54 protein-coding genes and 2 pseudogenes (2 of these 56 cut by a window edge) are annotated in these 55,957 nt (G+C 57.6%); 12 read left to right on the forward strand and 44 right to left on the reverse strand.

What is annotated here, in order from left to right:
• The 4 genes in view from KUIN1_RS04080 to KUIN1_RS04095 are tightly spaced (each overlapping or abutting the next) and all read right to left on the reverse strand, a layout consistent with a single transcriptional unit that may run on beyond the window.
• A protein-coding gene (locus KUIN1_RS04080) for an MFS transporter (RefSeq protein WP_103360187.1) crosses the window boundary here: on the reverse strand, positions 1–697 show its 5' end (the start). It extends 746 nt beyond the left edge of the window; 697 of the gene's 1,443 nt are visible here — the first part of the coding sequence; the start codon lies at positions 695–697; its stop codon lies off the left edge, out of view.
• Positions 676–1,461 carry an alpha/beta fold hydrolase gene (locus KUIN1_RS04085; protein ID WP_024651687.1) on the reverse strand — a complete coding sequence of 262 codons (786 nt, stop codon included), beginning with the start codon at positions 1,459–1,461 and terminating at the stop codon, positions 676–678. The genes KUIN1_RS04080 and KUIN1_RS04085 overlap by 22 nt, the downstream gene beginning before the upstream one ends.
• A complete protein-coding gene (locus KUIN1_RS04090) occupies positions 1,451–2,989 on the reverse strand; it encodes a class I adenylate-forming enzyme family protein (protein WP_003403385.1) in 1,539 nt (512 codons plus the stop codon). The genes KUIN1_RS04085 and KUIN1_RS04090 overlap by 11 nt, the downstream gene beginning before the upstream one ends.
• Complete coding sequence (locus KUIN1_RS04095) at positions 2,989–3,780, reverse strand: class I SAM-dependent methyltransferase (protein WP_011266602.1); 792 nt, start codon at positions 3,778–3,780, stop codon at positions 2,989–2,991. The genes KUIN1_RS04090 and KUIN1_RS04095 overlap by 1 nt, the downstream gene beginning before the upstream one ends.
• Before the next feature lie 632 nt (positions 3,781–4,412).
• On the opposite strand from KUIN1_RS04095, the pseudogene KUIN1_RS28475 reads away from it, so the two are divergent.
• From KUIN1_RS28475 to KUIN1_RS04110, 3 genes and pseudogenes are all read left to right on the forward strand, one after another.
• Positions 4,413–4,649, forward strand: a pseudogene (locus KUIN1_RS28475) (transposase); the annotation flags it as partial.
• A gap of 122 nt (positions 4,650–4,771) precedes the next feature.
• Positions 4,772–4,912: a transposase gene (locus tag KUIN1_RS28480; RefSeq protein WP_099081786.1), complete on the forward strand. Its 141-nt coding sequence runs from the start codon at positions 4,772–4,774 to the stop codon at positions 4,910–4,912.
• Positions 4,913–5,730: 818 nt separating this feature from the next.
• A complete protein-coding gene (locus KUIN1_RS04110; protein ID WP_003348905.1) occupies positions 5,731–6,183 on the forward strand; it encodes a hypothetical protein in 453 nt (150 codons plus the stop codon).
• Between the two features lie 215 nt (positions 6,184–6,398).
• Here KUIN1_RS04110 and KUIN1_RS04115 read toward each other — a convergent pair whose 3' ends face one another.
• From KUIN1_RS04115 to KUIN1_RS04140, 4 genes are all read right to left on the reverse strand, one after another.
• Positions 6,399–7,580, reverse strand: coding sequence for a glycoside hydrolase family 10 protein (locus tag KUIN1_RS04115; RefSeq protein WP_024651685.1), 1,182 nt, complete (start codon positions 7,578–7,580; stop codon positions 6,399–6,401).
• A gap of 219 nt (positions 7,581–7,799) precedes the next feature.
• Positions 7,800–9,095 carry a glycoside hydrolase family 68 protein gene (locus KUIN1_RS04125; RefSeq protein ID WP_011266606.1) on the reverse strand — a complete coding sequence of 432 codons (1,296 nt, stop codon included), beginning with the start codon at positions 9,093–9,095 and terminating at the stop codon, positions 7,800–7,802.
• Positions 9,096–9,106: 11 nt separating this feature from the next.
• Positions 9,107–9,292, reverse strand: a complete 186-nt coding sequence (locus tag KUIN1_RS04130) for a Com family DNA-binding transcriptional regulator (RefSeq protein ID WP_003403367.1) — start codon at positions 9,290–9,292, stop codon at positions 9,107–9,109.
• Positions 9,293–9,802: 510 nt separating this feature from the next.
• Complete coding sequence (locus KUIN1_RS04140; protein ID WP_011266607.1) at positions 9,803–10,243, reverse strand: MEKHLA domain-containing protein; 441 nt, start codon at positions 10,241–10,243, stop codon at positions 9,803–9,805.
• A gap of 378 nt (positions 10,244–10,621) precedes the next feature.
• Between KUIN1_RS04140 and trpC the strand changes: the two genes are divergently transcribed.
• Positions 10,622–11,422 carry an indole-3-glycerol phosphate synthase TrpC gene (gene trpC, locus KUIN1_RS04145; RefSeq protein WP_003423144.1) on the forward strand — a complete coding sequence of 267 codons (801 nt, stop codon included), beginning with the start codon at positions 10,622–10,624 and terminating at the stop codon, positions 11,420–11,422.
• Positions 11,423–11,714: 292 nt separating this feature from the next.
• Here trpC and KUIN1_RS04150 read toward each other — a convergent pair whose 3' ends face one another.
• From KUIN1_RS04150 to KUIN1_RS04175, 6 genes are all read right to left on the reverse strand, one after another.
• A complete protein-coding gene (locus KUIN1_RS04150; protein ID WP_024651683.1) occupies positions 11,715–12,707 on the reverse strand; it encodes a LacI family DNA-binding transcriptional regulator in 993 nt (330 codons plus the stop codon).
• Between the two features lie 80 nt (positions 12,708–12,787).
• The gene (locus KUIN1_RS04155; RefSeq protein WP_024651682.1) at positions 12,788–14,290 is read right to left on the reverse strand and encodes a glycoside hydrolase family 32 protein; all 1,503 of its coding nucleotides are present in this window, start codon (positions 14,288–14,290) and stop codon (positions 12,788–12,790) included.
• A complete protein-coding gene (locus KUIN1_RS04160) occupies positions 14,287–15,432 on the reverse strand; it encodes an ABC transporter ATP-binding protein (RefSeq protein WP_269473527.1) in 1,146 nt (381 codons plus the stop codon). The genes KUIN1_RS04155 and KUIN1_RS04160 overlap by 4 nt, the downstream gene beginning before the upstream one ends.
• A 27-nt stretch (positions 15,433–15,459) precedes the next feature.
• Positions 15,460–16,302 carry a carbohydrate ABC transporter permease gene (locus KUIN1_RS04165; protein WP_003403358.1) on the reverse strand — a complete coding sequence of 281 codons (843 nt, stop codon included), beginning with the start codon at positions 16,300–16,302 and terminating at the stop codon, positions 15,460–15,462.
• A complete protein-coding gene (locus tag KUIN1_RS04170) occupies positions 16,299–17,261 on the reverse strand; it encodes a carbohydrate ABC transporter permease (protein ID WP_024659753.1) in 963 nt (320 codons plus the stop codon). The genes KUIN1_RS04165 and KUIN1_RS04170 overlap by 4 nt, the downstream gene beginning before the upstream one ends.
• A 21-nt stretch (positions 17,262–17,282) precedes the next feature.
• Positions 17,283–18,557: an ABC transporter substrate-binding protein gene (locus KUIN1_RS04175; protein ID WP_003403356.1), complete on the reverse strand. Its 1,275-nt coding sequence runs from the start codon at positions 18,555–18,557 to the stop codon at positions 17,283–17,285.
• Positions 18,558–18,724: 167 nt separating this feature from the next.
• Here KUIN1_RS04175 and KUIN1_RS04180 point away from each other — a divergent pair, with 167 nt between their 5' ends.
• The gene (locus KUIN1_RS04180; protein WP_116886771.1) at positions 18,725–20,302 is read left to right on the forward strand and encodes a carbohydrate porin; all 1,578 of its coding nucleotides are present in this window, start codon (positions 18,725–18,727) and stop codon (positions 20,300–20,302) included.
• Between the two features lie 240 nt (positions 20,303–20,542).
• Here KUIN1_RS04180 and KUIN1_RS04185 read toward each other — a convergent pair whose 3' ends face one another.
• Genes KUIN1_RS04185 through KUIN1_RS04195 form a run of 3 tightly spaced genes read right to left on the reverse strand, consistent with a single transcriptional unit; the run spans position 20,543 to position 22,700 of the window.
• Positions 20,543–21,559, reverse strand: a complete 1,017-nt coding sequence (locus tag KUIN1_RS04185; RefSeq protein WP_096135446.1) for an SMP-30/gluconolactonase/LRE family protein — start codon at positions 21,557–21,559, stop codon at positions 20,543–20,545.
• 20 nt (positions 21,560–21,579) lie between these two features.
• Positions 21,580–22,149, reverse strand: a complete 570-nt coding sequence (locus KUIN1_RS04190; protein ID WP_011266615.1) for a hypothetical protein — start codon at positions 22,147–22,149, stop codon at positions 21,580–21,582.
• Positions 22,150–22,205: 56 nt separating this feature from the next.
• The gene (locus KUIN1_RS04195; RefSeq protein ID WP_003403346.1) at positions 22,206–22,700 is read right to left on the reverse strand and encodes a YagU family protein; all 495 of its coding nucleotides are present in this window, start codon (positions 22,698–22,700) and stop codon (positions 22,206–22,208) included.
• 132 nt (positions 22,701–22,832) lie between these two features.
• Between KUIN1_RS04195 and KUIN1_RS04200 the strand changes: the two genes are divergently transcribed.
• Together KUIN1_RS04200 and KUIN1_RS04205 are read left to right on the forward strand one after the other, a co-directional pair.
• Positions 22,833–23,753 (forward strand): LysR family transcriptional regulator, encoded by a 921-nt coding sequence (locus KUIN1_RS04200; RefSeq protein WP_060406405.1) that lies wholly within the window; start codon positions 22,833–22,835, stop codon positions 23,751–23,753.
• A 168-nt stretch (positions 23,754–23,921) separates the two neighbouring features.
• Complete coding sequence (locus tag KUIN1_RS04205) at positions 23,922–24,077, forward strand: hypothetical protein (RefSeq protein WP_003317799.1); 156 nt, start codon at positions 23,922–23,924, stop codon at positions 24,075–24,077.
• A 162-nt stretch (positions 24,078–24,239) separates the two neighbouring features.
• Here the strand turns inward: KUIN1_RS04205 and KUIN1_RS04215 are convergent, their stop codons facing one another.
• The 9 genes from KUIN1_RS04215 to KUIN1_RS04255 form a co-directional block, all read right to left on the reverse strand.
• Positions 24,240–24,683, reverse strand: coding sequence for a DUF421 domain-containing protein (locus tag KUIN1_RS04215; protein WP_116830253.1), 444 nt, complete (start codon positions 24,681–24,683; stop codon positions 24,240–24,242).
• Between the two features lie 14 nt (positions 24,684–24,697).
• A complete protein-coding gene (locus tag KUIN1_RS04220) occupies positions 24,698–25,225 on the reverse strand; it encodes a hypothetical protein (protein WP_162885145.1) in 528 nt (175 codons plus the stop codon).
• Between the two features lie 195 nt (positions 25,226–25,420).
• A complete protein-coding gene (locus KUIN1_RS04225) occupies positions 25,421–26,563 on the reverse strand; it encodes a M20 family metallopeptidase (RefSeq protein ID WP_103754422.1) in 1,143 nt (380 codons plus the stop codon).
• Between the two features lie 12 nt (positions 26,564–26,575).
• The gene (locus KUIN1_RS04230; RefSeq protein ID WP_058823180.1) at positions 26,576–27,331 is read right to left on the reverse strand and encodes a glutamine amidotransferase; all 756 of its coding nucleotides are present in this window, start codon (positions 27,329–27,331) and stop codon (positions 26,576–26,578) included.
• The gene (locus KUIN1_RS04235; RefSeq protein WP_003414790.1) at positions 27,328–28,443 is read right to left on the reverse strand and encodes a phosphotriesterase family protein; all 1,116 of its coding nucleotides are present in this window, start codon (positions 28,441–28,443) and stop codon (positions 27,328–27,330) included. The genes KUIN1_RS04230 and KUIN1_RS04235 overlap by 4 nt, the downstream gene beginning before the upstream one ends.
• Positions 28,440–29,459: an ABC transporter permease gene (locus KUIN1_RS04240; protein WP_003371220.1), complete on the reverse strand. Its 1,020-nt coding sequence runs from the start codon at positions 29,457–29,459 to the stop codon at positions 28,440–28,442. Before KUIN1_RS04240 ends, KUIN1_RS04235 begins: the two co-directional genes overlap by 4 nt.
• Positions 29,460–29,473: 14 nt before the next feature.
• Complete coding sequence (locus tag KUIN1_RS04245) at positions 29,474–30,250, reverse strand: ATP-binding cassette domain-containing protein (RefSeq protein WP_024638556.1); 777 nt, start codon at positions 30,248–30,250, stop codon at positions 29,474–29,476.
• Between the two features lie 10 nt (positions 30,251–30,260).
• A complete protein-coding gene (locus KUIN1_RS04250) occupies positions 30,261–31,205 on the reverse strand; it encodes a substrate-binding domain-containing protein (protein WP_152091844.1) in 945 nt (314 codons plus the stop codon).
• Between the two features lie 258 nt (positions 31,206–31,463).
• Complete coding sequence (locus KUIN1_RS04255) at positions 31,464–32,477, reverse strand: LacI family DNA-binding transcriptional regulator (protein WP_152091845.1); 1,014 nt, start codon at positions 32,475–32,477, stop codon at positions 31,464–31,466.
• A 709-nt stretch (positions 32,478–33,186) separates the two neighbouring features.
• On the opposite strand from KUIN1_RS04255, the gene KUIN1_RS04265 reads away from it, so the two are divergent.
• The 3 genes and pseudogenes from KUIN1_RS04265 (at position 33,187) to KUIN1_RS04275 (ending at position 37,637) form a co-directional block, all read left to right on the forward strand.
• The gene (locus tag KUIN1_RS04265; protein ID WP_172980036.1) at positions 33,187–35,295 is read left to right on the forward strand and encodes an NUDIX hydrolase; all 2,109 of its coding nucleotides are present in this window, start codon (positions 33,187–33,189) and stop codon (positions 35,293–35,295) included.
• 105 nt (positions 35,296–35,400) lie between these two features.
• A complete protein-coding gene (locus KUIN1_RS27910) occupies positions 35,401–36,684 on the forward strand; it encodes a cellulase family glycosylhydrolase (RefSeq protein WP_011266625.1) in 1,284 nt (427 codons plus the stop codon).
• A gap of 164 nt (positions 36,685–36,848) precedes the next feature.
• Positions 36,849–37,637: pseudogene (locus KUIN1_RS04275) on the forward strand (type III effector).
• A 94-nt stretch (positions 37,638–37,731) separates the two neighbouring features.
• On the opposite strand, the gene KUIN1_RS04280 reads toward KUIN1_RS04275, so the two are convergent.
• The 12 genes from KUIN1_RS04280 to KUIN1_RS04345 form a co-directional block, all read right to left on the reverse strand.
• The gene (locus KUIN1_RS04280) at positions 37,732–38,808 is read right to left on the reverse strand and encodes a protein-glutamate methylesterase/protein-glutamine glutaminase (protein ID WP_003423093.1); all 1,077 of its coding nucleotides are present in this window, start codon (positions 38,806–38,808) and stop codon (positions 37,732–37,734) included.
• On the reverse strand, positions 38,771–39,304 hold the full coding sequence (gene cheD, locus KUIN1_RS04285; RefSeq protein WP_152091847.1) for a chemoreceptor glutamine deamidase CheD: 534 nt from the start codon (positions 39,302–39,304) through the stop codon (positions 38,771–38,773). Before cheD ends, KUIN1_RS04280 begins: the two co-directional genes overlap by 38 nt.
• The gene (locus KUIN1_RS04290) at positions 39,301–40,110 is read right to left on the reverse strand and encodes a CheR family methyltransferase (protein ID WP_003403300.1); all 810 of its coding nucleotides are present in this window, start codon (positions 40,108–40,110) and stop codon (positions 39,301–39,303) included. The genes cheD and KUIN1_RS04290 overlap by 4 nt, the downstream gene beginning before the upstream one ends.
• 9 nt (positions 40,111–40,119) lie before the next feature.
• Entirely contained in the window at positions 40,120–40,659 is a 540-nt protein-coding gene (locus KUIN1_RS04295) for a chemotaxis protein CheW (RefSeq protein ID WP_003403299.1), read from the reverse strand.
• Positions 40,660–40,695: 36 nt separating this feature from the next.
• The gene (locus KUIN1_RS04300) at positions 40,696–42,351 is read right to left on the reverse strand and encodes a methyl-accepting chemotaxis protein (RefSeq protein ID WP_024651670.1); all 1,656 of its coding nucleotides are present in this window, start codon (positions 42,349–42,351) and stop codon (positions 40,696–40,698) included.
• Positions 42,352–42,381: 30 nt separating this feature from the next.
• A complete protein-coding gene (locus tag KUIN1_RS04305) occupies positions 42,382–44,505 on the reverse strand; it encodes a chemotaxis protein CheA (protein WP_096135443.1) in 2,124 nt (707 codons plus the stop codon).
• Positions 44,506–44,551: 46 nt separating this feature from the next.
• Positions 44,552–44,842 carry an STAS domain-containing protein gene (locus KUIN1_RS04310; protein WP_003403294.1) on the reverse strand — a complete coding sequence of 97 codons (291 nt, stop codon included), beginning with the start codon at positions 44,840–44,842 and terminating at the stop codon, positions 44,552–44,554.
• Positions 44,843–44,865: 23 nt separating this feature from the next.
• Entirely contained in the window at positions 44,866–45,234 is a 369-nt protein-coding gene (locus KUIN1_RS04315) for a response regulator (RefSeq protein WP_002553206.1), read from the reverse strand.
• Positions 45,235–45,243: 9 nt separating this feature from the next.
• The gene (locus KUIN1_RS04320; protein ID WP_080269144.1) at positions 45,244–46,461 is read right to left on the reverse strand and encodes a methyl-accepting chemotaxis protein; all 1,218 of its coding nucleotides are present in this window, start codon (positions 46,459–46,461) and stop codon (positions 45,244–45,246) included.
• A 325-nt stretch (positions 46,462–46,786) separates the two neighbouring features.
• Positions 46,787–48,085, reverse strand: coding sequence for an NAD(P)/FAD-dependent oxidoreductase (locus KUIN1_RS04330; RefSeq protein ID WP_003392712.1), 1,299 nt, complete (start codon positions 48,083–48,085; stop codon positions 46,787–46,789).
• 216 nt (positions 48,086–48,301) lie between these two features.
• Positions 48,302–48,835, reverse strand: coding sequence for an MOSC domain-containing protein (locus KUIN1_RS04340; protein WP_003317783.1), 534 nt, complete (start codon positions 48,833–48,835; stop codon positions 48,302–48,304).
• Positions 48,832–49,461 (reverse strand): DUF1780 domain-containing protein, encoded by a 630-nt coding sequence (locus KUIN1_RS04345; protein WP_003345130.1) that lies wholly within the window; start codon positions 49,459–49,461, stop codon positions 48,832–48,834. The genes KUIN1_RS04340 and KUIN1_RS04345 overlap by 4 nt, the downstream gene beginning before the upstream one ends.
• Positions 49,462–49,587: 126 nt before the next feature.
• Here KUIN1_RS04345 and KUIN1_RS04350 point away from each other — a divergent pair, with 126 nt between their 5' ends.
• A complete protein-coding gene (locus KUIN1_RS04350; RefSeq protein WP_004409917.1) occupies positions 49,588–50,049 on the forward strand; it encodes a hypothetical protein in 462 nt (153 codons plus the stop codon).
• A 126-nt stretch (positions 50,050–50,175) separates the two neighbouring features.
• Here KUIN1_RS04350 and yacG read toward each other — a convergent pair whose 3' ends face one another.
• The 5 genes from yacG to pilB are packed head-to-tail and all read right to left on the reverse strand — an operon-like array spanning position 50,176 to position 54,790.
• A complete protein-coding gene (yacG, locus tag KUIN1_RS04355; RefSeq protein WP_002552020.1) occupies positions 50,176–50,385 on the reverse strand; it encodes a DNA gyrase inhibitor YacG in 210 nt (69 codons plus the stop codon).
• A complete protein-coding gene (coaE, locus tag KUIN1_RS04360; RefSeq protein WP_004415092.1) occupies positions 50,382–51,005 on the reverse strand; it encodes a dephospho-CoA kinase in 624 nt (207 codons plus the stop codon). Before coaE ends, yacG begins: the two co-directional genes overlap by 4 nt.
• On the reverse strand, positions 51,002–51,874 hold the full coding sequence (locus KUIN1_RS04365) for a prepilin peptidase (RefSeq protein WP_103714216.1): 873 nt from the start codon (positions 51,872–51,874) through the stop codon (positions 51,002–51,004). The genes coaE and KUIN1_RS04365 overlap by 4 nt, the downstream gene beginning before the upstream one ends.
• Position 51,875: 1 nt before the next feature.
• Positions 51,876–53,093, reverse strand: a complete 1,218-nt coding sequence (locus KUIN1_RS04370) for a type II secretion system F family protein (RefSeq protein ID WP_096104049.1) — start codon at positions 53,091–53,093, stop codon at positions 51,876–51,878.
• 2 nt (positions 53,094–53,095) lie between these two features.
• Complete coding sequence (gene pilB, locus KUIN1_RS04375; RefSeq protein WP_096104048.1) at positions 53,096–54,790, reverse strand: type IV-A pilus assembly ATPase PilB; 1,695 nt, start codon at positions 54,788–54,790, stop codon at positions 53,096–53,098.
• A 227-nt stretch (positions 54,791–55,017) separates the two neighbouring features.
• Here pilB and KUIN1_RS04380 point away from each other — a divergent pair, with 227 nt between their 5' ends.
• On the forward strand, positions 55,018–55,452 hold the full coding sequence (locus KUIN1_RS04380) for a pilin (RefSeq protein ID WP_096104047.1): 435 nt from the start codon (positions 55,018–55,020) through the stop codon (positions 55,450–55,452).
• A 223-nt stretch (positions 55,453–55,675) separates the two neighbouring features.
• Here KUIN1_RS04380 and KUIN1_RS04385 read toward each other — a convergent pair whose 3' ends face one another.
• Positions 55,676–55,957: the 3' portion of a DUF1523 family protein gene (locus KUIN1_RS04385; protein ID WP_010415546.1), read on the reverse strand. It continues 264 nt past the right edge of the window; the window shows 282 of its 546 coding nt (coding positions 265–546); its start codon lies off the right edge, out of view; its stop codon occupies positions 55,676–55,678.

Below are 55,957 nucleotides of genomic sequence, written 5' to 3' on the forward strand. Positions count from 1 at the left end.
CGATAAGGCAGGCTAGGAGCGGTAGCAGGAATCCGGCGAATAAAGCGCAGCCTCGGATGTCTATATATTTCGACTGCTGTAGTGTGGATTCGGTGAGCAGGCGAACTGCGGCTAAAAGGCACAACAAGACAACCGGCAAATTTATTAGGAACAAGCTGCGCCAGCTCAGTCCGCCGATATTGGCTTCTATAAGCAGGCCTCCCGCGCCTTGCCCCACCAGACAGGCTAGACCAAAAATCGAAGCATACAGCGAGAGTGCAAGTGCTTTGTCTTTACCAATGAAGTTGGCGTGGATTAATGCCAGGGATTGGGGGGCCATTATGGCGGCAAACAACCCCTGAACGAAGCGGCCAACAACCAGGACCAGATCGCTTCCGGCCATACCGCAGGCTGCCGAGGCAACTGCAAAGCCGAGCATGCCCACGATAAAGGTTCGTCGTGCACCATAGCTGTCTCCCAAGCGCCCGCCGAGAATCAGGAATAGTGCAAAGGCTGCCGCGTAGATTGATACCGAAGCCTGCATCATGCCATCGCTGGCCCGCAAGTCAGCCTTGATGAAAGGGAGGGCGATGTTAATGATGAAGTAATCTAGAGGCGGCAAGAACGACCCCACAAGAAGGATTGCCAAGCACATCCAGCGCCTTGCGCCGGTCAGAACCTCCGCATGATTTGGTTTTAGCGTTGGAGCCTCTGACATTGGTCAACCTCCCGATATCTGGAACCCAGTTCCATTAGGGTTTGAGCCAGTAGGCTTGGGTGGGTGAGCATGCTCAGATGTCCCGAGTCGAGGTACTGGACCGTAAACACGCCAGTGTTCTGGGCAAGGTGTACGGCTTTATCAAAAGCCGGAAAGGGGAACTGAGTACAGCGAATGTAGCTGTAGGCCACATTGCGGCTCAGGTCCAAAGGGGTAAGGGGCTCAAAGAAGGGCCGGCCGGGATGCGGGCTCAGACGCTCCTCGACCTCAGAATGCAAGATCGGGTCCCGCAATCCGAACCAGGCAGCGTTGCCCAATGTAATTGTAAGTTCTGATCCTTCTCGCTGCCATGTCGTCAGCTGAGCTTGTAGAGCTGTGGGCAAGTATTCTAGCAGCGGTCTACTGTCTATGGGGAGAAAGGCATCGAGGAAAATCGCTGATCGCACACGAGAGTAAAGTTCGGGTATTGATGCAGCTGCCACTGCACCGCCATAGCTCCAGCCCACCAGCACCACATTGTCTAAGTTGTTATCCACCACTGCCGCCACAATTTCCCGAGCATGGCTGCTGAGGCCAACCTCGTCGGAGATCAAGTGTTGACATTCGGCGACCCCTGCAAGGGTTGGCGTCAGTACGCGATGGCCTTGATTTTGCAGCAAGCGGACAACATCCCGCCAGACCCAGCCCCCGAACCCGGCGCCAGGTATCAGGACAAAATTTAGAGTTGGCGGCTCTGAACCATCTTTTCTAAGCTCAAACTGCATGGATAAAACGCTCCGTATTGCCCCACCAGTTTGCTCGAATGGCCCTGCGCTGTATTTTCCCCACTGCGCTACGAGGCAAAGGCTCATGCTGCAGAACGATTTTTTGCGGCGTTTTAAATTCGCCTAGAGCCTGGCGGCACAGTTCAGCCAAGACCTTTGCATCGGTATTTGCTCCTTGGCGCAGGACGCAGATTGCTTGCAAAGCTTCGCCGCAGTTTTCGTCGGGCACCCCGAACACCACGGCCTCTAGCACCTGGGTATGGCCCATCAAGACGTTCTCAACCTCATTCGGGTATATGTTCATTCCACTGCTGACGACCATTTCTTCCTTGCGATCCAGCAGGTAAAGGTAGTGTTGTTCATCGATGCGGCCGAGATCGCCAGTCAGCAGCCAGCCCTGATTGAACTTGGTCGCAGTTTTCTGTGGATTTTTCCAATATCCTGACATCACACCATGGCCACGAATTGCAATCTCACCGACTTGACCTGGGGGTAGCGCTTCGCAGGCATCATCCAGTACGCAGACCTGCACATCGTGGCGAGGTCGGCCACAAGACTGCAGGCGGCTATCACCCAGGGACACCTCATCGAGGTTCAGGGGCGGCATCACACTGATTATACCCGCCTCGACCTGACCATAATATTGATACAGAACTTGCCCAAAACATTTATGCAGACGGCGGATAGTGGACTCAGCGATGGGTGACCCGCCGGTGATCACAGCCTTGAGCCAGTTTTGCGGCGGTACTGCGGCTGCGGAAGCGAAGCGGGTCAGCACGTTGAGGTCTGCGGGTCCGAAGAAGCTGTAGGTGACCCGATACTTGGTGAGACATTGCAGACAGTCGGCCGCATCGAAAGCGGGTCTGACTAAGGTGCAGGCCCCTGCGATCCAAGTGGGTAGCAATAGGTAGCCGGCCCCGTGGGACAGCGGGCTTACCTGGAGGAACACATCACTAGGGCTCAGGGGTGGCAGACTATATGACCACTCGTAAATTGAGTAGAGCCACGTCCTGTGACTGATGGGCACACCTTTTGGTACTCCGGTGGTGCCACCGCTGTGGCGGATGATGAACAGATCCTCATCGGAGACGTTGATGTTCGGGTCGCTATCATCTGCTGAAGCGAGCCAGGTCTCGTAGCTGGCGCCGTAGGTCAGCAGCCGCAGCTTGGGGTCTTGCCGATGCATTTCCCTTGCGGTGTCAGCGTGGGCCGGCGAGACAATCAACGCTTGGCAGTTCGTATGCTCGACAATATTCATCTGAATGGCCAGAGCGCTACCGGCATATAGTGGTACTCGCACAAATCCAGCAATAGCAAGCCCCACAACCACATCCAAGGATTCGATGCTGTTATCTTCCAGCACTGCCACTCGTGTTCCGGGTTCAAAGCCCCAAGCCAACAAGCCGTTAGCCAAGCGGCAGGCACGTGTCCATACCTGCTGATAGCTATGACTGCGCTCTCCATCGCATACTGCCGGGCGGTCGCTGAAAGCCTTCACCGCCTGAAGGAGGGTGTCCTTGACGTTCATTAGGGGCGGCCCTCGCACGCAGGTTTGTTCCCTGCCAAGACGAACAGCTTCCACCGAAACTCAAGGTGTTTCTTGTCCTGGGGCCATACTTCGGCCAACCGCTCGGCTAATTCGATACAAGGATCGGTGCCGTGCTGGTCGATATATAGCTGAGTCGCAGACCAAGTTCTTGTGTAGTTTACGTAGTCCTGTAGGCTCCAGCTGCGCTGGATATGCATCTCAGGAGTTGGCAGTCGCGGATAAGGAAATGGCAGATCCTTGAGCCCAGCGAACAAAATTTCGGTTTGAGCGGGCCAAAAGTCCTTTAGCACCCCGAATTGAAAGTCGTTGATCACTTGGTCCAGGGCGGGAGTCAACGGCTCGTTGAATGCGTAGCCGACGATGAGCAGTAATCCCTCACTGACCAAGCAGTGATCGACCAGCGCGTAAAAGCTGGAGGTGTTTATCCAATGAATAGCTTGGGCCACACAGACTGCGTCAAATTGTTGATGAGCGAAACGAGCATTTTCTGCGGCCAGCACCTGAAAACTGATATTGGGTACCCGAGGCGCATGACTAATTTGCTCCGCACTGATGTCTGTCGCGGTTACATGCCTAAAGGTTGTCGCTAGATTGATAGCGGCCTGGCCGCTGCCGGTTGCGCAGTCCCACACTTGTTGTGTATCAGGACTATTTCTTTGGATGAAGTCATAAAGCTCTGCAGGGTAATCGAAACGAAAAGCTGCATAGTGATGAGACTGCTTGGAAAAAAGCTTGTCAGTTTCTTTTGTGTTTTTTTGGGCAACGTTCATTTTCACTTTCCCTTGTGATGATATTGGGTAAAGTTGCGGATTTAAAATTACATTCGCAACGACATAACACAATAGCGCTTAGAAGCCCTTAAAACAGAAGGGCCAAAGCTAGATTCTAATTAATCATTTTTTTTTAAGAGCGTCTGTCACTGATTTCTGGGACAGCAATTATTTTGCATTTCCCTGCGTGGCACAGGCTGGGAGAATCGAGCTGAAATATCGTATTAGACGCATGACATCCCGTCTTTTCACACGAAAATACATCCCTTTAGTGGTCAACTGATCCTGGACACGACGTTAAGGTTGTCTCGTACTGAGTGGGCGCCAGTCCATTGTTGAAATATTGTGGCCGAACCGGGTCGTAAAGATGCACCCGATCAAGCCAATCGGCAGGGGAGGCAAACCTAGCAAGTGGCCACCGTGTAATAAACGTACTGATATCAGATAGCTTCATAGAAATTCTCCCGGTGTCGGGGCGTGGAGTTACCGAGTGTTAGCTTGGCTACTAAACACCTGTATAGACGTATTGCGGCCCTAGGCTGATAGAAATATCAAGTTTTCTGCTCGTCACAGACGGTTCTGCGCCACCTTCATCTTCGTTTGCGAGAAGACGGTTTCATCGATCTGGACACCTGGATGGTCAATTCCACGTCAATCCGGGCCACCCGGGCAGCCAACGGCGCTGGAAGAAAAGGGGCCCGCAGGAACCGCCACACCATTGTCTCGGCCGAAGCCGGGGCGGACTGACTACCAAAATACACCTCGCCTGCGACAGCCATGGCTTCCCGCTGGCCATCATGCTGTCGCCTGGCGAACAGGTTGACTCGTGCTACTTCAAGCCGTTGCTGGATCAGATCAGCCTTCCTGGCAGCAAGGGGCGCCCACGCAAGCGTTGCCGTTATGTGCTTGCCGACAAGGGTTATTGCATCGCAAGCCTCGACCTGGCCTGCCTCGGCTGTTTGACGGGCCTCAGTACAAAAAACGCAACGTTATGGAGCGGTTGTTCAGCTGGCTCAAGGAAAAACGTCGGATTTGTAGGCGTTACGACAAGCTGGCAAGTAGCTTTAAAGCGATGGTCACACTGGCTTGCATCGAAAGATGCTTGCGGGCTGACTTTTCAGACAAACCCTAGAGAACGAGTTAACGCTTAGGGTGCTATAAACTGAGTGAACAAAACTAGTACTATTAAAGGAATAATCTGTGCTGTCCAAAGGGGGGGTAAGCAAGTACTTGAGCTTCGCAGGGAAGCGTCTAATCTCTTCAATATCCGCCAAGCCCCTTTTTTTGCCTGGACTTGGCACCCACAGGTAAAAATAAATCATACTGCAACGCATGATTTTCCTTAAAAGACCTGCGTTTGAGAAGGCCATCTTGTTATGCTCTACAAACACACAGCTGGGGAGGCAACGTTCAAATTTTTCGGTATAAGCGTGTGCGATATAAAAAGTAATACACATCGTGATTACGATCGATAGAGTAATGATAGTCGCTATTAGACCTGGATCTAGGTCTGTCATGGGCTGGTTTGCCTATACAGATAGTCACCCATCATCTCACCGCGTTTAGTCCCCATCGCGCCTCCCGCTACACCTCCAGCGGCACCTCCGATCACTGCGCATGCCAGCGCAGCTGCTCCGCCTGCAGGGACGCTTATCGCAACACATATGATTCCAGCAACAGAATAGGTGGGCTTTATGATGTATTGCAGTCGTCATATTAAAGCGCAGCTCTATGGTAGCTCTGATGGACCACGCGGTTTCCTGATGCTACGCGATGGGCAATTGGCAGCCGCAGGCTGACTAGTTCATAAATGGTATGCAGTACATACCCGAAAATTGTAACATTGCCAACGTAGGTAACAGTCTCAGTACGTTGACGCAACGTCATCCATAGAACCAGACGAGGAAAAGTGAAGTGAAATTAATCACAACGGTAACCACAAGTCTGCTAATGCTCATGAACGGTGCTCACGCCGAGGGACTGACCACCTCGGTGGATGGTAAAGAACTGACGGTTAGCTTCGGTCAGCCCACCATTAAGCAAGTGCTGCATTACCGTAAAATGTACGACAAAAAACCGTTCCCCGATGCCGAAATTTATTATTACGATAACGGCACCTACAAACTGATTTCGCAGGGTGAAAACCACTATGGCGTTTACTCCATAGAGGGCAATGTAGATGAGGAAACTTTCACTGTGCGTTTCATTTCTCTGCCTTCTAGCGACTGGGGGAATAAAACGGCCTTTCATCAGTTAACGTTCGTTCGTGGAGACAAGCAAAACATATTCATCCAGAACGCTATTGTTGATACCGGCGAGGCCCTTGCCCAGCAGAACGGCACTTATACCCAGGAAAAAAATACCGTCACGAATCCGGTGTCTACCACGTGGAAAAATAAATAATCTTCATGGAGCGTCTAGTCGTGGAGCTACGTCTATATCCAGCCGCCCGGAAAATTCACCATGACATCCGTTGCGCATCTCTCAGAAACGGAAACTTGAGCATGATTTCAACGAACGGTTGAGCCAATATTGCCTGTATTGAGCGGGCGAAATCCATTTTAAAAAAGCCCGCTTATTACAGGGGCTTCCCCATTGCGCAGAAGCCCAACAAAAAATTAGACGTCGGCCCAGCGACGCTTCAGGTAATCAACCACCTGCTGTGTCTGCGAAGCCCGCAGAAACATATGTCGAAAAAACATGCACCCGGACACCTCAGCCAGAGAATCATTCAGGTCAAGCTGACGAGTCATTTCAGGCACGCCCCCCTCAACAGTCCAGTCTGGCTCGGCTGCTGATGCCGTTCCCACTTTATACAGAGCCATACCAATATATAGCGCTGTGCCGGTACCCCTGACGGTATCCGCCCACCACTGGGTGATGACGTCATAGCGGGCAACCTCCCGGGCAAACGGCCAGTAGACCTGCGGGGCGATATAATCAATGATGCCGTCAATGACCCATTTCCGGGTGTCTGCGTACGCGAAATCGTAATTAGGTGCACCGGCCTGCGTATCAGACCCCAGCGGGTCGTCAGATTTATTCCGCCAGACGCCTGCCGGGCTGATACCAAGCAAGACATCCGTGTTAACGGCGGCTATTTTTTTATGGCATGCATCAACCAGCGAATAAGTGTTATTCCGTCGCCAGTCGGCCTTTGTAGTAAAGGTCGTATTGTAGGTCTGGTAGGTCGCATCATCATTGAGCAGGGAATCGGCGGATTCATAATAAAAATAATCGTCGAACTGAATGGCATCCACATCGTATTGAGTGACAATCTCTTCAACGATACTACTCACCCACGCCTGAACTTCAGGTATGCCGGGATCGAGAACAAAGCGTTTCGCTGAAGTGCCTGTCCATTCAGGATGCAGTTTAAACACACTGGCCGGCGAGTCAGAGGATGAGTTATTCAGCTCTTCTATTGTGGCATCGCTGGTGTTCATTGATACGCGGTACGGGTTCACCCATGCGTGCAGCTCGATATGACGAGCGTGCGCCTGCTCAACGGCATAAGCCAGCGGGTCGAAGCCGGGATTTTCCCCAAGCGTCCCCGTCAGGTATTTCGACCATGGAAGCAGGTCTGATGCGTAGAATGCATCTGCGCAGGGAACAACCTGGAATATAACCGCAGTCATTTTCATGGCCACAATGTCATCAAGAATGCGGGTCAACTCTTCTTTCTGTGTACTGACACGTACAGCCTCATCAGTGATGGCCAGAGATGAGACTGACGGCCAGTCAAGATTCGTAACGGTTGCGACCCAGGTCGCCTTGAGATTTTTGTTCGCGGTCGCCATTGCGGTTTCTCCTGTGTGCAGGGTTCTGAGGAAACGAAATACGCTGTCCATGCATGGGCATTTTGAAATGCCTGTTCATTAACGAGTACGACACCTTCCAGGACGCTGGTAGGTAGCCATGGCCGAGCAGATCATCGCGATGAGCGAGTTGCTGGGCTGAACGCCTGAAGAGCGCCTGCTTGCACAGGCGTTCTTCAGGCATCGTACGTGGACGGCGTGTCAGCTCAGTTGCACGTCTTTCATCGCAGGAATGTAACCGTAGTCATATTCTTCCTGCACGAACGAGCGATCCCCCTTCAACAGGATTCTCACCGTCGGCGCCTCGGTGCCGCCGATACGATAATCCTCACCTTCGGTGGGCACGCTGTCGATGAATGAAGTCACCAGGCCGTTCGGCATGACGCAGTGGGAATACGTCTGGAAAGGCTGCTCGGGCGGATTGCCGAGCACCAGGCCGGAAGCGTTCATTGGCCGGTACGGGCCGAACAAATGTTCGCCGACAAAACCGTAGACACCGTCTGGTCCTGTAATACCATCGGCATACGTAAACTTGTGACTGATGGTGAACAAGTAATACTTGCCGTCCTGAAAGACATAGTGCGGACGCTCGGTCTGATCGTTCACGCCGACGGCTGTCACCAAGGGCGGAAGTATTTCCCACTCTTCACCAGTGAGATCTTTTGCGACCGCCAGGCCGATACAACCTACCTGGAATCTGGCCCCGCCCACGTCTTCATGACCTGGTGGCACAGGACCCAGCTCGACACTCCCTACTGTGTGCGAGCCGCGTTCACCGGCGACGTTGCCTTCAAACACCATGTACAACTTGCCGTCACGGGGGTCAATGAACGGGCTGGGGTCGCGAAAGTTCCAGCTCGAGTTCTGCGCTTCGGTTTGATAATAGGTGCCGTCGGCCTCGAACAGCTTTTTGACCTGGGTAAAGTCTTTCAACTCCACGCCCTGATCGGACGTCACAATACGACCACGTACTTTGGCGATCGCTGCGCCGGGCGTGACGCAGGTGTAATAAAGATCGATATCGCCTTTGTCATTCAACAGTATGGGTGTGCCCGCCCACTCTCGCGTGGTGGGCGATACCCCCTCGGCCATTACGCGACCACCAAAGATCCAGTCCTTGCCGGTACGCGAGTACCAGTAGCACATGCGTGCGCGGCCATGACGATCTTCCCAGTCACGCTTGATGTCATAACGGCCATTGGCGTCGAGGTATTGCGGATCATTGGGGTGGCGGTCAGCCGTCAGGGTCAGGATGACCGACCAGCCGTTGACCGAAACCACCGTGCCATCCAGCTCGCGCAGCGGCATGGTGTCCCAGATGAATACCGTATCACTCATGACCGGGAAGTCCGCACTCACCAGTGGCTGCGTGGTGGTCGGGTCATTTTCATTGACCTTCAGCGCATCGGCGCGGGACCAGACAGTGGGTGCGTAGTTGATGTGACCTGCTAGAGGACTATTTTTGAGCTGGCTTACAGCAGAGCTGCTAGTGGACATAATTGATACCTTTAAATAGCTTTGGGAGGCAGCAGCGACGCTGCTGTACCTCTTTCGCTCAAAGGCGATAACTCAAGGCTCGCGGCCTTCACATGATTCAGCGTCCCGCAGCGGGAGCACTTGATTTGGAGTTCGGTGTAGTCACCCATGCGAGCCAGCAGCTTCTTGCACTGTCCGCATCGGTAGTCTTTCAACATTTGCACGGGTCTCCTTGTATTTCGCCCAATGAAAAACCCCGCCGAGGCGGGGTTTGGGGTGGATCGCAATGTATCGGTTGGCGCTGTTAAAAAGCCCCTATCCGATGGCTGCCCTGAGGCGCAAATCGCATATCGTGGTGTCTTTTTACCCGCATCCGGAAAGTCTGGAAAGAAGCACTTTCGGGGAAGGTCGAGTTTGGCCGGAGTTCAACAAGAGTTCGACCACAGATGCGCAATCGACCCGGATAAACGGCGCGAGACAGCGCTTTGATTGGAGGCGCGGTGCTTCAGGCGTGTACAAAGTCAGTTGATTCCAGAGCACGGGCGCAGCCATGAATGAAACGACCAGCTTGAGGTGATTGGACGTTTGACGAGGGGATAAATCTGCACTGGAAAGCGGGACTTCTGCGTCATCGAATCGGCAGGATGGAGCGTAGGGCGATGCTTCTGGACAAGGTGGTTGGTCAGGTTGTCTGCTTGAGCAGGAGCAGACAACCATTCCGAAAAACCTTACTCCAGAACGCCGATACGCTGCTCATCCGGCCAGAATAACGCGGCTTGCCCGCACGCCTGGCCCTGCGAATTCAATAAGGTCCACACCACACCTGCGTAGATCATGAACGGTTGATCATTCGCATCCACTCGCCAGCCGCTGTAGCCCTCAGCGATGCCATTGGCGGTGACTTGCTCCAGCAATACCTGACGCTGAGCACGATCGAGCTCCGAGGCGCTGAAACGTGAGGGCATGCCAATGAAACTGTCGCGCGGGTACTTGAAGCATTGCAGCGCGCATTCGTTCACGTAGGTAAAGCGCGGGTCCGCGGCGCCATCGTGGGCCAACAGGCTATAGGGAGCTTGTGTATGCAGCCAGGTGAGGCGTTGTTGCGAGTCCAGTTGCCGAGGGGACGGCAGTCCGTGGCCGGTCCAATGTCGGTAGCTTTCATCGAGCATCTGTATGAACTGTTCTTGAGACACCTGTCACCTCGCAACGAGCACGCAAAGATGCTTTTATCAGAGACTTTATTTCTGAAACAGCACGCTATATCCAGGCGGCAATGGCAAGTTGATGCTGTTTTGCCATCTTGGTCGCCTTGCTTACATAAAAGGGTGCGTTACCGAAGAGCATATGCTCTGGGTTTACATCATAAGCTATTATGATATATTTAACGCGCATGATATTTAAAGATTGATAAATTTAATTTAATTATTGTTTGTCGGTCAGTGAAGGTAGTCTGGTTTGACTTTTGCTAGAGGGCAAGAATCAGCGTTCTTGCGTCAAACACCCCAGGGATTAATGTAATAAACTGCCCGCTAATATGAGTGACTGTCATGAGTGATATTCTAAACAAAATAAAACATTACAAACTTCAGGAAATAGAGGCGGCGAAAGCTGACTTGCCATTCAGCCGCCTCGAACAGCGTGCCCTCGAACAGTCCAGCCCACGCGGTTTTTATAAAGCACTGAAAGCAAAAGAGCAGCAGGGTCTGATCGGCTTGATTGCAGAAATAAAAAAAGCCAGTCCATCAAAAGGTCTGATTCGCGAAGACTTCAACCCTCCTGAACTGGCGAAGGCTTATGAAACCGGTGGCGCTGCCTGTTTATCCGTTCTGACCGACACGCCAAGCTTCCAGGGCTCGCCGCAGTTTCTCATTGACGCGCGAAACGCTTGCGCCCTTCCTGTGTTACGAAAAGACTTCATGTTTGATACGTATCAGGTGTATGAGGCACGTGCCTGGGGCGCGGACTGCATATTGCTGATCATGGCTTCATTGAGTGATGACCTGGCTGCCGAACTTGAAAGTGCCGCCATGACGCTGGGGATGGACGTCCTTGTGGAAGTGCATGACGAACATGAAATGGAGCGTGCGCTTAAACTGTCTTCCCCGCTGCTCGGCGTCAATAATCGCAACCTGCATACCTTCGAAGTAGACCTCGGCACAAGCGAGCGACTGGCATCCATGGTGCCCGCAGGCAAACTGCTGGTCGGCGAAAGTGGTATCGGCAACCATAATGATTGCCTGCGACTCAAGAAGTCCGGCATCACTACCTTTCTGGTCGGCGAAAGCCTGATGCGCAAAGAAGATGTTGTGGCGGCGACAAGAACACTGCTGACCGGCAGTGCGGACTGACACGTATCAAGCTCCCGGGTCAGAGGGGCAGTTGTGCGCTCCTCTGATGCAGCCTGCGGATATTCCGGACGTAAGCAGTTGTTTGCTCTGAATGCTGTGGAATCACTATCCATAGCATCCCCAACGGTCCGACATGAAGCAATAGGCAACCTTTAAAGCGACAACCTCGCCACCAGCTTGCTCATCCCTATGGCCAGCGTTTCGAAGTTGAAAATCAGAACTCAAGAGCAGTCGCTTTTTTCGGGATCGTCCCGCGTGACGACTCGATGCGTGGGCTATCCCACGCAAGGCTTCATAACGATTCTCTGACCACCAGCGGGCAGTCCACAGGCTGGGAGCCCGATACCTCAACGCTGTCGATCAAGTGCCGGGCGGCGTTGCGACCGATCTCGTAATACGGCAGTTGCACCGTGGTCAGCGCAGGGATGAACAGCTCGGCGATGCCGATCATGTTGTCATAACCCAGTACGGCGACATCGCCGGGGATTTTCAGGCCCTGGCCCAGCAGCAGCTGGTAGGCACAAAAGGCAATGCGGTCATTGCCGCAGATCAGAATGTCGAACTGCGGACGGCCATCCAGCATGTGCCGGGCGAGGATGGCGGCGGTTTCCCAATAGGCGTCGTGTTCGGACAGGTTGTATTGCAAGAGTTCGTCGCCAGCCAGACCGAACGCCTCGCAGGCACGCAACATACCTGCTTGCCGAATTTCCCAGGCCAGGCTCTGTTTTGGCAGGTTGATGAACAGCGGGCGTCGATAGCCCTTGCTGAATGCGTGGTGCAAGGCACGGTACTGACCCATTTCGTCGTCCGGCACATAACTGACAAGGCTGCTGTCATCGGCTACGCAGTTGGCGAGCACCAGCGGTTTGCTCTTCAAGCGCTGCGGGATACTCACTTTGCGCAAGCCCATGGCGCTGAAGATCAACCCGTCGGGGCGATGCGAGAGCATAAGGTCGATGTTCTGGTCGGTCGGCGGGTTGCTCAGCAGGTTGAGGATAAATACGTTCCAGCCTGCCTGCTGCGCGGTCTGTTCGATGGACAGCAGCAGCTCGACCGCAAAAGGCGTCGTTGCGGTGTCCAGGGCGAATACGCCGATGGTCCGGGTCTGCAGGTTGTCGCCGCGTATCCGGCGAGCCGACAGGCTGGGTACGAATTGAAGCTCATCGATCGCGTTGCGCACTCGCTGATAAGTCTCCGGGCTCAGCTTTCCCGGATCATTGAGCGCCCGAGACACCGTCATCAGAGACACACCGGCCAGTTTTGCAACGTCTTTAACTGAGGTCATGCGGGTCGGGGCCTGTCGGGTTGACTGATGATTATCATGCTACAGAGAGCTGATTTTTTTCGCGACTTCAATGATTTACCTTACAGGTATCCGGAGGAGAGCTGCCATGCGTTGGCAATGCAGACTCGGCCTCCTGTGCCGTTGGCAACAAGCTTGACCCCCAGGCTGTCGGTCTGTGGATAAAGGCGGCTGCTGAAGCTGAAACTGCCGTTTTGCTCGAACACCTCAATGGACGAGCGATCAAGAAAGATCCGCAGTTCAAGCTGATTCTGTTGTGGATCTATCGCTACGCTGCGCTGACCGCTGACGTGGGTGCCCGACTGAGTACGGTCGAGGATCAAACGTTTTAGCGACGCATCGTAGCAAAGCAGAGTCTGCTCCTGGCCATCCTGACTGCAACGCAATGCCACGCCCAAGTGCCCTTCGATGCAGTCGAGCAGGTCCAGCTGCACGTGGATTTCCAGCATGTCGCCGTGTATGTCGGTCAGCCACTGGCTACCCGCGTCGCTCCACCAGGCAGTGCCTGGCAAGGCTGCGTTGCGCAGCGCTGTCAGTTCGCGTGCGGGCTGCACGCAAAGGCGATCGGCGCGCACTTCAAGTTCTCGCGGCAGGCCGAGCATGCCGCGCCAGTGATGCGCCTCGGTGGGTGTAGGGCTTTCCCACATGTCGATCCACGCCCACAGCAGACGTCTGCCATCTGCCGCCACCAGCGTCTGCGCCGCATAGAAGTCGTGGCCGCTGTCCAGCTCGATAAAAGGCCCGCCGGTGAACTGCCATTGACTGTCGACCTGGCCCACTCGATAGCCGGTGTGGAACCTGTTCAGTCGCTCGTAGCGCTGTGCCGGCATGCCCTGGGGGGAGTAAAGCAGTACGTCGCGTTCATTCAGGCCGAACAGGTCCGGGCATTCCCACATATAGCCGTCGCCTTCCTCGCCTGAGGACACATAGCTGACGAATTCCCACGCGTGCAGGTCCTTGGATCGATAGAGCGGCAGCAGCGGTTTGTCGCCCAGGCGTGCGCCGGCAATCAGGTACCAGTGGCCGTCCTGTCGCCAGACCTTCGGGTCACGGAAATGAATCATCCCGTCTTGCGGCGGGGTGTCGATAACGGCCCCGTGTTTGACGAAACTGATGCCATCGGTGCTGGTGGCCAGGCACTGCACCTGACGGATAAAACGCTCGTCGCCCACGTCACCCAGCCATGTGTGCCCGGTGTAGATCAGCGCCAGGGTGTCGCCACACACCACTGCACTGCCGGAAAAACAACCGTCCCGATCGAAGTCATCACCGGGTGCCAGGGCAATGGGCAGGTGTTGCCAATGGACCAGATCGGCACTCTTTGCATGGCCCCAGTACATCGGGCCCCATTTCGCGTCGAACGGGTGGTGTTGATAGAACACATGATATTCGCCACGAAAGAACACCACCCCGTTGGGGTCATTCATCCAGCCTGCCGGCGGGGCCAGGTGGTAACCGGGCCGATAATCGTGGATGAGCTGCGACAGGCCCTCTTCCAGCGCATGGTGCGCGCGTTCGAGGGCGGGGGACATCGGGTTGCTCATGGCATTCACGGAAAAACTCATAGGGTGCCTGCTTGTACGAGGTGCGGTGTGGTGCCGGGTGTCAGGTGTTGACTGGCGTCTGTGTGGCGCTTCAGGGCCAGGCCATCGGCGTCGAACAGGTGCAGGTTGCTGTCGTCGAATTGCAGCGCGACCTGGTCGCCCACCTGCCAGCCGGCCTTGGCATCGCAGCGACAAATCAAGGGCTCGCTCGCCCCGGTAGCCAGGTGCACATAGACCTCGCTGCCCAGGTATTCGACACCGGTCACCGTGACGCCAACGCCGTTGTTCGCAGCATTGAGGGTGATGTGCTCCGGGCGAACACCCAGGGTCAGTTGCGCATCCTCGGTCAGATTCGAGCTGTCGAAGGGCAGGGATTTCATGCCCAGTGCCGGGATATCGATCAGGCTGCTGCGACCCGGTGCCTGCAAGCTCACGGGCAGAAAGTTCATTCTTGGCGAGCCCAGAAAACCGGCGACGAAAAGGCTGGCAGGGCGCTCGTAAAGTTCGCGTGGTGAGCCGACCTGTTCGACCTGACCGCCGTTGAGTACGACAATCTTGTCCGCCAGGGTCATCGCCTCTACCTGATCGTGGGTGACGTAGATCATCGTCGAGCCCAGCCGCTTGTGGAGGCGGGCGATTTCGTTGCGCATCTGAACCCGCAACGAGGCATCCAGGTTGGAAAGCGGTTCATCGAACAACAGGATGTCCGGTTCCCGCGCCATGGCTCGGCCCATGGCCACACGCTGGCGCTGCCCGCCGGACAGTTCCCTGGGCTTGCGCTGCAGCAGTTTGTCCAGTTGCAGGATCTGCGCGGTTTTCAGCACGCGTTCGCGCAGGCTGCTTTTTTCCGTCTTGGCCAGCTTGAGGCCGAAACTGATGTTGTCGTAGACGCTCATGTGCGGGTACAGGGCGTAGGACTGAAAGACCATACCGACACCACGCTCGCGTGGTTCCAGGTCATTGACCCGTCGTCCGTCGATCAGCAGGTCGCCAGCACAGATCGAATCCAGTCCGGCGATCAAGCGCAGCAGCGTCGACTTTCCGCAGCCCGACGGGCCGACGAACACAACGAACTCACCGGCAGCGATCTCCAGGCTGACGTCGCGCAGAATACGCGTGCCGCCCAATTGCTTGTTGATGTTGGCTAGCTTCAATTTCATCACGATGCTGTTCCTTGTCAGTTGTGTGCATCAACCTTTCAACGCGCCGGCGGTGAGGCCGGAAACGATGCGGCGCTGGAAGATCAGCACCAGAATCACCAGTGGCACGGTCACCAGCACCGACGCCGCCATCAACAGGCCCCAGGGCAATTCGTGGGAGCTGCCACCCGAAATCAGGGCGATGGCGACCGGGACCGTTCGCTGGGCGTCTGTCAGGGTGAAGGTCAGGGCAAACAGGAACTCGTTCCACGCGGCAATAAATGCCAGCAGGCCGGTCGTGACCAGGGCGGGCCACAGCAGCGGCAACAGCACGCGGGTCAGCGTGACCCAGGGCGATGCGCCATCCATGATTGCCGCTTCTTCCAGTTCATGCGGCAGTTGCCCCATGAACGTGGTCAGCACCCAGACGGTGAAGGGCAGGGTGAAAATCGTGTAGCTCAGGATCAGCGCCCATGAGGTGTTGTACAGACCCAGTGCGCGGATCACTTCAAACAGCCCCGACAGCACCGCGACCTGAGGAAACATGGAGACCCCGAGCACCATCATCAGTACCGTGCCGCGGCCTCGGAACTTGACCCTGCCCAAGGCATAGGACGCCGTCAGGCCGAGGAACAGCGCCAGCATCACCACACTCAGCGCAACCACCAGCGAGTTGGCGATGGCCTGCAGGAATGAAGCCTGGCTGAGGACCGCTGCGTAATTGGAGAAGTCGGCTTCGGTGATCCAGTAGCTCACTTCAAACAAGGCGCTGGACGGTTTCAGCGAGGTCAGGACGGCGTAATAGAAAGGGAAGATCGCGTACAGCAGCACGACCCCGACCAGGCCCCAGAAGGCCAGGCGCAGCAGCGCTTTCTTCAGCGGGCGCAGGTTCATGAGCGCACCTCCAGCTGGCGACGTCCGAGGTACAGATAAAGCATGGCAATCACGGCCACGACCAGAAACAGCAGGGTGGAGGCGGCGCTGCCGTACCCGACGTCCTGGAACTCCACCAGGTGCTGGCGGGCATAGACCGACATGCTCATGGTGCTCGAAGAGTTGGAGGTCAGGACGTAGATGACGTCGAAGACCCGCAACGAGTCGAGGATGCGAAAGATTGCGGCGACCAACAACGCGGGCATCAGCAACGGCAATGTGACACGCCAGAACACCCGCACCGGATGAATGCCATCGACCCTGGCGGCTTCGTAGCAATCGCTTGGCAGCATCTGCAGTGCCGCGAGCATCAGCAGGGTGACAAAGGGCACGGTCTTCCAGACATCGACGATGATTACTGCCCACATCGACAGATCCGCATCTGCCGTCCAGGCCAGTGGCGCGTCAATCAGGCCCAGGCTCAGCATCATGTGGTTGATAATGCCGAACTGGTCATTGAGCATCCACGACCAGATCTTCGCCGAGACGATGGTCGGAATCGCCCAAGGGATCAGAATCAACGCACGCACCAGCGCGCGGCCGGTGAACTTGACGTTCAACAGCAACGCCACCATCAGTCCGAGGACCATTTCCAGCCCGACCGACACCACGGTGAAATGCAGGGTGTTACGCACCGCGTTCCACCATTGCGGATCGACCAGCACGCCAGACCAGATGACGCCGTCGTAGAGCAGATAATTGCTCAGGCCCACGAATGAGCCACTGCCGGTATCCGACAGATCGGCGTCGGTCAGGCTGAACCAGAATGTGCGCAGCAATGGCCAGGCCGCCACCAGCACCAGGCACACCAGCATCGGCGTCAGAAACAGCCAGGCGGCGCGTAGCCTGCGACGTTGTACAGGCGTTTCCCGGGTGACGAGTTCGTCGTCTCCGGGGTAGTCGGTAGAAGAGACAGGCATGTTGATTTCCTTACGTGTGGCTTACCAGTTCCGGCGTTTGATGCGGGTCAGTTCGCGTTCCAGTTCGACCAGTGCCTGATCGACCGGAATATCGCCCGCCAGCACGCTATGCACCCGATCGAAGAAGGCGTTGGAGACGCGTGGGTAGCCGTTGGCCGTGATGGCGGCGGGGCGCATGACCCCATTGCTGAGGATGCTGTGCAACTGGGGGTAGTAAGGCATCGCCGCGAGCAACTCGGGGTCGGCATACAGCGACTCGATGACCGGGTTGTAGGCACCTGCCAGGGCACGCTGTTTTTGCTGTTGGGCGCTGGTCAGGTAGGCAACCAGTTCTGCCGCCAGCTTGGGGTTGCGGCTGTAGCGCGAAACCGCCAGCCCCCAGCCTCCGAGCGTTGAAGCATGGGTGCCGTTCGCGCCGCCGCTGGGGAGGGGCGCTACGCCAACCTTGTCTTTTATCGCGCTGTCCTTGCTTTGCACCAAGGCCCACACGTAAGGCCAGTTGCGCATGAACAGCGCATTTCCCGACTGGAACACGCCACGGCCTTCTTCCTCGGTGTAATTGAGGACGCCGGGCGGGGAGATGTCGCCGACCCAGCTCTTGGCCAGGGTCAGCGCGACTCGTGAGGCCTGGCTGTTGACCACGATGTCTCCGCGCGGGTTGACCAGTCCGCCGTCCGGCTGGCTGCTGATCCATTCCAGGGCGTTGCATGTCAGGCCTTCATAAGCGCGCCCCTGGAACACATAGCCCCACATCGTGGCGTTCCCGGCATCGCGCTCGGCTTTTTGCACTTTTTTGGCGGTAGCGGTCATGTCTTCCCAGGTCTGGGGGACCGGCTGTTGGTACTTGTCGAGCAGATCCTTGCGGTAATACAGCAGCCCCGAGTCGGTAAACCAGGGCATCGACACCAGCCGGCCGTCGACGGTGGCGTTGTCCACCTGTGCCTGGAAATAGCCTTGTGTTGCATTTGCCGGAAGCAGTTCGCGCAGGTCCGTCAGGTGTTTGGCGAGCATCCCCGGCCACACCATGTCGATTTGAATGATATCGATGTCGGTGGACTGGGCACTGAGGATCTGCTGGTAGAACGACAGGCGCTCGGTCGCAGAGTTAGGCGTGGAAACCACCTGGACGTTGTTGCCGGTCTGTTTTGACCAGCTATCGACTGCCTCCTTGCACAGTTGCAACTCAGCACCGACGGCCCCACACGAGATCGTCAGATTGGCGGCGTTCGACAGCGCAGGAAACCCTGCAGACAGGGTGAGCAGCGCGGCGGGAAGAAGAGATTTCAGCTGTTTCATAGAGCCCTCTTTATTTTTGTTTTTATAAAAGTTAACGTTAACATCGTCAATGTAGCAGCGTATTTTCGATGTGGCACCCTTTTTTCTTCGATTTGCACAATTTTGTGTTGAGGGAAAAAGGCCCGGCCAACGTCACGAAAACAATAAAAACAAAACAGGAAGTCCACATGCAGAACGCATCAAGATGGCTACTCGCAGGGGTACTCGGCACCTCGACAACCGTCTCTCAGGCCGCGACTCTGGAAGAACGGATGGCCGCTTTTGAAGCCCGTGCCAGCGCTGCGGAAAAACGTGCAGCCGCAGCCGAACAGCAAACCCAGGCGCTCGCCAGGGAACTGCAGCAACTCAAACTCGCCACCCCCGCTGCGCAGCCTGCCGCGCCTATTTCCGCGCCGACTGTGGCAGCCAGTCCACAGCCCGCTCTGGATGATCGCGTAGCAAAACTCGAAGCCCGCCAGCAAAGCATGGAGAAGCCAGGCGGTGTCGGACACCTCACCGACGGGTTCAGCTTCAAGGGCTATGCTCGCTCCGGCCTGTTGATCAACGACGGATTGGGCGGCGGTCGCGGCGGGCCTTATACAACACCCGCGGGTTCAGTCGGTGGGGCGGTCGGACGGCTGGGTAACGAAGACGACACCTACATGCGCTTCGATCTGTCGAAAGAGATCTACGCGCAGAACGGCACGCGCTCCAAGTTCACGGTCTCCATCGCCGATGGCGTTGAAAGCTATAACGACTGGACACCCACCGAAAGCAGCCTGAACGTGCGTCAGGTATTTACCGAACTCGACCACATCGCCGCCTTCAAGGGTAATTCAGTGTTCGAGAACTCCACCCTGTGGGCCGGTAAGCGCTTCGACAGGGATAATTTCGATATCCACTGGCTGGACTCGGACGTGGTCTTTCTGGCCGGGACCGGTGGCGGTATCTACGATGTGCAGATGACCAGGGACTGGCGCTCGAACTACTCCCTGATCGGACGTAACTACGGAGATTTCAGTGAGGGCGGCGTCGATGCCGATGTGGAAAGCTACATCCTGACCTCCAACCAATTCTTCGACAATGGTCAGTGGCAGTGGATGTTCAACGCTATTGGCGCAAGGAAAAACGACGTCGGTACGCGCACCAATCAAGCCGGTTTTGCACCCGCAGATTCAGGCCTGCACACCATGTTGGCCAATCACCAGAAGGACTTTTTCGGCCGCGAAGGCTTCTTCAAGACGGCGTTGCTCTATGGGCAGGGCCTGGGTGCACAGGTCAAGGACATCGGCGCCGATGGCGAACTGCTCGACGACGCCCGCGCGGTGCGTCTGGCCATGTATGGCGAGACGCCTATCGCGCCGGGATGGCGCATCGGCCCGAGCCTGCTGGCCGAGCAGAGCAAAGACCGCTATGTCAAAGGCGACGATTACCGCTGGCTCACGCTGAACATGCGCTTGGCCAACGAGATCAACAGCAACTTCGAGATGGCCTACGAGCTGAGTTGGCAAACCATGGACCTCGACCCCAAAGGCTACCTGCAACGCAATGCCGTCGACGGTAACTTCTGGAAGTTTACGGTGGCGCCGACCTTCAAGCCGGACATGGGTGACCTGCTCACACGTCCCGAACTGCGAGTGTTCGCAAGCCTCATGAACTGGTCTTCGGACCTGGACCGCTACAGCACGACCGGCAACTTCGGCAAAAGCGACTTCAATTCCGGTGGTGTTTGGCAGTTCGGTATCCAGATGGAGACCTGGTTCTAGACTCTGTACGAAAAGTGGCTGCGCTCGGTGATGCTTCGTTAAAAACAGGCTCGGATGCGAGTCCAATCGGAATGCTCATTTACAACACGTAGACTCCGCTTCCTCGCCTGTTTTTGCCTCGCCTGACCTTCGCTCGCCGACTTTTCGTACAGAGCCTAGGCATCGTATTCAAAGCCCGGCGCCGTGTGCCGGGCTTTGAATCGGTCTACTGCTACCCAATGAGTATTGGGACAGTCCGTCCTACTGACCAGCTACGCCCTTCATCACCTGCACCCTGAGCACCTTGTTGGCAGCGGTAATGTACGCCCAGCTTGCCTGCTCGCTGGAGCAGAATGTCAGGTTGCTGGTATCGGCCGCCGCGACCAGCAGTTTGCCCAGTGGCTTGCCTGCTGCGGAAAATACCTGAATACCTTCCTTGCTGCTGCTCCACAGGTTGCCAAGCGCGTCGACTTTGATCCCGTCCGGGATGCCGGGCTCGATGTCAGCGAACACTTTGCCGTTGATCAAGCGACCGTCGCGCACCTGATAGACCATGATGCGATGTGCCAGCTTCTTGTTGGTGAAGTCGTGGGCCATTTGTGAGTCGGCCACATAAAGCAGCTGTTGATCCGGCGAGAAGGCCAGGCCATTGGGCGCGTGGACTTCGGGTGTGTCGAGACGGGTGATCTGCCCGGTGTCGGGTACGTAACGATAGATGAACTCACCGCCTTGCTCCGGCTTGCCGCCATAGCCTTCGCTTTTGCTCAGCACACCGAAAGTGGGATCGGAAAACCAGAGAGCGCCGCTTTTATCTGCCACGACATCGTTCGGGCTGTTCAGCCGTTTGCCCTGGTAGGTGTCGACCACTGTACGCCACTCACCATTGGACTCCTGCCGCACGATGCCACGCTTGCCATGCGAGGCCGCCACCACACGGCCCTGGCCGTCGAGCGTATGCCCGTTTTGAAAGTCGGCCTTTTCCAGCCAGGTGGACACGCCATCCTTTGCCTGCCAGCTGCTGACCTTGTTGGCCTTGATGTCACTCCAGATCAAACGGCCATCGGCCAGGCACAGCGGGCCTTCTGCCCACTTCGCCTGATCGGTCAGCAGCTCGACGCGGGCCTGGGGGGCAACCAGTTGACTGAAGGCTGGATCGATAACCACTTGCCGAACAGGGGCGACGGCGTCGGTTGCGCCTGCTGAACCTGCGGCCAGGAGCGCACCGCCCAATAACCATGAGGAGGGGCGCAGAAAGTGTTTTTTACGGGTCGGTTTCATATGTTCAGGTCCGTAGGCGATCAGTAGGCACAGCTGCCATTGGTACGTTTGTCAGCCGCACCCGGTTTAAGTTTGATGATCAGTTGAACATTGGGTTGATCACCCACGGTGCGTGTCAGGTGGCCTACACGCTCGTCATCCGGACGCGGCCGGGACCGGGTATCGGCATTGAACTGCATCTCTCCCGGTCCTTGCACCAGCACACTGCCATCGGTGGTTTCCACCGACCATTGCCCCTGCAGGGTGATCACCCATTGTGGCCCCGGCGCGTGGTGCCAGTTGCCGACGTATCCCACTGGCAGCACCGCGTAGGCGATGCTTTCAATATCGTCAGGGGAGACGCCGACCCATTGCGGCGCGGCTGGCGGGGCATAGCTTTTGAACTCCAGGCCTTCCAGGCGGCAGTGGCCCACATGCGTGGCACCTTTTTCGTCAGCCCACAGCGTGGCATATGAAACAGGCGGTTGCAGTTGACCGTTGCTGTGAGTCATTTGCGTAGACTCGTTCGGCACCGATTGCACGTCGGCATTGGCACTCGCCATGCCCGCGCAGGCGGCGCAGGCCAGAGCCAGGGTGTATAGAGATTTCATCGGGTCACTCCGTTTACAGGGAAATTCCAGGTGCCGGTCGCAAGGCAGCGCGCTACTCAGACCGATTGGCTGTGAGGCAGCCAGCGCTGCTGCAAATCCCGCCGTATGACTTCGATCACCCACATCCACAGCAAGTGCCCGAACGTTTCCGATAACAACTCCGAGGCAGGCAACTCCCACAGCGGCGGTGCCCAATGGAACGCCGGCAGGATGACGCCGTGAAAACCCAGGGTCACCAACAGGCCGAAACCCAGACCCTGCCACAGGGCGGCGCGCGGATACCGGAGTACAAGCAGGCAATAGAACATGGCGAAGAAGATGGAAAAGCCATGGTGGACCAGGGCACTGCCGTAATTCACCACATGCTCTGAATACACATAAGTCAGTTGCTGAGCGTTGATGCCCAGCGAATCAAGCATCTCCACAGGCGGGACCGGGCGGTCCGGCGTGCGAGGCGGGAAGGGGATCTCTGTACCCCATTTGATGAAACTGGAAACATTGCCCCCGACAAAGCCGGCCAGTGCGGCGACACCATACGCTCGCGTGTTCAAATCAGCGCCCCTTCTTCATAGACCAGGCTGTGAGCGATCTCGCCCCTAGCCGTTGAACCATGAAGTATGTGCAACGCTCATTTATTTGTAACATACTAATTTGATAGCTCATTGATACTAAAAAAATATCAGATGATTGATTTGAAATTGATGCGTCAGTACGTGGTGGTCGCTGAAACCTTGAATTTTCGCAAGGCCGCGCAGCGCTTGAACATGTCACAGCCGCCCCTGAGCGTTGCGATTCGTCGTCTGGAAGAATGCTTGGGTGTGCAGTTGTTGCAGCGCAGTACGCGCTCCACGCAACTGACCGGCGCGGGCGTGGTGTTTCTGGCCGAGGCTCGGCAGACACTGCTGCAGGCCGAACGGGCCTGTGAAATGGCACGTCGCTCTGCGGCAGGCATGCTCGGCACGATTCGCCTGGGCTTTGTCGACAGCGTGGTCGATGGTTTGCTGCCGGCGCTGCTGCGTCGCTATCAGGCAGCCAACCCGAACGTCGACATTCAACTGCAGGAGGCCACCCCTCCCGAGCAGCTTGAAGGCCTGCGCAATGAGCGGCTGGACGTCGGCATTCTGGTATTGCCGGTCATCGACCCGGGCACTATTCATATCGAGCCGCTGTTCGAGGACCGCATGGTCGCGGTGCTGCCGCAGGACCATCCCTTGGCCGAGCAGACGTCCATCGGTCTTGCGGAGCTGGCAGACCAACCGTGGATTCTGTTCGCCCCGCATCATGGCCCGGGCATGCACTCGCACATTCTGCTGGCCTGCGCCAGTGCAGGCTTTACCCCTCGGGTCGTGCAACAGCCTCGCCAGATGCAGACCACGGCCGCGCTGGTCGCCGGAGGAATGGGCGTGGCGCTCATGCCGCAGCGCTATGCCCGACGTCAGCCTGGGCGGCTGGCGTGTCGGGAGATAACTGGGCCAGGCACACCTGTTGCCTATGTGCTGGCGCTGGCGTATCGCGAGCTGTCTCCGTGTGCGCAGTCTTTGCGCGAAGTGGTCATGGAGCTGGTTCAGTCGCCGGCGTTCAGGCTGTCGTCCGCTGAGTCATGACGCCGTCGCCTCAACTCGGGCCGGAACCCGCAACTCGCCCCTCCCGGCAGGTGCCGGTTCAAATGCACTGAACGCCTTGCAACGGCCTGACTCCAAATCTTGCCCCGGCGCTCAAACAATGCAGCACGTCGATGGGTGTTCGAATCCTCTGCCAATCAAGGAATTCCCATGACCGATCCACGTAACGTTGCCCACGACAAAAAAGTCCAGCAAGAGAAAAAGAACCACGGCGAAGAAATCGCGCCGAATGCCGAGCATGCGCCTCAGCCAGGTATGAAGCCGGCACTCAAGCACGATGATGACGAGCAGGAAGAGCAGGCGTAAGCCAGTGACCTGATCGTGACTTTTGGCGGTGCTGACTGATGTCAGCACCGCCAGGTCGCGCATTCGATGCCATCACTTCAGGCACCCAGCCCGATGTGATCGGTAAAGATGTTCAGGATGTCGCCATGAAACTCTGCGCAGGTAAGTTTTAGCGCTGATTCCTCACTTGAACGGTATGACCGATATCTCTCCGTTCCTTTCAATGATCGCGTACCTGATGTCCTTCATCTCCACGATCCCTTGCGTGGTTCGTGCGGCCTCCATCACATCGGATTCGCTGATGCGCGCTTCTCTCATTCGTTTGGTCAGTGGCTTGCCGTCTTCCACGATGACCGTGGGGCCGCCATCCAGAAATTTGGCCAGCCGCCTCGATCGGCGTTTGGCCAGGGAAAAGCCGACGTCTATGGCGATAAGGGTGGAGATGATCAGTATCGCGTTGGTCACCGAAAAATCATCGCCCAGCAGCGCTTGCTGAGTGGCCTCGCCGATGATCAGCAACAAGACGAAATCGAAGGTAGTGAGGTCGGTAAGGGAGCGGCGTCCGGCAACACGAAACAAGACCATCAAGACAAAATAAATCGCTGCTGCTCTGAGCACGGCATCCATAAATCGCTTTCTCTCTACGGGTAGATAAACCTGGGCATCGGCAGCGTTTCGCCACCCAGCATATGCATTTGCCCTCGGTACAGTCCCACCCCGTTACTGCGAACAGTCAGGTACAAAGTGGCTAAACCGTCCTTGTCAGCCTGCATCGGAATGACCAGATCACGGCCTTCGCTGTGAAGGGGAGCGGGCTGGGGGTTGAGGTTCTCGATCGATACGCCTTCGAGCAGTCCACTGCCGACGACCAGATAACGCAGTTCGGAGGGGGCGCCTCTGGACGTGACAATCATATCGTCCTGACTGCCGTTGCGGCTGAAACGCTCGTAGCTCACCTGCAGTTTGCCATCTGCCGTTCGAGGCTCGACCTGGCTCAATGGCCCTTTGGAAAACAAACCGGCAAGGGTCAGCACTATCAGTACAATCAGGCCTGCCCAGCCGATGCGCTCAAAGCGCCAGACTCGACGCTGCTGCGCCATATCTTCCTGGACGGGATATGACCGGCTGCGGAACTCATGGTCGTCCGCTTCATCACCGCGTAGTGCCATTAACGTGCTGTCCATTAGGGAAATTTTCTAGGCACCTTATTACGCGTTCAACCCGTCCGCTGTCCAGAACGGTTTACATCCTTGTCATGGCTATGCACGTTCCAGGTGAGTGGCTGCCTTGCGCAGCCGGTTTGAATGTGAGCCAAACGAGTGCCGACGAGGAGGGCTATGAAGGGCTGGTGAGAGTATCTTGCGTCAGTCGTTCATCGGCGCGTGCATGACTGTCCAGTCTTCGATCAATCCGGCATACAGTTCGACGCATTGCTGAAGTTTGTCGACTTCACAATACTCATCGACCTTGTGCGCCATGCCGGGCTCTCCCGGGCCGAGAATAAGGGTGGGCGGATAGCCGATGGCGGGGAGCAGCACGGCAGCATCGGTAAAGTAGGGCACCGCCTTTTCCTCCAGGGGGGCGTCATGCAAGGCCTGACAGCGTGCAAAAACCTGTTGCACCCACGGCTCGTCGGGGCTGGCACAAATACCAGGCAGATCAATCAGGGTGCTCAGTTCCGCGCCGCTGCCCAGATGGGCCGCCAGTCGTCCGCGAATCTCGTCGTGGTCCAGATTCGGTGCAGTGCGCAGGTCCAGGGTGAACGCTGCGTAGTCCGGTACCGAGTTGATGTTCAGGCCGCCGCTGATAGTGCCGACGTTCAGCGTCGGCTTGCGCATGAGCGGATGCGCAGGGCCTACTTCAAAGGTCTGCGCGCGGCCAATGTGTTCGGCGGCCAGATAGATAGCGTTCACGCCTTCTTCCGGCATGGCGCCGTGGGCCGTCAGGCCATGGCTGGCGCAGCGCAGCCATAGCGCGCCTTTGTGTCCGAGTATAGGGTAGTTGGCCGTCGGCTCTCCGATCAGCAGTGCGCCCAGTTCGCCCAGCAAATGGGGCGCGTCACTGCACAGGGCCTTGGCGCCGTCACAGCCGGTTTCCTCTCCGCCGGTGAGTATCAGCCGAACGCCGGGCCCGCGCCGAATGGAATCACGGCTGCGCTGGCAGGCCACGATGAAGGCGGCAATGCCCGCTTTCATGTCGCTGGACCCTCGCCCGTACAGCCGGCCATCGACGATCTCACCGGCAAACGGCGAGTGACTCCAGGTGGCACTGCCGAGCGGCACGGTATCCAGGTGGCCGGTGAACCCCAGCGGTTTGCCGGGGCCGTCGCCCTCAAGCCAGGCGACCAGATTGAAACGGCGCTCACCGAAACGCTGCAGCTCGCAGACAAATCCGTGGCGGGTCAGCTGCTCGGCAAGAAAAGCCGCACACGCTTCTTCATCGCCCGGCGGGTTGAGGGTCTGGAACGCCAGCAGGGCTCGGGTCAGGGCTATAGGGTCATCGAGCATCGGAGCCTCCGGTCAGGTACGGCGGGTCAGCCAGTCGAGGCTGTTGATCCAGAAGCGGCGATAGCCTTCCCAGTCGAGAAAAGCTTCCGGCAGCCAGTGTTCGGAAAGGTCGCTGGTCCACGCCAGAGTGCGTCCGGCACCGACCTCGCGCGCGGCAAGCAACGGGTGCCGAGAGCCTTCGACGGTGGCCAGCAATTGAGCTTCGGGATGCAATTCAACTTCGTTGTAGCCAAGCAGGTAAGGCCATTCGCCGCCCAGGCCTCGCAGTATCGGGTGATCGCTGTGGATCTGCGGCAGAAAGCCTTCCGGCACTTCGACACGGTCGTCGTAAGGCAGGCAGCGTACGGGCAAGACTTCCTCGACAGGCGTTCCGCGGTAGCGCGCGCCGCCGTTGATGCCTTGAAAGCTGAAGTAGCCGCCGACCATCATCAATGCACCGCCCTGCAAGACGTATTCGCGAAGGGCTTTGAGGCGGTTGGGCGTGCGCTTGCCACGCAGCCAGGTGTCGGGGTGCAGCAGCAGGGTATTGGCACCGATGTCGGAGAGGATCACCGCCTGATACTGACTGAGTGCTTCAACCGTGGCCGGAAAGTCGGTCTGGGCCTGATCGGCGCACATCTGCGTGATCTGATAGTCGCTGTCTGCCATCGCCGCGAGCAAGCGCCGCGCGCCATTGTGCGCAGTGACGCTGTCGAACTGATCGAAGCCTTTGATGTGGGTTGACGTGCTGACCCATGATTCGCCAGCCAGCAATACGGACTGTTTCATGACGTTGCATTCCTCTGCGATGAAAAAGGAGCCTGGAAGCCGCGCTGGAAGACCCGGCGCGGGTTGTCGATCAAAAGGTTTTCGAGTTGTTCGCCGGTAACGCCATGACGGCGCAGGCGCGGGACAAAGTGTTTCAGCAGGTAGCCATAACCATGACCGCCATAGCGAGTCAGCATGGTTTTCAGAAAGACGTCCTGAGACAACAGCACCTGCGAGCCGAAGCCGTGCTCGATCAGGGCGACGATGGCCCGTGCGTTTTCCTCATCGCTGGGCGACTGCGCGTGCTCGTCGGCGAAGTAGTAACCCATGCCGATCATGTCGTATTCCAGAAACGCGCCGCGTGCCGCCAGCGCATGCTGATAGGCGGGGTCGCTATGGCTCGGGTTCATGTGGCACAGCACCGTGTGGCGCAGGTCGGCGCCTTCTGCCTCAACGATGTCCAGTACCCGGTGGCCGAGGCGCTCCCAGCCTGGCAAGTGCACTGAAAGCGGCACGCCGGTCGCGGCACTTGCACGGGCTGCGGCGCGCAGTGATTTCTCTTCGTCAGCCGTGAACGCGGCGGAAACACCAATCTCGCCGATCAGGCCGGCAATCACCTCGGGCTTCTCTTCACCACCACCCACGTCATGAATGATCTGCTCCGCCAGCTGTTCCACCGAGCGTTCATGCACGTAATGCGGGTGCGAGGGTTCCAGATAGAAACCGGCACCCATGATGATATTCAGGCCGGTCAGACGGGAAATTCGCTGCAAGGCCTGCGGGTCGCGGCCGATGCCCAGATTGGTCGGATCAACCACCGTTTCCCCGCCCAGCGCCCGGTACTTCAGCAGCTCCTCACAGGCCAGATCGACATCGAACAACTGACAGTTGTCGCGGCTGACCAACGGGTTCATGTGCAGTTCGCCAAGCAGCTCAATGCTCACCGGGCGCTCGGCCAGGTGTCGCTCGCCGCAGCAACTGGGTGCCACCCACTTGCCCGAAGCGTCGAGCAGAATGTGTTCGTGCATCAGGGTGACGCCAAGGCGCTCGACCGGCACCGGCCCCAGCACCGTCATGGCATGGCCGCTGTCGACCCCGAGGGGCAGGGGTGAAGGATGACGAAACAGGCTCATGCTCCAGCCCTCCCGAGTGGACGGCCGGTACGTAGAATGCGTGTGTTCAGCCAGATCGCCAGCAGTACGATCAGGCCCGTGGCGATTTGCGTGTAAAACGGTGAGACGTGGGCCAGAATCAGCCCGTTCTTGATCGCGGCCATGGTCAGTACCCCTAACAGTGTGCCGACAATCGTGCCGAAGCCACCGAACAGGCTGGTACTGCCGAGGACCACGGCAGCAATCACTTCCAGTTCGAAACCTTCGCCCTGATTCGAGGAACCACTGCCCAGCCTGGCGGTGACGATCATGCCGGCCAGCGCGGCCGCCATGCCACTGAGCATGTAGACCCGCAGCAGCACACCGCGATGATTCACCCCGGCGCGGCGCACGCTTTCAGCGTTGGCACCGATGCCCGTGAGGTAGCGGCCAAAACGCATTTTGCCGAGCACCAGCACCCCGCCCAGCGTGACCAGCAAGGCCAGCCAGGCGGTCAGCGGCACGCCGAGAAACCAGCCGCGACCGAGGGCCAGAAACGCCGCTTCTTCGCGTGGGACGGGGATCGAATAGCCTTGCGTCAGCAGCATCGCCAGGCCACGAATAATGGTCAGGGTGGCGAGGGTGACGATAAAGGCCGGGATGCCCGCGTAGGCGATGAAGTAGCCGTTCAGCGCCCCGATCATCGCGCCGACCGCAAGCCCGCCGAGCAGAACCAGCGGCCAGGGCAGGTGCCAGGCATTGAGCGCCATGGCCGCCAGCGCACCGACCAGCGCCAGGGTCGAGCCGACCGACAGGTCGATGCCGCCGGTGGTGACCACCAGCGTCATCGCCACCGCGACAATCAATAACGGCGCGTTTTGCCGGATAACGTTGAGCAGGTTGGCACCGCTTAAAAAGTTATCGGTCACCAGTGCGAACAGCACAAAGCACAGGGCGAAAAACAGGCCGATGCTGACCACGCCGGGAAAATCATGCAGCAGGCGCTTGAACAGCGACTGCGGCAGAATGCGTTGGCGCGTGAGATCGAGCGTTTTCATGGCGTCATATCCTTTCAGGCGCTAGCGGAGCGGGCAGTGAATTTGTGCCCGACGATGAGTTCGACGACCTCGTTGAGGTCGGTGTCGGCGATCCGTCGCTCGGCCAGATTGGCGCCGTCATACATCACCATGAGGCGGTCGCAGACCAGAAACAGGTCCTGCAACCGGTGGGTGATCAGAATCACGCTGACGCCCTGGCGGCTGATGGTACGAATCAACTCCAGCACCGCTTCGACTTCGGCTACCGCGAGGGCCGCGGTGGGCTCGTCCATGATCAGAACCTTAGGCCCGAAGGCGGCCGCGCGGGCAATCGCAACGGCCTGGCGCTGGCCGCCGGAAAGGTGTCGTACCTGCGCGCGGGTATCCGGAATGGTTATGCCCAATGCTTCAAGAATCTGCCGTGCTTCACGGTGCATGCGCGTCTCATCGAGCAACGGCACGCCGAGCACGCGGCGCATCGGTTCGCGGCCCATGAAGAGGTTTCCGGCCACATCGACGGTGTCACACAGCGACAGGTCCTGATACACCATCTGGATATGGCAGCGCTGCGCATCTGCCGGGCCGTTGAAACTGACTTCCTCGCCATCGATGGCGATTCGTCCGCTGGTCGGTATCACGGCACCTGACAGAATCTTGGTCAGCGTGGATTTGCCCGCGCCGTTGTCGCCCACCAGCCCCAGCACTTCACCGGGCTGCAACAGCAGATCGACACCGCGTAACGAGGCTATCGAGCCGTAGTGTTTGGTGATGGCACTCATCTGTACCCGAGGCACTTCGCCAGGCGTCTGCATGCTGAGCCCCTTATTTGAATTCGGCGCGATAGGCTGCCAGGTTGGCTTTGGTCACCAGCGTGACGGGAATGCTCTGTTCGCGAGCCACGGTCTTTCCGGACAACAGCGCCAGCGCCGACTCCACCGCCGTCTTGCCCATGGCCTGGGTATTCTGTTGCACCACCACCGCGACAGAGCCGTCATCCAGACCCTGCACTGCCTGAGAGGACAGGTCCCACCCGAAAATCCTGACCCGCTCGCCCGCACCTTGCGACACGCTCGCGGCAACCGAGCCAATCAGGGCGGGTTCGCCAGTGGCATAAATGATCTGCAGATCAGGGTTGGCGGTCAGCAGGTTTTCCGCCGCAGCCTGGGCGGTGTCCTGCACATTGTTACCGTCGACGGTATTGACGATCTTCGCCTGGCTGGCGGTCTTCGCCAGACCCTCGCGGAAGCCGTCCAGACGCAGATTCTGCACATAAGAGCCGAGGGCTCCGACCACGCCGATGCTGGCTTTGCCCGCCAGTTCGCGGTTGATGTATTCGCCGGTGTACTGGCCCATCTGTCGGGCTGCCTCGCGGTTATCCACGCCGACCTGCACGGCATTGTCGCCATTGATCACAGCATCGATTGCCACCACCGGGATTCCCGCCTGCGCGGCTGCGGTGACTGCCGGCTTGATACCGTTGACGTCGATGGCGCAGAGCAGAATGGCGTCGACTTTGTCCTGAATATAGGCCTCGATGGCGTCGTTCTGGGCTGACGGATTGTCGTTGGCGTTGAACACCACCAGCTCTGCTCCGGCAGCTTTCGCCGCCGCCTGTGCGCCTTGGGTAATCTGGGTGAAATACAGCGCCTGTTGGTTGACCTGTACCAGAGCCAGACGTTTGCCGGTCTGGGCCTGAATGATGGGTGACAACGCCAAGGCCAAAACAACGCCGAGGGTCAGGGTGAAACGCTTGCTCAAACGCAGCATTGCCATCCTCCTAGCCTGATCGCCGGTGTGGCAAATCAGATCGGTAAACCGGTTTACCATTTGTCTCAAAAAAAAGACAAATGAGTTTTGTCTTCAGGTTTGAAAACTAGAGAAAGCAGATTGTGTGCCATTTTTTCCGCAATGCCTGCCAGTGACCGTACAGCCTTGATGCGCCACAGTTTTCCGCAATCATCGGCTTTTCAGGAGGCAAACGGCAGTGCACTGATTTAAGGCCGGGTGTTACTTGTTGCCCCGCAATCAGTCACTGCGCTTTGCTACCGTGCCCCGACAGACCAGCTCTACGGGTACGCGCACGATGTCCTGCGCACAGTCGCCGCCCGTCATCCTCTGCAGCAGTTGCGCCACGCCGAGACGGCCAAGCTCTCTGGAGGATTGGCGGATGGTACACAGCGGCGGGGTCAGCAGGCTGGCGTACACGGCGTCGTCGAAACCCACCAGCGACATGGCGCCGGGCACGCTGATAGTGCGCTCACGCAGGACATCGAGCACGCCCAGGGCGATGAAGTCACTGGCGGCGAAAATCGCCCCCGGAGGGTCGGGCAGGGTGAGTAGCTGTGCGGTCGCGATACGCCCGAACTCACGGCTGTAATCCCCAAAGCACAGGTATTCCGGCACCTCTGCGATGCCCGCCAGCGCGAGCGCTTCCCGGTAGCCGGCATAGCGCTCGCGGGCACTCATCAAGGCCGACGGCCCGGACACATGAGCGATGCGTCGATGGCCATGGCGGATCAGGTAGTCCGTCGCCAGGCGACCGCCCTGATGATTGTCGGCGAAGACTTTGGGCTGCGAGGTGCCGGGAACGTCTTCGTCGAGCAGAATGATATTGCGGTAGCTCATCAGCTGACTGGCCAGCGTGCCGTCATCCGGGCGGTTGCTGACCAGTAGCAAGCCATCGACGTTACGTGAATCCAGCCAACGCACAAACGTGCTTTCGCGCTCAAGCAGGTTGCGGGTGACACACAGCACCAGGTTATAACCGTGTGCGGACGCCTCTTCCTCGGCCGCGTCTGCCAGCTCGGCGAAAAACGGGTTGGCGATGTCCGGCAGCACCAGGCCGATGGTCTCACTGCCGCCTTTGCTCAGGCGCCGGGCCAGACTGTTGCCCCGGTAGTCCAGCGCCTTGATCGCCATGTCGATACGTTGCGCGGTTTCCGGCGGCAGGCTGATGCTTCGGTTCAGATAGCGCGACACCGCAGCCTTGGAAAGACCTGCATGGTTGGCAACATCCTTGAGCGTTACGGGTCTGGTCATGGCGGTCGGCTTTGTGGCCTGAAAAACGAAGTATTGAAATGAGGTGCCGGTATCTTCTCATGCGTGCCCGAACAGCCCGACGATTTTCTCTGCGGGTGACGTCGAAAAAATCCAGGCCGGGCATTGGCCGGCCAGCTATCGTTGACCTTCTGCACGTTTGCGACACGCTCTGCTTGAGCGAATGTGTGCCGTCTTGAGCTATTGGTACGTAACTAAATATGGCGCATTATTTATATGTTGTCGTATGACTTATGTCTGATCACTTCATCACACACCACGATCATGCAAGTAGTCCAGATATTCCTTGCATTGGCTCTAAGACATTCGCCACGAATGTCGATCACTTACAGTGATAATTGTCCATTAAAGAAGCCTCTCTTGTTTGCTTAATGGAACCGCACAGCACACTGCGACACTCATTTACTCCATTTTCCAGTAAATGCAGGCGATGGGTGTTTGCGATGAATGCCATTCAGCCAATTATAAGCTCGGCTTATTTTCAATACTCTCTCGGTGATAGCAATTGGCTGCTTTCTTGGGGCTCTTCATTATCAACAGGCGTTATCCATGATTGGATCAATCCGAAAAGTGGCTATTTGCCTTGCGAGTATCGGCTGATCGCGTTCGAGTCTGATAAAGGTCCTGATGCCTGTAATTCCAAGGACGAATGTTCATCGCGAGCCCCAAGACGAACGTTCAGGAGTGCTTAATGATAAATCCCGTAAAACACAATTTTAGTCACCTTGGGTTTTCAAACGCTCAAAGTACCTCGGCACTGGGGCCTGCCAGTAATAAAGTGCCCAACTTTGTTTCGCGAGGGCGAGGCAAGGGAGTTCCAGTGGAGCAATTCAATACTGCCGAAGAGTGTCGTTTGGCGGGTCGGCAGGACAGCGTACTGGATTCGATAGACGGCAAAGAGTTCATGCGACTGCTGCAGAAGTACACGGCCTCTGAAACAACCGAAGAAGAATTTGCGGACCTGAGAGCCTCCATACCGCGCTACTCCATTGAGTTGGCCAAGTCGGATCAGCCTAAAGTGCTTTATCGGGGGATATCTCTGGATGATGAGGCGGCGTCGCTGTTACTGAATACCTCCAAGGGTTACCGCAGTCGCGAAATAGCCCATGGTCTTATTCACGGCCTGCGCGTGGTTAAAGGCGTTTACACCGCGACCGGGGTGGCCAGTGCCTCGACAGTGTCAAACGTTTCGCAAGGCTTTGCGCTGGTGAACGCGAAGAGGAAAAAAGAAACACCGGTTCTTTTTGTACTGAAAGCGATGCCTGCCGTTCCCGCGCTCAACCACAGTGGTGCAAAGGGTGTGACACTCAGTGAGAGCCGGTTGCCGTTATCGGCGGCCAGCAAGAGTGAACACGAAGTCATTCTGGATATCACCAACCGGTACGAAATTACGCAGGCTCGCCGGAGCGGTGAGTTTATTGTCGTCGACATGACGGTTTTAGGGCGGTCCAAGAGGGGAGGTGAATTCGCCCTCGTCGAGACTGACAAATGGAAACAACTCTCTGGCGCCAAGGGCTCTAATCCAGGTGGATTGTTTCAAGCGCCCAATGGCGTTAAGTGGTATGTGAAAACCAACCCGTCTGCCAATAGACTTCGAAACGAGGTGCTTGCCTCCAGACTGTACCGTGCCGCAGGAATCGATGTTCCTGACATAGAACTGGCGTCCCGCAAAGGCAAGCCCGCACTGATTTCAAAACTGATAGTAGGGAACCCCAAAGACCTCGATACGCTGGCAAAAAATAGTCAGTTGAAGTGCGGCTTTGCTGTGGATGCCTGGCTGGCGAACTGGGATGTCATCGGTCTGACGGGGGACAATGTCATCTTCAATCACCGTAACAAACCTGTGCGCATCGACCTTGGCGGTGCGCTGGTCTTCCGCGCCCAAGGGGAGCACAAGGGTAATCAGTTCGGTACCACGCCCATGGAGCTGGTCACGATGCTGTCTCGTGAAGACAATTCGTCCAGTCGTGCCTTCCGGAAAATCGAGCGTAATGACATCCGCGAGGGTATTGCAGCGATAGAAAAAATACCGGATGCGCGTATTGCCGCACTTTGCGCAGAACACGGCCCTGGCAATCACAGCGAACGCATTGAGCTCGGCAAGAGACTGATCAGTCGGAAGAAGTGGCTTGTCGATATGAAGCAGACGCTTCCTTATATTCATCGCCGAAAGAACGAGCGCGGCGATGTTGTGACTGTTAAAAACCCCACGTCACCCAGCGCGGCGGATACGTGGCGTGATCGATACGCAACCGCCGTTTTTGTACCTCACAGCGCTGTCCGTGGCAGCATGAACAACCTGCCGTTCAGATCATTTACACCCCCAGACACGATGGATGGCTGGCGCCGATTTACAACCCGGGCGGTCAACTTCACAGAGCCGGAATTCAAGCGTTCTCCGCACCTTGCTCCCGCCAGTGGAGCGATCATTTTTGAGCCCGACGGCAGGGTATGGATCACCGAGCCGACCAATCACCCGTTCGGCGCAACGCACGCTTTTCCCAAGGGAAAGCAGGAAGCCGGTCTGAACTTGAGGACCAATGCACTCAAGGAAGTCTACGAAGAGACGGGGCTTCTGGTGGAATTCCACGGCTTTATCGGTGACTACGACCGAACAACATCCCGTACTCGTTATTACCTTGCCAAACGCATAGATGGCATACCGTCCGATATGGGTTTTGAATCTCAAAGCGTCAAGCTGGCAAACATTACCGAGGCCAAAAGACTGCTACCCAACGCCGTGGATATTGCCATCTTGCGAGACGCAGAACGGGCTTATCTAAAGGGCCCTTTCAAATGAATTTCATCTGCTTGAACGCGTAAAGACGATAAAGAGGATTTCTGAAACCCTGTACAAAAAACCGTTCACCCAAACGCGTTACCTCCACAAAAAAGGAGTAATGAAATGAGTATGAATACCTCTGTAAACAACAACAGTCCGGGGTGGTCGCCTGTCTCGTCGGGCAACCTGGCTCCGAGTCCGGACTATTCAGGTAAGTCGTCGAGCAATGCCGTGCACTTTCTTCCTCCGGAAAGTACCCAGCGCTCGCCGAACACGGTGAGTTGGGGGAATGGCGCGCCGACAACCGCCACCGCCGGGAATGGACAAGCACGAGGGGGCGATCAAAGTGACTTGATCGAGGCGTTGACGACGCTGATTCAGGCGCTGCTGAAACGCTTGCTCGGTGATTCTTCCGCAAGTAACTCTTCTGCAAATAACCCTTCCGAGAACCCGTCCCCTGCTTCGTCCGGGCCAGGTCGGGCTTCTGCTTCTCCCGGCGGTGCTGCCAGTTCGACGCCAGACTCAGGACTGTCTGAGCAGTCAAATCAAGCCCAACCGTTCAATAACACTGGCTTGGGTTCTCATGGCGGCGCGAATACGGTTCCTGACCGGATTGCGTCTCCTGAGGCAGCGCAAAAAATGGTCGAAGACGTGAAAAATGCCGGAGGGGGAACACTTCGCATCCAGATGACCCATGACCAGATCAATGACCCGGCGCAAATGGCCAAACTCAAGGCGATGGTCGATGCCGGCGACAAACAAGGGGTCAAGATTCAGTTTACGTTTCGTGACAACGCCAATGGCGGCGGTGGCAATGTCTTGTCCGGCGACAAGCTCCAACAAGCCGCCGACGATGTCAAAAACGTGGTTTCTGCCCTTGGAAACCATCCGAGTTTTGTACTCGATACGTTCAATGAGGGCGGCAAGAGTGCCACTCAGGGTTGGGCCGATATGCAGAGCACGTTGATCAAGTCAGCCCGCGACGCTGGTTACAAAGGCGACATCGTGGTGGAGGACAGCAATTGGGGTGGTGGTCTGACGGCCGGCGGGGAAAGCGGGCTGGTCAAATACGCTGATCAGCTGAAAGCCGCCAATGGCAGCAACAACCCTGGCCTGATCGGCAGCATCCATGAGTACGCCAGCGGCGCCGATGCCTCTTCGCGTTTGTCATCGGAGATCAAGGCGCTTACGAGCGCGGGCTTCAAGCCGCAAATCGGTGAAGTCGGTAACGCCAACTGGACCGGGGGCGGTAACTTCGAACAGCGCGACGGCGCCAACCAGGCCGTGAAAGACAACATGGGCGCCCTGAAAGCGGCCGGGGCCGATGTGCTGCCATGGATGGACCAGTTCGAGAACGGCAAGATCAAACACGATGTCGGGTTCTCGAAAGGCGATCAGTTTTCCTGATCCTGCTTCATGGAACCTGTTTTACCTGTCGACCGCTCAGCGGGCAGCTATCTGCGAGGTCGTCAACGAGCAGTGCAGAGCGGCGAGTTGAAGAGGTTGCGCAGATGCTGCGCTATCTGCGCAACCCCCTTTTTCATGACCGATAAGTAGCAGGTATAAAAGCTATGCCTATCAACAGACCCGCCTTCAATTTAAAACTCAATACGGCAATTGCCCAGCGGACTTGAAGAAGGATGCAGGTGCGCAATTGCGCCGTTTGAATCAGAGCGAAGTGCGTGCCAATACACCGACACGTTTCGCCGTTCACCATCGTGCCCCCACTTATGACGTCGCACAAAGCGCGTTGGGTGAAAATCACGGTGGCTGGACTGCCGCCAATCATTTCAAGATGACGGGGTCTGAGGTCTTCATCCATATGGATCGCCTGGAGCCGAACTGCAAGGGGGAGTTTGCCGGAGACAAGATCCACCTCAGCGTTGCACCTGAGGATGTACCGCATGCATTCAATACTGCAGGCGAGCGACAGTCCGGTTGACTCGTGGAAAGTGACTGACATGAAATGCCTGCAAGCAGAGATGCCGGCGGCAAAGCAGCGCGTGGCGCTGGGCGCTCAGTTCACGATCTACGCCAAGCCCGACCGTGCAGACAACACCTACAGCCCAGAGTACATGGGCAAAATGAGGGGGATGATCAGCAGTATCGAACAGGAGTTGAGCGCCGCCGGTGTAAGGCAGAGCAGCCATCGCCCGGACTCCGATGTCTCCCCGGGGCACTGGAGCTATGCGTCTTATCGCAATGAGCATAAAAGCAACAGATCAGGGACTTCCAATCAGCACAGGAACCTGGAGGCCGAGCTTTTTTTCCAGTTGGTCTCATTCTCTGATGGGGCTTCAGGGTCATCGAGGTCCAGCGCTGACCATCAGGCCTTGCTGCCGCCGCCGTGGGCCCGGTAAGGCTGTTTTTCTGAGCATTGCCGTGCGACCGGGGTTTGTGTCGTGAAACGTGGGTGTCGAAAGAAACGCTGGCTGCACGGCGACAGCTTCGGGTTCACCGGTGCAGGATCGCCTGATGAATCTCCTGCAGCGGAATGATCCGCTGCGCCGCGTTCAGTTTGATCGCTTCCTTGGGCATGCCGAACACCACGCAACTGGCCTCGTCCTGAGCCACTGTCGCGCTGCCGGCGTCGAGCATTTCCTTGAGCCCGCGTGCGCCGTCGTCGCCCATGCCGGTCATGATGATGCCGGTGGCGTTCTTGCCGGCGAATTTGGCCACCGAACGGAACAGCACGTCCACCGAAGGACGATGGCGGTTGACCAGCGGGCCGTCGATGACCTGGACGTGATAATAGGCGCCGCTGCGCGTGACCATCATGTGTTTACCGCCGGGGGCGATCAGCGCGAGGCCGGGCAGGATGCGGTCGTTGTTTCTGGCCTCGCGCACCTCGATCTGACTCAGGCTGTTCAGGCGTTCGGCGAACGATGCGGTGAATTTCTCCGGCATGTGCTGGACGATGACCATGCCGGGACAGACGCGGGGCAGGGCAGTCAGCACCGCTTCGAGTGCCTGTGTACCGCCTGTCGAGGTGCCGATGGCGACGATGCGTTCAGTGGTCTGCGCCATGGCATGGCCGCTGGCAGCCGGCAAAATGGCATCGGCGGTCAGTTTGCTGGCTGGGGTCAGCACCGGGGCGGCGGTGCGCTTGCCGAGGTTTCTGACGTTGGAGTTGGCTGCTGCGCGTACTGCTGCAACCAGCTCGGCGGCCGAATCGATGAGGAAGTTCTTCAGCCCGGTGGTGGGCTTGGTGATGATTTCCACCGCCCCGGCAGACAGCGCCTGCAATGAGGTTTCCGCGCCTTTCTGGGTCAGCGACGAGCAGATCACCACCGGCGTCGGCCGCTCGCTCATGATCTTCTTGAGAAAGGTGATGCCGTCCATGCGCGGCATTTCCACGTCCAGCACAATGACGTCCGGCCATTCCTGAGCGAGCTTGCTCATGGCAAATATCGGGTCTGACGCCGCGCCCATCACATGAATATCGGGGGTGTCGTTGAGAATGGCCACCAGTACCTGACGAACTACAGCCGAATCATCGACCAGCAGTACGCTGATTTTTTTGTTTGGCATCTTTTTCCATTGCTTCCATTGGTTGGTGCCTGACCCATACGTTTCCGTCCCACAGGTCGAAGATGATGCTGCGATGGCCGGTGCTGCCGAGGTCCTGAGCCATCAGTTTCAGGCGGTTCTGTTCGGCCAGCGCAAGCGCCGCATGAACGTTGCTGTCAGCGACGTTGCGCATGTGCGGGTCATGGCGATGAGCAGGAAACATTTCGCCGCCGCCAAACAGCTTGACCTGATATTCCTCCGGCAGCGTGCCATTGGCCAGTGCATGACGAATGAGTATTTCCATCGCTTCGTCAGCGTACCTGCCGTCCAGTGGCTGATGCCGGCGTATGCGCCCGGGCAGCATGAAGTGGCACATGCCGCCAATACGCCGCCACGGGTGCCAGAAGGTAATCGCCACGCATGAACCCAGCAACGTGCGCAGGCGAGTCGGCCGGGTCTCAAAGACCACTTCGCCAGGCCCCAGCACTATTTCGGCTACACCGACAGGCGTGTTCATGGTTTGCGGTAAATCGAAGGGGAGACCATTTTCAACATGTCATTCACACCGTTCAGGCTTTCCGAGTGGCTGATGATGAAATAGCCTCCTGGCTTGAGACGGGGGATCAACCGCGCCACCACTTTGCTTTTGGTTTCCTGATCGAAATAAATCATCACGTTGCGCAGGAAAATGACGTCGAACTCGCCCAGATCCGGCAGGGTGTCATTGAGATTGACCTGCACGAAACTGACCCGGCTGCGCAACGACTTGTCGATCAGGAAGGTCCCTTCTTGGCGACCTGTGCCTTTCAGACAATATTTGAACAGCAAAGGTTGCGGCAACGTCTCGGTGCGTTCCATAGGGTAGTGACCGCTGCGCGCCTTGCTCAGCACGCGGGTGCTGATGTCCGAGCCGACCACTTCCCAAGGCGTGGTGCCCAGTTGCTCGGCCAGAGTCATGGCCAGGCTATAGGGCTCTTCGCCAGACGAACTGGCGGCGCTCCAGATCCGGAATACCTTACCGGGTGTGACCTTGGTCAGCACCTGCTGACGCAGAAAATCGAAGTGCTTGGGTTCGCGGAAGAAATACGTTTCATTGGTGGTCAGCAGGTCCAGCGCCACTTGCAGCTCGCCGTTGCGCTGATCGTTCATGATTAGCTTGAAATACTCGCCATAGCTGTCCAGCTCGTAATGCTTGAGACGCTTGAACAGGCGGCCGGCAACCAGCGCTTTCTTGGCCAGCGTCAGTTTGATGCCCGCAGCGTTGTACAGCCAGTTCTGGAACTGGCCGAATTCGCGATCGGTGAGCGACGCTGTATCAGGCATGTGCAGACCTCACGTCGCGTCGACGTCGGGCGGCAGCGACTGGCCTGCTTCGGCAAGGCTGGACATTTCATCGATGGACAACACGCGGTCGACCTCGAGAACGATCACGAACTTGCCGTCGACCTTGGCCATGCCGCTGATGAAGTCGGCGCGAATTCGCGCACCGAAGTTCGGCGGCGGCTCGATCTGCGACGCCGGAATCTCCAGCACCGCCGAGACATTGTCGACCAGCAGGCCGATGTCCTGCGGCTGGCCGTCCTCACTGTTGGCCTCGATGATGATCACGCACGAGCGCCGGGTGATGGCCGAGTTCTGTCGCCCGAAGCGCGCCGACAGATCAACCACAGGCACCACAGCGCCGCGCAGATTGATCACCCCGCGCACGAAGGCGGGCATCATCGGCACCACCGTCAGGCTGCCGTACTCGATTATTTCCTTGATGCCCAGAATGCCGATGGCGAACATCTCGCCACCGAGCATGAAAGTCAGGTACTGCGCCTCTTCTTCGACCGTCGCTGCGGTCTGCCGAGTCGTGACCAATGAGCCCATGTCGTTCTCCCCTGGAGTCTCTATCGAAGCCGGCAATCAGAAACGGGTAAATTCCGATTCGTCCGGGGCGCCCGCCATGCTTTGCGCAAATGCCTTGCGCGGAGCCTGTTGCGGTGGCCGCGGAGGCTGACGGTTCGGGCTGTTGCGGCTGTCGAAAGTAGCGCTCTGTGCGACGGCCCTTGGCGATGCGTCGAGGGTGAAGAAACTCATGGCCTGTTGCAGTTGTTCGGCCTGGCTGCTCATTTCTTCAGCCGTAGCTGCCAGTTCTTCGCTGCTCGATGCGTTTTGCTGGGTGACCTGGTTGAGCTGGGTCATGGCGGTGTTGATCTGCGCTACACCGGCTGCCTGCTCTTCCGACGCTGCACTGATTTCCTGCACAAGGTCGGAGGTTTTGTTGATCGAGGGCACCATTTCGTCCAGCAGCTTGCCGGCCTTCTCGGCCATTTCCACGCTGCTCGACGACAGCTCGCCGATTTCCTGCGCGGCCACCTGGCTGCGCTCGGCCAGCTTGCGCACCTCGGCGGCCACTACCGCGAAACCCTTGCCATGTTCGCCGGCGCGCGCGGCTTCGATGGCGGCGTTGAGGGCGAGCAGGTTGGTCTGGTAAGCGATGTCGTCGATGATGCTGATGCGCTGGGCGATTTTCTTCATCGCCACGACGGTCTGCTGCACCGATTCGCCGCCATCGGTGGCTTCCTTGGCGGCCTTGCTGGCCATGCCATCGGTGACTTTGGCGTTCTCGGTGTTCTGGTTGATGCTGGCGCTCATCTGCTCGACCGATGCGCTGGTCTCTTCGACGCTGGCGGCCTGCTCGCTGGTGGCCTGGCTCATCGACTGTGCAGTGGCGCTGACTTCTTCCGAAGCGCTGGCCAGGTTGTCGGCGGCATTACGCACTTCGCCGATGATGTGCGACAGCTTGCCGACCATGTTGCGCATGGCGTTGAGCACCATGCCAGTCTCGTCCTTGGAACCGTGGCCGATGTGGGCGTTGAGATTGCCCTCTGCCAGTTGCTCGGCGGCCGTTGCGGCCTCCTTCAGCGGGCGGGAAATGATCCGGGCGATGAACAGCGCCAGACCCAGGCCGATCATCAAGGCTGCAATCAGTACCACGATGATCGAGATACGGGAGGTTTCGTACAGGCTGGTGCCTTTGTTGCCAGCGATAGTCGCGCCAGCTTCATTCAGCTCGACCATTTTTTGCAGCTGAGTGGTCACTTCATCGAAATGCGTCTTGGATTCGCCCTTGAGCAATGCCCGCGCCTGAGCCTCCAGGTTTTGGCGTGACTGATCGAACAGGTCGTTGCTGACCTTCAGGTAGGCGGCCCATGACGCGCTCACGCTATTGAACAACTGACGATCGTCATCACTGGAAATCAACTTGTCGTAAATGGCCAGGCGGGTTTCGAACTGTTTGCGAGAGTCCGCTGCTTCCAGCTCCATCTGCGCCTTTTCCTGGGCGGTGTCGGCTGCAATATGGCGGTTTTCCTTCAGGCGGTAATTGGCGGCGAAGAAGCGCATGCCCGCGGCCGCCCGCATGGACGGCATCCAGTTTTCCTTGATGTCCTGAGCGGCCTGGTTGACCTGCCCGAGCTGGATGATGGCAAAGACTCCCATGGCCGCGGTCAACGCCAGAACCACCAGGAACGAGGTAATCAGCTTGGTGGAAATCTTCAGATCGTAGAACCATTTCATTGAAGTAACTCCTTGGGAATTGCGAATCCGTCAGCGAGAAGTGGGCAGCAGGAATTGAGGCGCCTGGGTCGAGCGGGCCTCCATGTGTACGATCTGGTTGAGCAGGGCGGGGATGTCGAGAATCAACGCCACCGCGCCACTGCCCAGGATCGTCGAGCCGCTGATGCCGCGCAGCGCGCCGAACAGCTTGCCCAGAGGTTTGATAACGGTTTGGAACTCGCCCAGCAGGTCATCGACCACCAGCCCGGCCTTGTGCTCGGCGTAACGCACCACCACCACGTTCTGGCGCCTGGCGGCCGGGCCTTCGTGATTGAAGTGGTCGCGCAGGTAGACCAGCGGCAGCACTTCGCCACGCAGGTCCAGGTAGCCGCTGTCGCGGGTCAACTGCCGGTTGTGTTCGTCCAGCTCGATGCATTCCTGCACCATGTCCAGCGGGATCACGTAAGTCGACTGATCGATACCGACCAGAAAGCCGTTGATGATCGCCAGCGTCAGCGGCAGGCGGATGCGCACGATGGTGCCCTGACCGGGCTGACTGTCCAGATCCACCGTGCCGCGCAGCAAGGTGATGTTGCGCTTGACCACGTCCATGCCGACACCACGCCCCGAAAGGTTGGTGACGGCCTCGGCAGTGGAAAAGCCGGGCTCGAAAATCAGGTTGTAGATTTCCTGATCGGTGAGGCTTGCGCCGGCCGCCACCAGTCCGCGTTGCTGGGCCTTGTCGAGGATGCGCTCGCGGTTGAGTCCGGCCCCGTCGTCGGCGATTTCAATGACGATGCTGCCCGAGTCGTGGTACGCGTTGAGGCTCAAATGACCTTTGGCCGGCTTGCCTGCCGCGCGACGTGCTTCGGCGCTCTCGATGCCGTGGTCCATGGAGTTACGCAGCAGGTGCATGAGCGGGTCGCCGATCTTTTCGACGACGGTCTTGTCCAGTTCGGTCTCCGCACCATTGATAATCAGGTCGATGTCCTTGCCCAGTTCCTGACTGACATCGCGCACCACACGGCGGAAGCGATTGAAGGTGTCGCCGATGGGGATCATGCGCAGGTGCAGCGCGCCATCCAGAATCTGCTCGACCAGCCCCGACACCGTCGAGCTGGCTTCCTGAAGCGGGTCGTTGTCGCACGACTTGGCCAGCAGGCTGGCGCCGGCGCTGGCAATGACCAGCTCGCCGACCAGATTGATCAGCTCGTCGAGCTTGTCGGCGTTGACGCGCACATAGCGGCCATCCTTGTTTTTCTGCTCGCTGCCCGAAGAAGGGCGCTCTACAGCGGTTGCCGTTGCCGTTGCCGTTGCCGTTGCGGGCGTACGTGGCACTGCGCGCTGATCGCCCAGCAGTTCGCCGCTGGCCACCACAGGGCTGTGTTCGGGCTGCGAGACCAGTTCGGTGCCGGTGGGCTCGACGTGGTCTGGCGTTTCGTCCAGCGGCGTGATTTCCACCGCGCAGTCTTCACGCACGAAATCGAAGACTTCGTTGATCGCGGCGTGCCCGGCAGCCGAGCGGAAATCGATCTCGAAGCCCAGGTGGCAGGATTCCGGGTCCCACGCTTCAACTGTTGGAATGCTGTCGGTCAGCGTCGTGACCTGGACCATCTGCCCCAGGGTATTGAGGTAGCGCAGGAACGACAGCGGGTCCATGCCGTTGCGAAACACATCCACGCCAAACCGCAGCGAGATATGCCAGAGCACGTCGGCTGACTGTTCATCATCGCTGACGACCTGCGCACTTGCGATGTCAGCGGCGCTGGCGCTGGCCGGTGCCTGGAAGACCTGCAACGCCTGACGCAGCGCTGCCTCGCGCTCCAGTGCAGGTTGCTGCAGTTGCTCGCCACGGCTGGCGACCACGTCGATCAACTCAAGCATGTGATCGCCGGATTTGAGCAGCACGGCGATCAGCTCGGCGTTTACCGAAACACTGCCTTCACGCAGACGATCCAGCACGTCTTCGACGATGTGAGTAAAACTGACGATAGGCGTCAGCCCGAACAGTCCGGCCGAGCCTTTGATGGTGTGCGCTGCGCGGAAGACCGCGCCGATCGCGTCCAGGTCGCCGGGCTCGCTTTCGAGTTGCAGGAGGGATTCCTCCATGGCCTGCAAAAGCTCTCGCGCTTCAACGATGAACGTCTGCTGTGCCTGATCGAGATTAATACTCACGATGACTTCCTTGATCGATCACTGGGCAGTACTGCAAATGGACGCGCTACAGCACCACACCCGGATTACATAACTCGAAGGTTTCGCTGACTGCCTTGCTTTGCCCGGTCAGGTGCAGCGAAGTCCCGGTCTTGCCGGCTTCACGCTGGATCACTGCCAGCAGTTGCAGGCCGGCGCCGTCCATCTCGGTGACCTGTGAAAGGTCAACCTCCAGGCGTGCCGCAGCGCCGATCTGTGGCAACAGCCTGGCGGCCAGTTCGGTCACGGTGTAGATCGTCAACTCGCCGTCTATCTGCACGCGTGCAGTGTCGTTGGCGCTCTCGTCTGGCGTGGGCATGCTGGCCTCCAGGGGCCTGGGTCTCAGGGCAGGATGAGCTTGGAAACCGCTGCGAGCATTTGTGCCGGCTGAAACGGTTTGACGACCCACGCCTTGGCGCCTGCGGCCTGACCTTCGGCCTTTTTCGATTCCTGGGATTCGGTGGTCAGCATGATGATGGGCGTGAACTTGTAGCTGGCCAGCTTCTTCACTTCCTTGACGAAAGTGATGCCGTCCATGTTCGGCATGTTCACGTCGCTGATGATCAGGTGCACTTTCTGCCCGGTGAGCTTGCCCAGTGCATCCTTCCCGTCACAGGCTTCGATAACGTCGTATCCGGCACTCTTCAGCGCGATACCGACGACTTGCCGGACGCTGCTTGAATCGTCGACCACCAATACACTCTTAGCCATGATTTACTCCTAGAAAAACGTGATTTCCTGCGAATCCTGCTGTGCTGCCGATTCACCTCGGTGAGTGCGACGTTGCTCGTCGGTCGCGTAGGTAGACTCCATGCGCGCCAACCATTGCCGGGCGTCGATGGCGACGGCCTCGTCGGGGGACTGGCTAGCCTGCAGAAGGTGTGCATGCAACGAGTCGATGTTGTCGCGTACGTGGGCGAGAATCTGGCTGACCCGGTCCTGAAACTGCAGGTTCACCAGGACCTCGGTCATTTCGTCGCGAATCCCGTAGCTCTCCTGCTTGAGCAGGTCGGCGGACTCGGCCAGGCGTCCGGTGATGCTCTGGAAGCGCTCCAGTACGTTCTGAATGCTTTGTTCGGAAGCGGCCACCGAATGGCTGTCCTGATCGGCACCGCTCGATGCGGCCTGCACCAGCTGGGTGATGGCGTTGTTGATGATGTCGACCTTGGCGGACATCTGCTGACCGGTCTCGCTGGACTTGCTCGACAGGCTGCGCACCGCATCGGCCACCACGGCAAAGCCACGGCCCGCCTCACCGGCACGCGCTGCCTCGATGGCCGCGTTGAGGGCCAGCAGGTTGGTCTGTGCGGCAATCGCTGCAACGTCGGCGGCCATGGTGCGCAATTCGCCGGTGTAGGCGGTGAGGCTGCGCACCTGGGAGAGCGTCTGGTCGCGGCTGGCCTGAGTGGATTTGAGCGAGTCGATCACCCGGCTTAGTTCGCTATCGCTTTGCGACAACACTTTCAGCGCACCATCGGCGTTCTGACCGTCCAGCTCACCGGCGGCGTGTTGCGACGCCTGCACGGTTTCCTGCAGGCGCTCGGAGATGCCCATGAAACGCGTGCTCAATTCGACAATCGCGGTTTCGGTCTGCTGGCGCGAGCTCTCGACCTGCTTGGCCCAGATAGGCATGGCACCGAGGAGGATTTCATTGAACTGGGCGTTGGACGCCATGGCGCTGCTTTGAGCGCTATGCGCCTGGTGGTGATCCAGCGCCTGAGCCACGGCGCGGCGCACTTGGGTCTGTTGGGAGCGGGCGGCCAAGGCACAGGCGCCGAGACCAATCGCCAGCAGTGCAGCACACGCCACCAGATTGGCCGTACCCGTGCCGAACTGCGTGAGAATCCAGGCAATGGCGGGTATGACGGGAATGAGTGAGAACCAGATGAAACGCGGATGATTTTCTGCAGGAGCACTACTGTATTGATTCGACATCATGGGTTCGATCCCTGAACAGTGCAGCGTTGTACACGACTCAATGGTTATCTGCGCGCCGCAGACAAACTTGATCCCCGTACGGGAGCCTTCCGTCCGGTCGCTTGGCGCACAACCCGATCCTGTTAAAAATAGCGGGTATTCGGGGCATCGCAAGTCGGCGCAGCGAACGCGTTGGCAGAACAGCCGGATTCACTAGGGAGAGGACGCAGAGCGTCCGGAAAGGCATGCGACGCAGAGCGCCGCACGATAGTCGAGATGATCGTTCCTCACGCTCCGGAGCATGGGCACGATAGTGTTTTCCCGTACGCCTCTCGTCTGGCGTGCCTTAGTGCAGCTTCATCCGCGGCTCGGTGCCTTTACCGATCTTGCTGCCCAGCATCAGCATCAGGGTACGGAAGGTGCCGTACAGCGCCATCTGGTGCATGCGGTACAGCGACACGTAGAACATCCGCGCCAGCCAGCCTTCGAGCATCACGCTGCCCATCAGGTTACCCATCAGATTGCCGACGGCCGAGAAGCTCGACAGCGAGATCAGCGAGCCGTAGTCCTTGTAGGTGTACTCTGGCAACGTCTTGCCTTCGATCCGCAAGCGCAGCGATTTGACCAGCAAGGAGGCCTGCTGGTGGGCGGCCTGAGCGCGCGGCGGGACGTTGCGGTCGGTGCCTTTTTGCGGGCAGGCCGCGCAGTCACCGAAGGCGAAGATATTTTCGTCACGGGTGGTTTGCAGCGTCGGCAGCACTTGCAACTGATTGATCCGGTTGCTTTCCAGACCATCCAGTTCATGCAGGAAGGCCGGGGCACGAATACCTGCCGCCCAGACCTTCAGGCTGGCCGGGATGACCTGCCCGGTAGCGGTGATCAAGCCATCAGCCGTCACTTCACTGACTGCTGCATTGGTCAGTACCGTCACGCCGAGTTTTTCCAGCGTCTTGTGCACCGGCGCGCCGATGCGCTCGGGCAGCGCGGGCAACACCCGTGGCCCGGCTTCGATCACCGTGATGCGCAGGTTTTCCGGCTTGATCTGACCCAGCCCGTAAGCCGCCAGCTCATGCGCCGCGTTGTGCAGCTCTGCCGCCAGCTCGACACCGGTTGCACCGGCACCCACGATGGCCACGGTGATTTCCTGCGCGCTGTCGGCCTGACCGGCGTGGGCGCGCAGGTAGTGGTTGAGCAGTTGCTGGTGAAAGCGCTCGGCCTGCTTGCGGCTGTCGAGAAACAGGCAATGTTCTGCCGCGCCCTTGGTGCCGAAGTCGTTGGTGGTGCTGCCCACGGCGATGACCAGTGAGTCGTAACCCAGGCTGCGTGCCGGAACCAGTTCTGCGCCGTTTTCATCCAGCGTCTCGGCCAGATGAATCTGGCGGCTGGCGCGGTCCAGGCCGGTCATGCGCCCGAGCTGAAACTGAAAGTTGTTCCACTTGGCCTGAGCCACGTAGTTCAGCTCGTCCTCATACGAGTTGAGCGAACCGGCAGCCACTTCGTGCAACAGCGGTTTCCAGATATGCGTCAGGTTGGCATCAACCAGCGTGACACTGGCCGTGCCTTTCTTGCCCAGGGTCTTGCCCAGACTGGTAGCCAGCTCCAGACCGCCAGCGCCTCCGCCAACGATAACAATACGATGCGTCATAAGGATTACTCGGAAGGTTTAAGGAATTCGGGGGGAGCTCGATCTTCGCGAGCGCAAGGCAGCTCATAGCGTCAGAAGGCTCAATAAAGGGTTCATCACCACACTGCCCGGGTCAGGAGCGGCCTGCGCTCGACTGGATGCCGGTGTGCCTGAAGGTACTCTTCGACACACCTTTGCGGTTCCGGGTTCAGGTGTCTGCTCAATTTATCCGTTGTCTCAGGCGTGCTGTCGGGCAGGGGGCCAGGGATCGGTGATTTCCAGCGGCTCGACCTGCAGCGTATCGTCCAGGCGGATGATTCCGCTTTGTAACACTCGCGCAGTGATTCCACCATGCCCGCGCACCGCCTGGAACGTCCCGTGACCAAGGCGCTGCTCAAGTCGCGCACAAGGCTGACACCAGCCGGTGGTTTCGAAAATCGCCTGACCGATCCGGAAACGTCGATTCTTCAGGCTGAACAGGTTGATGCCACTGATCACCAGATTGCGCCGTAAATCCTGCGGCACGATAGGGTTATCCGCCGCGCGGTTCAGCAACGAGCCAACCACCGCCAGATGCTCCCACTGAATCAACGTCACCTGCCGTGCATTGCGCGGGCCGGGCCGCGAGTGATCGCCGGTCAGACCTGCTTCACGACGTGCTTCCACGGCATCCAGCTCGATCATCTCGACCCGCGATTGCGGACGCACGCCTATCCAGCGCACACGACCTTGTTGCGGCACATCGGCCAGCAGTTCCTGCAAGGGGCTCATAAACTGATTCCAACATCGAAAACGACACTGCGTCCCAGATTGGTACGCAGAAAATCCGGAGCGCCCGGATGCGCGAACAATACCCGAGCGAAGGTCGGCCCCACCAGCGACAACGACCGCCAGCCCTGACGCAGGTACTCGGTCGGTGGTGGAAAGTGACTGTTGAGGTCCAGCACCTCGCGCTTGAGGCTGGCGAAGGCGATGATATCCAGCCCGCCCAGATCAATGCCGCGTTCGCGATAGTTGGTGGATTTCTTGCGCAGGGTAGGGGCGAGTCGGTGCAGCAGTTCAGAGGCTGGAATGCGCTTGGGCTTGGCCTCCCGACGTACCAGTTGGCTCAACGAGAACGCGCTTCGTCGTCGCGCCAGCTCCTCGCGCCACTCGTCATTAAGACGCCGCCCCTCATCCAGCACGAAAAACACCTCGAAGCGCCCGTCACGAAACAGCACATCCGGCGGCTCCTGACTGGCAGGCGTGAAGTCCTCATTACGATGCGCAATGTTCAGCCCCTGCAACAGGCGCTGACAAACCCAGCGCTCACGCTCCCACTTCCGCGCATTGGACAGAAAGGCGTTGGCTTGTTCGGCCTGGATCGTCAACAGGCGCAGGTAGTCTGAGTCATCCATAGGGCCAAGCTTAGCGTTCAAGTTGCCATGACTGGAAGAGTGAATGCAGGGGTGTAGACTGGCAATTCATTTTTTGATCGCGTGCGATAAATGTCCGCAGGCGCTGCTTTTATCGAGGATCGACCTGTGAAGCTCCTGCCCATCCTGCTGCTGGCCTTGCTGCCCCTCACCGCCAATGCGCTGCAAGTCGGCGAGCGCCTGTCCTCCTGGACACTGCTCGATCAATACGATCAACCCTACACCCTGAACAACCAGACGCAAACCCTGCTGGTCGCACGCAGCATGGACGCCGCCAAGCTGGTGAATGCCGCCCTTCAGGACAAGCCAAAAGGCTTTCTGGAATCACGCCACACGGTGTTTGTCGCTGACATCCAGAAAATGCCAACCATCATCGCCAAAATGTTCGCCATCCCCAAAATGCGCGATTACAGCTACCGCGTGATGCTTGATCGAGAGGCGCGCATCGTGCCGCAGTACGCAGGCGATGACGATAAGGTGCTGTGGTTACAGTTGCGCGACGGGCAGTTGGTCAGTCAGCAGCAGTTTGGCAGTGCTGATGCGTTGAGGGCTGCGCTGGACGGTAAATGATCGCGATACATGAGCGTCGTGGGAGCGAGCTTGCTCGCGAAAGGGCCATCACAGACGTCCTGAGATGCGGCTGAAAGATAGCCCTCGTAGTTGCGTATAAGTGAGTTGCTTCACATCGACCTGTTATCAATGCCCCCTGTGCGGAGCCTCCAGATCACCCGAGAACAACTCATCCTCAGCATCCGGGCTAACCGGAATCGCATGCTCTTCAGAAGCCCAGGCTCCCAGGTCGATCAGTTTGCAGCGCTCGGAGCAGAACGGGCGGCTCGGACTGGCTGCGCTCCATTCCACCGGGGCGTCGCAGGTTGGGCATTGAACGGTCATTGGTTGGCTCATGATTGGCCTCCACGCAAAGTAAGGTAAAAGTGGTGCAGCCGCTCGACTTCGCTGCTAAGCCAGGCGTGATCGCGGTCGTTGACCAGCACATCATTGGCATGACGCAGGCGGTCTTCACGCTGGATCTGCACCTTGAGAATGGCTTCGACCTGCTCCTGGCTGGAGCTGTCGCGCAGCATGGTGCGTTCTATCTGCAGGTGCGCCGGAGCATCGATCACCAGCAGCCGCTGGACCATGCGGTATTGCCCGGACTCGACCAGCAGTGGCGAGACCAGAATGGCATACGGTGATTTGGCCTTGGCCAGATGGCTGACGATTTCCTGATTGATCAGCGGATGCAGTAGCGCTTCCAGCCAGCGCCGCTGCTCGGGGTTTTCGAAGATCAGCTTGCGCAGCGCGCCACGGTCCAGCTCGCCGCTGGTCTGCAACACGCCTTTGCCGAAGTGCGCCGCGATCTGCTCCAGCGCCGGGCGCCCGGGCTCGACTACCCAGCGGGCGGCATGGTCGGCATCCACAGTGTCGACGCCAAGGTCGCTAAAACACTTCGCCGCTGCACTTTTACCGCTACCGATGCCGCCAGTCAGGCCAAGAATCCAGGGTTTTTCATCAGGGTGAGTCATCTGAAACCGGCAAACTGCATGTAAGAGTCGGTTATTTGACCACCCCAGAGCAAAGCGATCCACCCCGCAATGGCCAGATAAGGACCAAAGGGGATCGGCGTACCGCTTTCGACCCTGCGGACACGCATCATGATCACCCCGAGCACCGCGCCCACCAGCGACGATAACAGGATGGTCAACGGCAAAACCTGCCAGCCGCCCCACGCGCCCAGCATGGCCAGCAACTTGAAGTCGCCATAACCCATGCCTTCCTTGCCGGTCACCAGCTTGAACAGCCAGAACACCGACCACAGCGCCAGATAGCCGGCCACCGCTCCCCACAGCGCATCGTTCAGCGAGGTAAACAGCCCGAAGGCGTTGACGATCAGGCCCAGCCACAGCAGTGGCAGCACCAGAGAATCAGGTAACAGCTGGTGATCAGCATCGATCAGACTCATCGCCAGCAGCCCCCAGCCCAATACCAGCATCGCCGCCGCCTGCCAGCCAAAACCGAAATGCCAAGCCACATAGGCCGACAACACTGCGCAGGTCAGCTCGACCAGCGGGTAGCGTTTGCTGATCGGCGCTTTGCACTGCGAGCATTTACCACGCAGCAGCAGATAGCTGATCACCGGCAGGTTCTCCCAAGGGCGGATTTTGTGTGCGCAATGCGGGCAGCTGGAGCGGGGGCGGTTCAGGTTGAAGACGGGCTGATCGGGTTCGGCGGGCAGGCCGAGCAGTTCACGGGATTGGGCTTTCCAGTCGTGCTCCATCATTATTGGCAGGCGGTAGACGACCACGTTGAGGAAGCTTCCGATGATCAGGCCGAGGATGCAGCAGGTGGTGACGAAGGCCAGGGGGGAGCTGGCCAGGAGGTCGAGGAGGGGCATGTCAGACGACGTTTCCGAGTTTGAAAATGGGGAGGTACATCGCAATGACAAGGCCGCCAACGATGACACCCAGCACAGCCATGATCATGGGTTCCATCAGGCTGGTTAGGCTATCAACCATGTTATCGACTTCATCTTCGTAGTAGGTTGCAACTTTATCGAGCATGGAGTCGAGCGCGCCAGATTCCTCACCGATGGCTGTCATCTGGATCGCTAAACTTGGAAATACACCTGTGGAGCGCATCGAGAAATTCAATTGCATGCCGGTGGAGACATCCTGCTTTACTTTATGAACTGCATTTCGAAACACCACATTCCCTGTCGCCCCGGCCACCGAGTCCAGCGCCTCGACCAGCGGTACGCCAGCAGCGAAAGTTGTGGCAAGAGTGCGCGCATAGCGGGCTACTGATGATTTAAAGATAAGCGGGCCTATGATTGGGACTTTTAACAAGAACCTGTCTAGGCTGTCGCGAAATTTCTGAGATTGTTTGTAGGCCCGTTTGAACAGAAAAAAGCTTCCAAATAGCAGTCCCAGAATAGCTAGCCACCACTGCTGCACAAACTCTGAAAGGGCAATCACCATCAGTGTAAACAGAGGTAAATCTGCACCAAAACTTGAAAATACTGTCTGAAATTGCGGTACCACTTTGATTAGCAGAATACCTGAAACTATTACCGCCACCACGAGAACAGCAGTAGGATAGGTCATGGCTTTTTTGATCTTGGCCTTGAGCTTTTCGGTTTTTTCCTTATACGTTGCTACCCTGTCCAGAAGACTTTCCAATGCGCCTGCCTGTTCACCTGCATCAACGAGGTTGCAGAACAGCTCATCAAAATGTTCAGGCTTTTGGCGCAAGGCAGTCGCGAAGCTGTTCCCTGCTGAGACTTCTTGCTTTAGCGATACCACGAGCGTTCGCATATTGGGGTTCTCGGCACCCTCGCTGATTATGTCGAACGATTGGAGTAGAGGTACGCCGGCTTTCATCATGGTGGCCATCTGCCTGGAGAAGAACGCTATGTCCAGTGGCTTGATTTTTTTACCTTTTCCAAATATAGAAATTGACTTCTTACGTACTTTGGTCGGGTTGACGCCCTGCTTGCGCAACTGCGCTTTTATCAGCGCTGGGTTGTGGCCGCTCAATTCTCCACTGAGCTTTCCACCCTTTTTGTCCAGGCCTTCCCAAGTATAAATGCTGACTTTTACTGCTTTGCTGGCCATGCTTAATCCTTGGTCACACGGTTGACTTCTTCTAGGCTTGTGATGCCCTGCATGGCCTTTGAAAGGCCTGAGGTACGCAGATCATTAAAGCCGTCCTTGCGCATCTGCCTGGATATCTCCAACGAGTTACCTTCCTCCATGATGATCCGTTCCAGCTCTGGCGTCTTCTTGACCACTTCGTAAATGCCCACCCTTCCTCTATAGCCTCCATTGCAATGCTCACAGCCCACCGGGCCGTAGATTTTGAAAGTGTCAATTTTCGCTTCTGGAAACCCTTCTTTAATCAGCGTTTCGCGAGGAATATCGAGTTCTTTCTTGCAATGGCTACATAATTTGCGAGCGAGTCGTTGCGCGATAATCAAATTGATCGCAGTGGCAATGTTGAACGCTGCGACGCCCATGTGATGCAGGCGGGTCAGCGTTTCTGCTGCGCTGTTGGTGTGGAGGGTCGATAACACCATATGGCCGGTCTGTGATGCCTTGATGGCGATCTCGGCAGTTTCCAGGTCTCGAATCTCGCCGACCATAATTACGTCAGGATCCTGACGCAGAAAAGCCCGCAATGCTTGTGAAAAATCCAGACCTTGGCGCGGATTGACGTTGACCTGATTGATGCCTTCCAGATTGATTTCTACTGGATCCTCGGCGGTGGAAATATTGATATCCACTGTGTTGAGAATGTTCAGGCCGGTATAAAGCGAAACAGTTTTACCCGACCCTGTAGGTCCTGTGACCAGAATCATGCCTTGCGGTTGTTTCAACGCTTCGAGATATAGCGCCTTTTGCTCGGGCTCGTAACCGAGTGCATCGATACCCATCTGCGCGCTGGTTGGATCGAGAATCCGCATCACGATTTTCTCGCCCCACAGCGTAGGCAAGGTGTTCATACGAAAGTCGATAGCCTTGGTTTTGGACACTCGCAGCTTTACCCTGCCGTCCTGCGGTTTGCGTCGTTCCGAGATATCGAGGCTGGCCATAACTTTTAAACGCGCGGCAATACGGTTCGCCAAATGGATCGGCGGCTTGGCGACTTCATGCAGGATGCCGTCGGTACGCAGGCGCACACGAAAGGTCTTTTCGTAAGGTTCAAAATGCAGGTCCGAAGAGCCGAGGCGGATAGCGTCCGTCAACATTTTGTTCACGAAGCGCACTACAGGAGCGTCGTCAGCATCATTCTGATCAGCAAGCGAGGTCTCTTTGCCATCGGATTGTTCAACTTCCAGGCCGAGATCAACGTCTTCCATCTCTCCCAAGCCATTGCCTGTCTCAAAGAACTTTTCGATGGCATTGCTAAGTTTGTCGTCCTCTACAAGTATCGCCTCGGTATTTAGACCGGTGCTGAACTGGATATCAGTCACTGCCTGATGGTTCGTTGGGTCGGATACGCCTATAAAAAGCCTGTTTCCGCGTCTCCACAGGGGGAGTGCATGGTGTTGTCGGACCAGCTTTTCGCTTACCAGCCCTTTTGGCTGGCTTTCCTTCTCAAGGTTCGCTAGGTCCATGAACGGAATGCCAAATTGGTCAGAAGCCATCTCTGCAAGCGTCAGGCTTTTGACTAACTTGTTCTGAACCAGATAGCTGACCAGCGAAATCTTTTCGCGTCGCGCCTGTTGGTACGCTTGCTGAGCAACAGGTTCAGTGAGTAGCTCGGCGAGCACCAGTTGTTTGGCCAAACCAGAAAGCACAGCGTCAGTCATAAAACCACCAAATACAGACATTGTGAGGGTTATAGCGCAGTCAAGCGATGCTGCCAAATAGCAGAGATAGATGTGACAAAAATTGTCAGTTTCTGCTGGTTTCTGAGAGCTTGATGGTCTGTTTTCAGACCTATGAGGCGGACAAATGCTTTAGAGAGAACATTGGCACGACCTGTGCTTAGGTTTTTTTAGGGCACTACCTAATTGACGCCTTGGAGATTTAAATTATGAATGCACAAAAAGGTTTTACGCTCATCGAGCTTATGATCGTAGTCGCTATTATCGGTATCTTGGCCGCTATCGCAATTCCTCAGTACCAAGATTACGTAACTCGCGCTCGCTGGGCCGAGAACAATACAATTATTGCTCCTGTAAAAGCTGCCGTTGCAGAGTGTCTGCAGGTAAGTAATAGCACATTGGGGAGCTGTGATACTGTCGCTAAACTTACCACCACTACTGGCTATGCTGCTTTACCTTCTGCAAGTAACAATTTGAGCTCGGTTGCACTCACTGCAAGTACTGCAGCAATTGTTGTGACTGGCACTGCAGCAGTAGGAAGTTGTGTCGTCACGTGGACGCCGAGCGTAGCTGATGCGAACAAGATCACTTGGACTGGAGTCACTAGCGGCACCGGGTGCTCTAGGTCTAAGACAGGTATCTGATTTGCTTTAATTTTTTAGTTGACTAGACTTTAAGGCTTTTGTGTGAGTGACCCTATCGTGACTGATAGGGTCTTTTTTTGATTTGTAATTGAATGTTTTGAGTTTTAACTTTAAAGGTCTATGAGGTTGCGCCTATCGCAGTGCTGTTACTTATGAGCGTTAGCCACGCAGCTTAAGATGCGTGGCCAAGCAGTAATTGACTACTCGGGTTAGGGATTAACTTCTACCTCGCCACCCCATCAACCCGCGCCCGCCCCTTAAACCTCCTCCTAACCCCAACCACAACCATCACCACCAGCAACCCCACCACCACAAAAAAGATCGTGTTAAAAATCGGAAACGGCTGATCACGGCTCGTTACCGCCTCAACCTCTGTCACGTTGGGAAACATCGACAGGATGGTTATCCGCCAGCCGTAGTAACGAATCAAAGCCAGTTGCTGGGAGTCACGTGAGTAGCCCTGGGCTTTGGCCTGGATGTCGGCGGAGTCGAATTTGAAGTACCA

Source organism: Pseudomonas sp. KUIN-1 (assembly GCF_009176725.1).
GTDB lineage: Bacteria > Pseudomonadota > Gammaproteobacteria > Pseudomonadales > Pseudomonadaceae > Aquipseudomonas > Aquipseudomonas fragariae.

What these genes read in the sequence shown, in the direction of transcription:
- KUIN1_RS04085 (WP_024651687.1), bottom strand. Translation starts at nt 1,461, where the DNA reads ATGCAGTTTGAGCTTAGAAAAGATGGTTCAGAGCCGCCAACTCTAAAT.
- KUIN1_RS04090 (WP_003403385.1), bottom strand. Translation starts at nt 2,989, where the DNA reads ATGAACGTCAAGGACACCCTCCTTCAGGCGGTGAAGGCTTTCAGCGAC.
- KUIN1_RS04095 (WP_011266602.1), bottom strand. Translation starts at nt 3,780, where the DNA reads ATGAACGTTGCCCAAAAAAACACAAAAGAAACTGACAAGCTTTTTTCC.
- KUIN1_RS28480 (WP_099081786.1), top strand. Translation starts at nt 4,772, where the DNA reads ATGGAGCGGTTGTTCAGCTGGCTCAAGGAAAAACGTCGGATTTGTAGG.
- KUIN1_RS04110 (WP_003348905.1), top strand. Translation starts at nt 5,731, where the DNA reads ATGCTCATGAACGGTGCTCACGCCGAGGGACTGACCACCTCGGTGGAT.
- KUIN1_RS04115 (WP_024651685.1), bottom strand. Translation starts at nt 7,580, where the DNA reads ATGGCGACCGCGAACAAAAATCTCAAGGCGACCTGGGTCGCAACCGTT.
- KUIN1_RS04125 (WP_011266606.1), bottom strand. Translation starts at nt 9,095, where the DNA reads ATGTCCACTAGCAGCTCTGCTGTAAGCCAGCTCAAAAATAGTCCTCTA.
- KUIN1_RS04130 (WP_003403367.1), bottom strand. Translation starts at nt 9,292, where the DNA reads ATGTTGAAAGACTACCGATGCGGACAGTGCAAGAAGCTGCTGGCTCGC.
- KUIN1_RS04140 (WP_011266607.1), bottom strand. Translation starts at nt 10,243, where the DNA reads ATGCTCGATGAAAGCTACCGACATTGGACCGGCCACGGACTGCCGTCC.
- trpC (WP_003423144.1), top strand. Translation starts at nt 10,622, where the DNA reads ATGAGTGATATTCTAAACAAAATAAAACATTACAAACTTCAGGAAATA.
- KUIN1_RS04150 (WP_024651683.1), bottom strand. Translation starts at nt 12,707, where the DNA reads ATGACCTCAGTTAAAGACGTTGCAAAACTGGCCGGTGTGTCTCTGATG.
- KUIN1_RS04155 (WP_024651682.1), bottom strand. Translation starts at nt 14,290, where the DNA reads ATGAGTTTTTCCGTGAATGCCATGAGCAACCCGATGTCCCCCGCCCTC.
- KUIN1_RS04165 (WP_003403358.1), bottom strand. Translation starts at nt 16,302, where the DNA reads ATGAACCTGCGCCCGCTGAAGAAAGCGCTGCTGCGCCTGGCCTTCTGG.
- KUIN1_RS04170 (WP_024659753.1), bottom strand. Translation starts at nt 17,261, where the DNA reads ATGCCTGTCTCTTCTACCGACTACCCCGGAGACGACGAACTCGTCACC.
- KUIN1_RS04175 (WP_003403356.1), bottom strand. Translation starts at nt 18,557, where the DNA reads ATGAAACAGCTGAAATCTCTTCTTCCCGCCGCGCTGCTCACCCTGTCT.
- KUIN1_RS04180 (WP_116886771.1), top strand. Translation starts at nt 18,725, where the DNA reads ATGCAGAACGCATCAAGATGGCTACTCGCAGGGGTACTCGGCACCTCG.
- KUIN1_RS04185 (WP_096135446.1), bottom strand. Translation starts at nt 21,559, where the DNA reads ATGAAACCGACCCGTAAAAAACACTTTCTGCGCCCCTCCTCATGGTTA.
- KUIN1_RS04190 (WP_011266615.1), bottom strand. Translation starts at nt 22,149, where the DNA reads ATGAAATCTCTATACACCCTGGCTCTGGCCTGCGCCGCCTGCGCGGGC.
- KUIN1_RS04200 (WP_060406405.1), top strand. Translation starts at nt 22,833, where the DNA reads ATGATTGATTTGAAATTGATGCGTCAGTACGTGGTGGTCGCTGAAACC.
- KUIN1_RS04205 (WP_003317799.1), top strand. Translation starts at nt 23,922, where the DNA reads ATGACCGATCCACGTAACGTTGCCCACGACAAAAAAGTCCAGCAAGAG.
- KUIN1_RS04215 (WP_116830253.1), bottom strand. Translation starts at nt 24,683, where the DNA reads ATGGATGCCGTGCTCAGAGCAGCAGCGATTTATTTTGTCTTGATGGTC.
- KUIN1_RS04220 (WP_162885145.1), bottom strand. Translation starts at nt 25,225, where the DNA reads ATGGCACTACGCGGTGATGAAGCGGACGACCATGAGTTCCGCAGCCGG.
- KUIN1_RS04225 (WP_103754422.1), bottom strand. Translation starts at nt 26,563, where the DNA reads ATGCTCGATGACCCTATAGCCCTGACCCGAGCCCTGCTGGCGTTCCAG.
- KUIN1_RS04230 (WP_058823180.1), bottom strand. Translation starts at nt 27,331, where the DNA reads ATGAAACAGTCCGTATTGCTGGCTGGCGAATCATGGGTCAGCACGTCA.
- KUIN1_RS04235 (WP_003414790.1), bottom strand. Translation starts at nt 28,443, where the DNA reads ATGAGCCTGTTTCGTCATCCTTCACCCCTGCCCCTCGGGGTCGACAGC.
- KUIN1_RS04240 (WP_003371220.1), bottom strand. Translation starts at nt 29,459, where the DNA reads ATGAAAACGCTCGATCTCACGCGCCAACGCATTCTGCCGCAGTCGCTG.
- KUIN1_RS04245 (WP_024638556.1), bottom strand. Translation starts at nt 30,250, where the DNA reads ATGCAGACGCCTGGCGAAGTGCCTCGGGTACAGATGAGTGCCATCACC.
- KUIN1_RS04250 (WP_152091844.1), bottom strand. Translation starts at nt 31,205, where the DNA reads ATGCTGCGTTTGAGCAAGCGTTTCACCCTGACCCTCGGCGTTGTTTTG.
- KUIN1_RS04255 (WP_152091845.1), bottom strand. Translation starts at nt 32,477, where the DNA reads ATGACCAGACCCGTAACGCTCAAGGATGTTGCCAACCATGCAGGTCTT.
- KUIN1_RS04265 (WP_172980036.1), top strand. Translation starts at nt 33,187, where the DNA reads ATGATAAATCCCGTAAAACACAATTTTAGTCACCTTGGGTTTTCAAAC.
- KUIN1_RS27910 (WP_011266625.1), top strand. Translation starts at nt 35,401, where the DNA reads ATGAGTATGAATACCTCTGTAAACAACAACAGTCCGGGGTGGTCGCCT.
- KUIN1_RS04280 (WP_003423093.1), bottom strand. Translation starts at nt 38,808, where the DNA reads ATGCCAAACAAAAAAATCAGCGTACTGCTGGTCGATGATTCGGCTGTA.
- cheD (WP_152091847.1), bottom strand. Translation starts at nt 39,304, where the DNA reads ATGAACACGCCTGTCGGTGTAGCCGAAATAGTGCTGGGGCCTGGCGAA.
- KUIN1_RS04290 (WP_003403300.1), bottom strand. Translation starts at nt 40,110, where the DNA reads ATGCCTGATACAGCGTCGCTCACCGATCGCGAATTCGGCCAGTTCCAG.
- KUIN1_RS04295 (WP_003403299.1), bottom strand. Translation starts at nt 40,659, where the DNA reads ATGGGCTCATTGGTCACGACTCGGCAGACCGCAGCGACGGTCGAAGAA.
- KUIN1_RS04300 (WP_024651670.1), bottom strand. Translation starts at nt 42,351, where the DNA reads ATGAAATGGTTCTACGATCTGAAGATTTCCACCAAGCTGATTACCTCG.
- KUIN1_RS04310 (WP_003403294.1), bottom strand. Translation starts at nt 44,842, where the DNA reads ATGCCCACGCCAGACGAGAGCGCCAACGACACTGCACGCGTGCAGATA.
- KUIN1_RS04315 (WP_002553206.1), bottom strand. Translation starts at nt 45,234, where the DNA reads ATGGCTAAGAGTGTATTGGTGGTCGACGATTCAAGCAGCGTCCGGCAA.
- KUIN1_RS04320 (WP_080269144.1), bottom strand. Translation starts at nt 46,461, where the DNA reads ATGATGTCGAATCAATACAGTAGTGCTCCTGCAGAAAATCATCCGCGT.
- KUIN1_RS04330 (WP_003392712.1), bottom strand. Translation starts at nt 48,085, where the DNA reads ATGACGCATCGTATTGTTATCGTTGGCGGAGGCGCTGGCGGTCTGGAG.
- KUIN1_RS04340 (WP_003317783.1), bottom strand. Translation starts at nt 48,835, where the DNA reads ATGAGCCCCTTGCAGGAACTGCTGGCCGATGTGCCGCAACAAGGTCGT.
- KUIN1_RS04345 (WP_003345130.1), bottom strand. Translation starts at nt 49,461, where the DNA reads ATGGATGACTCAGACTACCTGCGCCTGTTGACGATCCAGGCCGAACAA.
- yacG (WP_002552020.1), bottom strand. Translation starts at nt 50,385, where the DNA reads ATGAGCCAACCAATGACCGTTCAATGCCCAACCTGCGACGCCCCGGTG.
- coaE (WP_004415092.1), bottom strand. Translation starts at nt 51,005, where the DNA reads ATGACTCACCCTGATGAAAAACCCTGGATTCTTGGCCTGACTGGCGGC.
- KUIN1_RS04365 (WP_103714216.1), bottom strand. Translation starts at nt 51,874, where the DNA reads ATGCCCCTCCTCGACCTCCTGGCCAGCTCCCCCCTGGCCTTCGTCACC.
- KUIN1_RS04370 (WP_096104049.1), bottom strand. Translation starts at nt 53,093, where the DNA reads ATGGCCAGCAAAGCAGTAAAAGTCAGCATTTATACTTGGGAAGGCCTG.
- pilB (WP_096104048.1), bottom strand. Translation starts at nt 54,790, where the DNA reads ATGACTGACGCTGTGCTTTCTGGTTTGGCCAAACAACTGGTGCTCGCC.
- KUIN1_RS04380 (WP_096104047.1), top strand. Translation starts at nt 55,018, where the DNA reads ATGAATGCACAAAAAGGTTTTACGCTCATCGAGCTTATGATCGTAGTC.